The organism is Terriglobia bacterium, assembly GCA_035712365.1.
Taxonomy (GTDB): domain Bacteria; phylum Acidobacteriota; class Terriglobia; order UBA7540; family UBA7540; genus SCRD01.
Genome location: DASTAW010000025.1, coordinates 1 through 41,753, shown reverse-complemented (window position 1 = coordinate 41,753; position 41,753 = coordinate 1). Strand labels below are relative to the sequence as shown.

Genomic DNA, 41,753 nt, shown 5'->3' with positions numbered 1-41,753 from the left:
AACCACGGTGCGGCGCTCTGGCGGGCCGTGCGCTATGTCCGCCTCACCCAACCCGAAGTCATCATCACCTGGCTGCCGGATTATGCGGATGGCGAGAACCACGGCGATCATCAGGCCGCGTCCGTCATCGCCAACGAGGCTTTCGACCTGGCGGGCAACCCGCTCGTGTTTCCTGAGCAGGTTGCGGCGCCTGAGAATTACAAGCTGATCGGCAATCTGACGGAAGGCTTGCGCCCCTGGCAGCCCCAAAAGATCTATTTCTTCACCAATGCCCGGCACCACGACTGGATTGAAGGCCAGGGGCCGGTGTACCCGAGCACGACGGTTTCCCCCTCGAAGCACGTCCCGTATTACGAACTTGGGGCCACGGAACTGAGCTACCACCAGACGCAGGAAGATGCGGGCCCCGAAGGAAGGGAAGCCGTCTACAAGGCCGCGGTGGACCACTTCAAGCACCCGGTCCAGTTCATCCTGGGCAAGTCGCTGGTGGGTGGGTCCACGACTGGAGATATTTTCGATGGCATCACTCCCGGACCCCTTCCGTATCCTGGGATGCCCGCTTATCAGCCGGAAAGCCACGAGGGCGTGTCGATCGAGCTCGGCGGTCCCTATCTCTTTTATAGCCAGTTCTGGATGGCGCACGGCCTGGAGCACATTGGTTCTCTCTATCCGCCGGAAGCCGGCGTCGGCCCTGGAATGGAAGTCAGCGTTCCCATCATCATCCGAAACGACTCGGACTCCGCGCAGAAAATCAGCCTGACGGCAGAGCTGCCTTCGGGATGGAAAGAGGAGTCAGGGTCCGCAGTCTATCCGGTTGATGCGCACGACACCTATCCCATCACGGCCATCTTTACGGCTCCCGATGGCAACCGGCCGGAGTGGCAGGAGATCCACTTCAGTGCGGCGGCCGGGGGGAAGACGGTCGGTTCATTAACCTTGCGGGTGAGCAACGTCCCCAGCGGACCTCGCGCAACATTGCGCAAGTGATTAGGAACGTTCCCCGGCCCATTTACTCCCCTGGCCTGTCTACACGATGGGATCTGGCAACTATCGACACCTGTCGGCGCATTTTTGAGAAAACGGACCCAATCGCGGCAGAAGCGGCGGTCAGGAAGTGGAAGTTGGGACCGTGCTGCCGCCGCCTCGCTCGGTTGCGTCTCTCAGCATTTCCTCCATGTCGCCCATCTGTTCGCCCAGCAGGTTTAACTTGCGGGCAAGCCCCTGGATCTGCGCCTCGGACCGGCGGTTGACATCAAAATCCAGTTCGCCACGCAGCCGGTCCTTGGCGTCCTGGCGGTTCTGGCTCATCATGATGACGGGCGCCTGAATGGCCGCGAGCATGGATAGAAAAAGATTGAGCAGGATGAACGGATAAGGGTCCCATGATTTCGACCCCATCCAGATGCTGGTGGTGGAGTAAACGACCAGCGCCAGCAAAAATATAATGATGAATATCCACGATCCGCCAAACTGCGCCACCCGGTCGGCGATGCGTGCGCCGAAGGTGGCCCGTTGCTCGATCATTTCATTTGCGTTGCGCGTGGAGCGCTTGCGCACCAGTCGCTGCGAGGCATGGAACTGGCGTCCCAACACGGTCAACATATCCATGCCGGCCATCGGCTTCCGCTCGAGCAGCACCGCAATATCGTCGCGGCTCACCTCCAGGCATGTCACTTCTTCCACGGCCATGGCGCTGGTCTGGTGCGGAGTCTGCTCCAGCATGGACGCAAACCCGAAGAATTCTCCGTGCGTCGGCTCATCGACTACAACTTCCTGGTTGTCCTGGTCTACGGTCGTCAGCCGCACGCGCCCGGTTACAACCACGTAGGCCGGCCCGCTCGCATCGCCGATCTTGAAGATGCGCTGCCGGGGAGCGAACTTTTTCTCTTCCACCTGGCCGGCCAGCACCGCTGCCTCATCGTCGTCCAGCAACGCAAAAAGCGGAACGTGCTTTAACGTTTCCGGATTACATGCCATAAGTCACCTCACCCCGTTGAAATTGGAAATTGAGTTTTCAAGATTGCCACACCGGGTAAATCGCAGTTGAATTTTAACCGTGCGTTTCTCAAAGTGGAAGGGGTAGGGCTGGCGCCCCACGAACTTCAGGCCGCAACCTGACTCCCCACACTCCGATGTTTCATAAGTTGTGTTGGGAACGGCTCCAGTGTATTTTAGTGGACTGCCGGTCCCTTGCACCGGAGTTCTGCTATGGACCGCAAACGAGGTTTGGCTTTATGTCCGAGGCTATCCACGAACTGCACGAGCACGCCGAGAAGGCGCGCGAGGAATCGCGCCTGGTGGGCGCCACTTTCACCATGTCGGTGCTGGCCGTGCTGGTTGCCGCCATTTCCGTGCTTGGCCATCGCGCCCACACGAACACGCTGCTTGACGAGACCAAGGCGGCGGATTCCTGGGCAGAATACCAGGCCCGGAACATTCGCCGGCACAACGACCAGCTCTTTATCGACCTCTACTCCGTCATGCCCGTCAAGAACGCCGCCGAGGCTGCAAAGTTCGAGCAGAAGTATGGCGCCGACGTCCAGCGCTATGAGAAGAGCCTGAGCGACACGCGGAAGCGCGCGGAGGACTTTGAGGCCGATGCGCTGCACTCTGAGACCAAGGGCGCCCGCCTCGACCTGGGCGAGGTGCTGCTGGAGGCGGCGCTGGTGATTACCTCCATCACGCTGATCACCCGCAAGCAGTTGTTCTGGGGGATGGGCTCCGTGCTGGCGCTTGCCGGACTCCTGGTGGCCATCAGTTCCGCGTGGGTGCATTGACCGCCGCGATTTGACTGCGGGCTTCCATGCCCGGCCGGCGCTTTTCAGGCTGGCAACGGCGGCCTTCTTTCGAGCGTTTCGTCTGCCCTGACCAGCACCCACAGCAACCCGGACGCGAGGGTCATCAATCCGGCGAAGTCGAACGCCACATTCCAGCCGAAACGCGTAAAGATCGCCGCCGTCAGAATCGGTGAAAGCCACCCGCCAAGATTTCCCGACATGTTCATCAGCCCGGAGAGCGAGCCGGAAAAGTTCGGCGTGATGTCATTGCAAGCGGCCCACCATATGGTGGTGGCAAACAGGTTAAAGCCTGAGGCCCCCGCCAGCAGCAGAATGGCCAGCGTGTTGTTGGCCACATAGCCACCCGCAGGCAGCATGATGGCTGAGAGTGCCACGCCGATCCAGATGGCATCGCGGCGCCCGCGCCGGACGCCGATCCTCGCGACCAGCCGGTCAGAAAGCCATCCTCCCACGGGCGCGAGCAGAATTATGGCGATAAAGGGCGTAGAGCCCCACAGGCCGGTTTGAACCACGCTAAGGCCGCGGACCCTCATCAGGTAAATAAAAAACCAGGTGTAGTAGATATAGGCGGGATAGGCGATGAAGAAATAGCTGAGGATCAGGGCCCACGCGGAACGGCTCTTGAGCATCGCTTTCCAGGGAATGGCGGGTTTATGATTTGTTTTCCTCCGGACCGCGATTCCGCCTTTTCCTTCATCGTTATAAATAAGCTTTAGTTCTTCCGCATTCACTCGAGGGTGTTCTTCAGGATGATCTCTCGCATAAAGATGCCATGCGATCGCCACGATGCCACCCAGGGCCGCACAGAGGAAAAATGACGCGCGCCAGCCCCAATGCAACATGACCCAGGTAATTCCCAACGGCGAGAGCGCGCCCCCCACGCCCAATCCTGCAATAAACACGCTGGTGGCCGCGCCGCGGTTTCCCGCGGCGCTCCAGTAGGAGACGATCTTGGCAGAGTTTGGGTAAGCGGCCGATTCGCCCATTCCGATCAGGAACCGCACAATCGCAAATGACCATCCCACACTGAACCAACCCGCCAGCGGCAATTGCGGAGCCAGCGCCGTCAAGGCCGTGAACACAGACCACCAGACGATGGCAAATGTCAGCATGCGGCGGGGACCGATCTTGTCACCCGCCCAGCCGCCCGGCACCTGAAAAAGCGCATATCCGAGAACGAATGCGCTCAGGATCCAGCCCATCGTTTGATTGCTGAAAGCAAATTCTTCCTGGATGTATTTTCCGGCGATCCCCAGGTTGAGCCGGTCCATGTAGGTGGTGCCGGAGATGATGGCAAGCATCCCGATGATCGCCCATCGCACGCGTGTCGCCCGGATGGCGGGCGCTTGCCGGGTCGCGATTTGTGAAGCCCCGATATCCATAATGGTCCGCGCACGGTGACGAATTGCGGCTGTTCGGTCGACTCTCCTTGGGACCGAGGCTGGCGCAGGCGTTGTTTTTCAATGCCTGCGATCAGCGAAGCTGGCGGTTTAGAGCGGGGCGGTGCGCCGGCCAAGTTGCGGTAAGTTACTTTGCGAGTTGCCAACGGACTGGGAACACAGTTTCAAGAAGAACCTGTTGCCCCGCGAAGACGCAGACACTGTAGAGCAAGCGTCTGTCCCAGCCACGTTTCATCCTTCAAAATTCAGAATTCATAATTTTATCTACATCTTTCCGGCGGCCGGTCCGACCGCCGTATCTGCCTTTGTCCTGGGATCGATGCCGATCAGCGCCACGCCACCGACCCTGCCGCTGCCAAGCCTCACAACATGCCCGCGCGCTCTCAGGTCCGCCTCGACGGCGGCACCCACGCTTCTGGGTACCGTCAGGCTGCCCAGTCGCGGGCGGTCCTGGCTGAACGAGCCGACGAAGTGACTTGTGGAGAAGCGTGGCGCGTTGAATGCTTGCTCGGGCGTCATGCCGAAATCGACATAAGCGAGGATCACCTGGAGGGCTGCCTGGTCCTGCTGGTCACCGCCCGCCACCGAGATCGCCATCACCGGCCGGCCATTGTGGAACAGCAGCGTGGGGCTCAGCGTGATTCTCGGCCGCTTGCCGGGCTCGATCACGTTGGGAGTGCCGGGAAAGGTGTTCAGGCTGCTCAGCCGGCTGCCGTGGATGATGCCCGTATGGCCGGCCACTCCGGCCGTGCTCGACAGGCCGCTGGGAGTCGCCGCAATCACGTTGCCCCACTTGTCGGCCACGCACATCACCGTGGTCCCGCCGTGCCACGGGCCGGTAATCGTCGGCGGCCTGGTGGGTTTCATGTTGTAGGGATCGCCCGGTCGCAGCTCCAGAGACGCCTTCTTCGGATCGATCAGCGCCCGCCGCATCCTGGTGTACTTATCGGAGAGCAGTTGCTTCATCGGCACCTTAACAAAATTCGGATCGCCATAATATTCGTCGCGGTCCGCAAAGGCCAGTTTCTCCGCTTCGACCACCGTATGGATGTAATCCGCCGAAAGGAAGCCCATCCTCTTCAGGTCGAAGCCTTCGAGCAAACGCAGCGTTTGTAAAAGGACAGGACCCTGCGTCAACGGACCGGGCTTATAAACCGTATAACCCCGATAAGTGGTCACGAGCGGATCCACAACGGGCGTCCTGTGCGCCGCCAGGTCCACCTTACGCAGAAAACCGCCCTTTCCGATATACCAGGCCTCCAGAGCGTCCGCGATGTCTCCTCGGTAGAACCGGTCTGACACAGCTTGCAGTTTCTGCTCGCGCGTACCTTTGGCCGCCCTCTCGGAGTCCACCAGTTTGCGGAAGGTCACGGCCAGATCGGCCTGCCAGTGTACGCCCGTTTCAATCCTCTGCCGATCTCCGGTATCGATATACCAGGTGGGGCCGCCAGCATCCAGGATCGCCAGCGTGGGCTGGACGACCTGCTCGAAGCTCATGGTCCCGTACAGCTTCAAAAGGGTCACCACGGCGTCCAGCATGCCGGGAACGGCCGCCGCCTTCACGTCGCCGTTGCCCGGGATTCCGTGCTTCATGTACCAGGCGATGGCCTTTGGATCGCGCGGCGCCTCTCCTTGCCCTTCCAGCAGTTTCACGTTTTTCTTGTCGGCGCTGTAGACAAGAATGGGCACCTCGCCTCCCACGCAGAATGCGCCCACGTAGGTGACTGACAACGCCAGCAGTGTGGCGGCCCCGGCATCGGCAGCGTTCCCGCCCGCTTTCAGAATCTTGATTCCTGCAGCCGTCGCGGCCGGTTTGCCAGAGACAACCACGCCCTGGCTGCCCGATGCCACGCTCGGTCCGCGTGCGACGGCCGCTGCGGACTGACCGGATGCCGCAGGCAGAGTCGCCTGGGCGCGTGCCAGCGGCACGTTGACCAGCAGGTAAACTAATGTGATCGAAAAAAGTTTGCGCACGTCAAATGGCTCCATCGGGCGCGTGGATTTCCGCCGCGCCATGTCAACAAGGCCGTCTCCCGGAATTCACTTCCTGGGTTTCCGGGAATTGAAAATATACGCTCACTTGGGCGCCAACGGGCAAGGTTATTTTCCTGAAAATCCCTCGCGGGGTTTCCAGAACCGACCTTTCCAGACAACGTTCTATCACGTTTCGATAGGGTACGTTGCGCCTTGCGGGGTGCTGTGATATTCTCGCGGACAATACCACACAGGCACTCTTCCGAAAGGAGAAAACCCATGGCGCATGATCCCGTGAAAGTGGACTCCAAACACTACAAAGTGGAATTCGAGAACGACGACGTGCGCGTGATCCGCATCCGGTACGCGCCCGGCGAGAAGTCCAGGATGCACGGACACCCCAAGAGCGTGACCGTATTTCTCACTGATTGCGAGGGACGCTTCACGTATCCTGACGGCAAATCCGAAGACTTTGACGTCAAAGCCGGACAGACGATGTTTTTCGAGGCCACCGAGCACTTGCCCGAGAGCCGAAGCAAGAAACCTTTCGAGTTGCTCCAGATCGAATTGAAACACTGAGGCGCCGCGCAGTATAGCGGACCCTTCGGCCCGCGATGTCAGACTGGGTTTTGTGGCGGGAGACGTTTGCTCTAAACAAACCGATTCAACAGGAGGCACAATGGACCGACAACGCGCCCTCAAGGTTGTGCTGGTTGTAGTGGGACTGCTCTTTCTGGCGGCTGTCCTTCCTGTGGCTGGCGGCATATTGCATCCGGACCAGTCGGACACAGGCGACACCATGATGATGAGCCTGTATGCCACGCTCGGAGTCTTCCTGCTGCTCGCGGCGCGCGATCCATCCGCCCATCGTGCGCTTATTGCCTTTGCCGCCTGGTCGAGCTTCGCGCATGCCCTCGTGATGTCGCTGCTGGGGCTGAAAATTCCCAGTCAGCGCGACGGCTTTCTTATCGGCTCGGCCCTGCTCGTGGTCATCGGCGTGGTGCTCTTGGCGCTGGCTCCCGCGAAACCGGCGGCACGGCAGTCTGCGGCAACCGTATCGGCGGAGCCAGCCTGAGCCGACTGGGCCGCGACGTGAAGCAACGCCCCTTGAATATGCGGCCTCTCCCGGCATCCGCGCAGGCGAGGCAGGAGAGGGCGCCACTCCGGCGATGAGACGCGCAGTCATCAGCGCCGCATCCAGTGCCGGAGCGATGAAGTGTGAAATCAACCTGCTGGGTAAAAACGATGAAGCAGCGGGCCCGCCTATCTCAAAACTTCCAGGCCTGCCTCGCTCAGTTGCGATTGCCGGAAGGGGCGAGCCCAGATCACGCGGCACCGTTTGAAACACATTCCGGTCTCGCTGATCAGCACGCTGACCAGTTGGCCTTCCTGCAGGGCCTTTCCAGTCACCACCCTGAGGCCGTGGTCGGAAAGATCGAGGACAGCGCCGGATGATCTCCTGGCGCTTTCAGCAGAAACCTCCCGCACGGTCATAGGCAGCGTCTTGTGGACGCGCGGGGCGCGGTCCAATTGGGGAAACTTACCTCCCATTACGGCAGGCATGGGCTTCTCCTTTTTTGTGATAGATTCGGCAACTATACTCTGGTTCGCGGCCGCAGTCAACCTGAATTTTCAAGGGTGAAAGGCAGCAATAGCCCGCGGGTATTGTGACTGAATTCAAACGGTCCAGGGGCGATCATGTTGCCGGACTGGTTACTGAATAAAGGTCCTCGGTTCGCGGGTCCATTGATTTGCGAAGCCGCGCCTGTTCGTGCGCGCCGTTCTCAGCCGGTGGACAGCACAGGGCCACACGCAAATTCTCGCCGTGCCGACCGGCTCCAGATTGGCGCAATTGAGTTACAATAATCATTCCTCCATGCCAAACGCAGCTCAAAGCCGGGCGATTACTCCCGAACTGGCCACGGTTGTCCAAAAACTTCGGGATGCCAGAAATGTACTGGTCCTCACCGGCGCCGGGGTGTCAGCAGAAAGCAACGTTCCAACGTTTCGGGGTGAGGGCGGATGGTGGAGGTCCCTGAATCCGGCCGAGCTTGCAACTTTCTCAGCCTTCAGAAGAGACCCCAGGCTGGTGTGGGAGTGGTACGACTATCGCCGCGGCCTCATCGCCAGCGCTTCACCCAACCCTGCACACCACGTGCTGGCGGGGCTTGAAGGTCCGGTCCGCGACGTGTTCATCATCACCCAGAACGTGGACGACCTTCATGAACGGGCTGGCAGTCACCGCGTGGTCCACATTCATGGTTCCATTTGGCGTGTAACCTGCCTCGCAGATGGCAACACTTATGAAGACCGGCGGGTGCCCCTGCCAGGACTTCCGCCTACGTGCGCCTGTGGTGCGCTCCTGAGGCCAGGCGTGGTCTGGATCGGTGAATCTCTCCCCACCGCCCCCCGCGCCCAGATCGATGACTATTTCCACCAGAGCTGGATTGATGTGGCGCTGGTGATCGGCACCGAAGCAACCTTCTCCTACATCGGCGACTGGGCCCTGCGGGCCAAACGTTCAGGCGCCCTGCTGGTGGAGATCAATCCCAATCCAACCGTGCTGACGCAATACGTCGATGTGAAACTACAGGGAAAAGCAGGGGAGGTCCTGGAAGAAATCAGGAAACGCCTTTCGCTCAACGGTGTCTGCTGACGCCCAGTTCTCCGCCAAGGATACGGTTCCTTAGGAGGCCGGAGCCTCAGCTCCGGCGTTCGTCGCGCCTCCATCCAGCCGGCTTCAGCCGCTGAAGCAATCATCGGGAAAATCTACAGCACTGACCCGCCGCTGACTTCTTACTCCTGACTTCTGGCTCCTGACTTCCAGCCTCTCCCGCCGATTTTTCTTGACTTTTCTGGCCTAGCATGGTAGTCTTCCCATAATGCCTGCGAGCATCGAGTTTTCCGGGACTAAAAGAGACAAAATGGGACAAAAAAACACGTTTTTTGCAAAACAAAGCGGAGAAGATATTGAAAACAAAGGGAAAGGCTACATGGATAGCCAAAAACAAACCGGAAAACAAAGCGGAGAAGTTGTTGAAAACGCGTAGCTGTGGAAAAAACAAACCGGAACGAACCTAAAAACAAAGCTACCGATCTTATTGAAAACATTGGAGGGCCAAAAAACGGACCAAAAACAAACCGAAAACCCGGTCCTGGCTCCGGCCCGCCACTCCTTCTAGCCTTTCCCCATCCTCAGGGGTCTTCTAACCCGGTCCGTCGTTTTTATCTTCCCCTTTACCCCCCGGAGCGTCACATCGTCGCTGGTGTTCTCATGATTCAATCGTCTATTCTGAAAAGGGCAATCATGCCCCATGATCGTTCCGGTGGAAAGGAGCGTTATGAAAGTCATTGACCCGGTTTGCAAGATGACGATCGAGTCTGGGAAGGCGGCGGCCACCAGCCAGTACAAGGGCCAGACCATTTACTTCTGCGCGTCCGGCTGCAAGGCAAAGTTTGACAAAGAGCCTGAGAAATACCTGGGCAAATAGTCTGGAGATGAGGGAGCGCGCGGCGATTGCGGTCAGGCGACGGTGACGGTCAAAACCTGCTGGCCCGTGGCGCCGTCTGGGAAGGTGGAAGTCGGCTGCGGCCCCTGGACGCGGCCTTTGCCGTCGATGGCGCGAGCCCGAACGCGGTAATTGCCGGGCATGGGGTTCACCCACGTGTACTGCCAGAAGGTCCACACAATGGGCGAAGGGTTGCTGAAGATGGCTGCCGGTCGCCAGGTTTTGCCGTCGTCGAAGCTGATTTCAACCGACCGGATGCCGTTCAGGTTGCCCACGGCGTAGCCGGCAAACTCGAAGTTGCGCCCGGAGATTCTGGCGCCGTCTTTCAGATCAGTGAATCGCGCGTGCGCCCAGCGCTCGCAGTCGTCAGACCAGCCGCGGCTTTCCCAGTAACCCAGGTGGGGCTTCTTCAACAACTCGATGCGCGTTACCCACTTGGGTTGCTTCATGCCGTATTTGCCGGGGATAAAGAGCCTGACCGGATAGCCGTGAATGGGCGCGAGGTCTGCGCCATTCATCTGCCAGGCGATGAAGTTTTCTTCATTCCAGAGGCGTTCGAGGGTGTGGCCGGTGGAGAACCCGTCGGCGGCATGGAGGGCCGCATGGGTGGCGTCGCCCGCAGGGGCCGCCCGCTGGAGGAGGGGCTTCAGCGGCGTGCCGGTCCATTTGGCATTGCCGATGGCCGTGCCGCCCACGGTATCCGAGATGCACTCAAGCGTGTAAACCTTCTCGATTCTCGGCAGCTTCAGCAGGTCCTGGAAGTTGAGAGTGAAGGGACGCTCGACGAGTCCGTCAAACTTGAGCTGCCAGTTGTCGCGGTCCACGGCGGGCGCCGCGCCTTTGGAAGTCAGGTAAAACTCGTCATTGGGCGTAATGGCCATCAAAGCGGCCTGAGCGCCAAAGCGTTCGTAGGCCTTTACGGAGAGCGCGGCGGGATCACGCATGCCGTTCATCCAGCGCGAGGTGAAGGCATATTCCACCAGGCCGATGCCGCCCGCAACCGCTCCGATAATCAGAGTTCGCCGTTCCATGGTGCTATGTTATGAGATGTCGACCGCAGCCAGGAAGTTTTATGATACCGCGAAGGGCGGAGTCTGGTCGGAATGGTTCTGGCGCAAGATGCGGAGGAGGGGAGCGATTGAACGAAGCGCCACGCGTCAACCACCGGCGGCAGTTTTGTTCACGGTGCAACCAGATGATGTTTGAGTATTACGCATCGCCCGATGGCCATTTCGGGCTGGCCAGTCTATCAGGCAGCACGCCGGTTGCCGGGGCGATGTCTCGTCGCGAAATACAATGCCTGAAGTGCGGCGCGCGTTACCGCCTGCTCGACCGGCTGGACGCGACGGGGCAGGCCGCAAATCGGGTTTGAGGCGAAATCCCCGGGCCGACGGCGGAGCTCTCGTTGCCATGCCGGAATCTCAACTGACACCGGAAAGCCTTGCCGCCTATCTTGCGGAGCGCGGCATGGCCGCTAATCCGGCTGCGCTCTCGGTCCGGGAACTTGGCGGCGGTGTTTCAAACTTTGTTTCGCTCGTCGAGGGGCCAGGCGTCTGCTGGGTGGCCAAGCAATCGCTCGGCAGGCTCCGTGTGAAGGACGACTGGACTTCACAGCGCACCAGGATATTCCGCGAGGCGGCAGCCATCCGGTCGCTTGGCCCCATTCTGGACGGCGCAGTGCCCAAGGTGGTCCTGGTGGATCGCGCAAACTTTCTGTTCGTGATGACCGCCGCGCCGGAGGGTTCGGTGGTCTGGAAGCAATCTCTGCTGGATGGACGCGTTAGCATGGAAGTGGCCGAGCGAGCGGGCGGGATGCTGGCCGCCATGATCAAGGCCAGCCAGCAGAAGCCGGCATTCCAGCAACAATTCGCCGATCGGACGGTGTTTGACGAGCTTAGAATCGATCCTTATTACCGCACCACGGCAGCGCGGCGCCCGCAGGCTCGTGAGGCCCTGGAACAGCTCATCGAGGATTCGTGGAAGATCCAGAGTTCGCTTGTTCACGGCGACTACAGCCCGAAGAACATGCTGGTACGCGGCGGCAACATTTTCCTGATCGATTTTGAGGTGGTTCACTGGGGCGACCCGGCTTTCGATTCCGGGTTTCTGCTGAATCACCTGATGCTGAAGTCGTTTCATCAGCCGCAATACGCGGAGCGCTATTTCCGGGCGGCGCGCAAGTTCTGGCAGGCGCTGGCGGCTGGACTCCAGGGCGCACAGACGGTGGATTTTGAGGCCATGACCCTGCGGCACCTCGGCGGGCTCATGCTGGCCCGGATGGATGGCAAGTCGCCGGTGGAATACATCCGTGACGAGGGCGTCAAGTCCCGGGTCCGGCGCGCGGCCGTCCGCCTGCTCATCGAGCGGCCAGCGGCATTCGAGGCGGCGCTCGAGTTGCTGGCGCAATACGTAAAGCAAACATAATTGCTTTGGATGGACAGGAGTATCGATGGCGAAAATTCTCCGGACCTACGCCCGTGAAATCCTTGATTCACGAGGCCATCCGACGCTGGAAGTTGAAGTGGCGCTGGAAGACGGCTCAACCGGGGTTTCGATGGTCCCGGCCGGAGCGTCAACAGGCACGCATGAGGCGGTGGAGCTTCGTGACGGCGAACTGGACCGCTACGGCGGCAGAGGAGTGACGAAGGCGGTCAGGAGTGTTGAGTGGGAGATTCCCCAGGTGCTTGCCGGATTGGAAGCGTCTGACCAAAGGCATATCGATAACACTCTGATCGAATTCGACCAGACTCCAAACAAGCGGCGGCTTGGCGCCAACGCGGTGTTGGGGGTTTCAATGGCGGTGGCCCGCGCGGCTGCGGGTTCCGCCCGGCTGCCGCTCTACCGGTATCTGGGAGGCGCTGGGGCCAATGAATTGCCGGTCCCCATGGTGAACATCATGAGCGGCGGAATTCACGGCGGCGGAAACATTGACTTCCAGGACTTCATGATGGTTCCGTTGCGGGCCAAGACTTACTCCGCGGCGCTGGCCGACGTGAACGCGGTGTATCGCGCGGCCAGGGAGGTCCTGAAGGAGCGAGGCGTTTACCGCCCAGGCGTGGCCGATGAGGGCGGATATGCGCCGGCCCTGGAAAGCAATGAATCGGGTTTCAGCATCATGGTTGAAGCGATCGAACGCGCAGGGCTCCAGCCAGGCCGTGATGCCGCCATTGCAGTGGACGTGGCGGCAAGCCACTTTTACGAGCAGGGGAAGTACCACTTGCAGGTATCGGACGAAGATCTGAGCGCGGAGGATATGGTCGAACGGCTGGCCAACTGCGTGGACCACTATCCGATCCTTTCCATTGAGGACGGGCTGGATGAAGACGACTGGGACGGCTGGAAGAAATTGACCGACCGCCTGAGCGACCGCTGCCAGTTGATCGGCGACGACCTCTTCGTGACCCATGCGCACCGGCTTGCGCGAGGGACCGAAGAGGGGATCGCCAACGCGGTCCTGGTGAAGATCAATCAGATCGGGACCTTGACCGAGACTCTGGAGGTCATCAGCCTGGCGCGCCGCAACGGCTACCAGCCTGTGATCAGCGCGCGCTCCGGTGAAACCGAGGACAGTTTTATTGCTGATCTGGCGGTGGCGACGGGGGCATCGCTGATCAAGGTGGGGGCCATCACGCGTTCCGAACGGCTGGCCAAATACAACCGACTTATCCGAATCGAGGAGGATCTGGGCCCTCACGCCTCATACCGGGGGGCGGAAGTTTTTGACGGCTTCCTTGAGGCGAAAGCCGGTTAATGGCAGTATAAGCTCGGACGAGAGTTGCATCCGTGCTTGCGTGCGCCCATGCGCCTCGCTGCCGGGCCGCCATTCGGATTGCGAGCGTCGAATGAAACCTCTGAAATCGAAACTGCGACGTGGAGAAATTGCTGGACTGTTGACAGTGGCGCTGGTGGTGCTGTCGCCTGTGCTTTTGCTTGCCGTCGAAGGGCTGAACTTCCGGCCCGGATTCAACCTTTTTTCTCCCGCGCAGGACGTCGAGGTAGGCCAGCAGGCTTCGCAGGAGGCGGACAAGCAGCTTCCGCTGGTCCGGGATGCACAGGTGACCGGTTATGTGAACAACCTCGGAAGGAGGCTTGCAAAGATCGCTCCCAATCAGTCGGGTGAGACAAAATACGCGTGGACTTTCAACGTGGTGAACAGTCCGGAGATCAATGCTTTTGCCCTGCCAGGCGGATTTATTTATGTGAACAGGGGCGCCATTGCAGCCGCGCAGAATGAGGCCCAGATTGCGGGAGTTATTGCCCATGAGGAAGGCCACGTGGTAATGCGTCACGGCACGCACCAGGCGTCTGAAACGGTGCTGGCGCAGGCGCCGCTTTCGATACTGGCAGGGTTGCTTGGCCAGAGCTCGGGCCTCGCAAGCCAGTTGGCGCAATTGGGGTTGACCTTCGGCGTGAATTCAATCCTTCTGCGCAATTCCCGCTCAGCAGAGTCGCAAGCGGACGCGGTGGGAACTTACATACTCTACCGCGCGGGATATGATCCCTACGCCATGGCCCAGTTCTTCGGGACCATTCAACAGAAATACCCGCAGCAGACGATCCAGTTCTTTTCCGATCACCCCAGCCCGGGGAACCGCATCAAGAACGTTGAGGAGGAAATTCCCAGGCTGGGCCCGAAAAAGGATGGGAAGACAGACAGCCCGGAATTTGAAGCCGTGAAGCAGCGGCTCCAAAGCATGCCTCCTGCCCCGAAACCTGCCCCTCAGCAACCGGCGCGCTGAACAGGGGAAGGCCCCGGCGCGGCGAACAGCCATGGCCCCGCTTTCAGCGCGCGCGTGCAGTGGCGGCAGGGACAATCCGCGGGCCAAGAAGCCGTGGCTTGCAGGCCAACAATGTGGTAAGATTTCGAGGTTGAAAATGGAAAAATTCCATAGTCGGCTGCTGAGTCTGCTTATCGGACTCTGCGCCGGCGGCAGGTAGACAGAGGAAGAGAATCACATGTCGGGCCATTCAAAATGGGCAACCATCAAACATAAGAAAGGCGCAGCAGATGCCAAGAGAGGCAAGCTCTTTACCAAGCTGATCAAGGAAATCGCTGTGGCGGCCCGCATCGGAGGCGGCGACCCCGACACAAATCCGCGTCTGCGGTCCGCAGTCGCTGACGCCAAAGCGGTAAACATGCCCGCCGACAACATCAAACGCGCCATCCAGCGGGGTACGGGCGAACTTCCGGGCGTGCAATACGAAGAGATTGTGTACGAAGGTTATGGGCCGAGCGGCGTCGCCCTGATTATGGAGATTGCCACGGATAATCGTAACCGCACGCTTGCAGAGCTTCGACACATTCTCTCGAAGCACGGCGGGAACCTGGGCGAAACAGGGTGCGTAACGTGGATCTTCAGCAAGCGCGGATACATCGTGGTCGAAAAATCCAGGACGCAGGAAGATGCCTTGCTGGAACTGATTACCGAGGCCGGGGCTGACGACATGAGGGAAGATGGCGAAAACTGGGAGATTCTCAGTCCGGTCGAGAATTTTCAGCAGGTCATCGAGGCACTCAACAAGGCGGGCATTACGCCGGCGGCAGCGGAGCTTTCAATGGTCCCTCAGACCCAGGTGAAAATCTCAGGTAAACCAGCGGACCAGGTGCTGCGGCTGATGGATGAGCTTGACGAGCATGAAGACGTCCAGCACGTCTACGCCAACTTTGATATCGAGGACGCGGAACTGCAATCGCTGGCTCAGCGAAGTGGCTGAGAAGGCACACAAGAGCAACGCCGATTGCCTGTTGCACGGGCCTTCTTTCGATGGCCGGGATTAGGGGCAGATGTAGACGGGTTTCCGCCACGGAAGCGCGCCGTCCGGCGGATGGCTGCGCCGGCAATATCTCGAGCGGCCGTAGCTTTCGGCATGGAGCAGGGTCCAATTTCACCAAGTCTTTGTAGCGGACTCCGGCGGCACATCCTTCGCTTGAGCGTATGTTTTTTTGCGCTCGGACTTCTCCCCAGCCCTGCGCTTCCGGCACAGGGGACGGGCGGCCCTGCTGTATTGACCTACACCAAAGTGATGAAGGGCAGCCTGCCGGAGTACACCTCGGTGACGGTGGACGAGAATGGCGATGGTACCTACGACGGCCGGCAGTTGAACGAACCTCCCAAGCCCCGTGCCCTGAAGCTTTCTGCCGAGACCACAGCGACTCTGTTTCAGATGGCGGGCGCGCTCGGCGATTTCCGCTCACTCAATCTGGAGAGCAATAAGAACGTCGCCAATCTGGGAATGAAGACCTTCATCTACCGCCATAACGGCCAGGAAAACAAGGTCCAGTTCAACTACACGCGGAACAAGCGCGCGCAAGACCTTACGACGGTTTTTGAGGGCATTGCAGACGTCGAGCAACATATAGGGACCCTCGAGTATTCTTCCAGGTATGACGTGCTCGGCCTGCCTTCCGCCCTGACAAGGATCGAGATCGATCTCGACAACAAGGAATTGGTCGATCCCGAGCTGATGGTTCCGATCCTGAAAAAGATCGCCGGCAATTCGCAGTACCTTCACATCGCCCAGGTGCGGGCGGCGGACATCATCCGGCGCATCCAGGACGGCTACACCTCAAATAAGGCAGGGCATCGCTGACGCCGGCCATAGCCCTGAGGAACCTCTGATTTTGATATTAACCTTCCCCCGCCTGATGTATTATTAAGAGGGGTTTCCCTAAGCCAGCCGCGGAGGTGCGCCATGAAGGTCGATCGGTCGCCAAGGGGTTACTGGCTATTTCTCCTGCTTTGTGCAACACTCGTCGCATTAACACTGAAGGCTGCTCCCGCCACAGCCCAGTCCAGTTCTCAGGTTCGCATTGTCAGGCTCAGCTTTGTGGAAGGTACTGTCACCATGTACCGTCCCGATGCTGACCAATGGGCAAACGCTTTTGTCAACACGCCCATCCAGCAGGGATTCAAGCTGGCTACGGATGCCAACAGTTTTGCGGAAGTGGAGTTTGAGAACGGCTCCACAGCGCGCCTGGGCCAGTCGAGTGAGCTTGATTTCACCAGCCTCGCGCTCGCTCCTGACGGCGGCAAGATCAACCACCTGACCCTCGCCAAGGGTTACGCCACTTTTGCGGTTACGCCCGAGCGTGATGACGTCTACGAAGTCCTTGCTGGGGGTTCAACCTATGACGCCACGGCCAAAGCAATGTTTCGCATTGACTCTGACGAGGGCGGCCAGCAAATGAAGGTTTTCAAGGGCGATGTGGCGGTCCAGAGCTCCCAAGGCAGCGCAACCGTTGCGGCGAACCATGTTCTTGAAATTGCGCCCGGCGGCCCCAATGCTTTCCAGGTGACGGAAGGAGTTACCGAAGATGCCTGGGATCAATGGGTGGACAAGCGTCAGGAAACTACGGTGGTTGCCGCCAACAAGGCGGGGCCGGAAGAAGGCTCCCTTTCCGCAGGCAGGTCGCTCTACGGCTGGAATGACCTGTCTTATTTCGGCGCGTGGAACTATTTGCCCGGGGCAGGGAACTGCTGGTCGCCCGCCATGGGAGCCGGGTGGTCGCCCTACTCGATCGGGCGCTGGTCCTGGTACCCCGGCTTCGGCTACACCTGGATTTCGGGCGAACCTTGGGGCTGGCTGCCTTTCCATTACGGAAGTTGGATCTACCCGGCGGGCACGGGTTGGTGCTGGCTGCCCGGTAATTTCTCCACCTGGTCGCCTGCTCTGGTGACATGGTACGAGGGCCCAGGTTGGGTCAGTTGGACTCCCAGGTCCCGTACGGGCGCTGCCAACACGCCCATGAATTGCCCAAGAGGCCAGATCTGCTCAGTCGCGGTGAGCAGCAATACGTTTCAGGGTGGGCGGCCAATATTGCCTCGAGATGTGGTGCGGGTTGATCCCTTCAACGGACATCAGGTTGAATCACCCACTCTGCCACTCACACGCAGCGTGCGATTGCCAGGGTCTCCGGTCGATCATTCCGCTGCGATTTCGGCAACAGAAACGGGCGGGGTCTCAGGGCTTCGTGTCCGCCGTGCTGGCGCTGCGCCGATCAGGATCTTTTCGCAGAGTACGGTCCACGGAGCCTGGGACGTACAGCCCCACGCGCCTGCCGTCTTCGACCAGCAGACGCGCCGGTTTGTCAATCGGTCCGGGCCGGCGATAAACAACGATATGCTCATCCGGGGCCGGTCGGGCTCGATTCCGGCAAACCACGCCAGAGCATTAACTTCCATCCCGATTTCGGACCTTGGGGCTAACTCCGGCGCCGTGCGTAACTCGAACTCGCTTCTTCCATCGGCCCAGCCCGTCGGGAATGCGGCAGGCGTTCGCGCCTTCCAGCAACGCCAGATGCCGGATTTCCGTCAGGAAAGAATGTTGCAAAGGGAACAGAGGATGGAGAACGCCCGTGCGCGCCGGCAGACGCAGGAAATGAACAGGATTTCAAACCGATCGCAGCAGGGCGTGAACCGGTCCTCCTCGGCAGCCCGTCCTTCGGGCGGATTCGGCCGCAGTCAGAGCCAGGGTCAGAGTATGGGCCGGTCCTCCGGCCAGATGGGCGGAGAGATACGCAGCAGCAGTATGGGCGGTGGAGGACGAAGTGCCGGCATGGGCGGAGGCAACGCCGGCGGCATGGGTGGAGGCGGTGGGGGGCAGTCAGGCGGAGGTGGTCAGCACAGTCCGCACCACTGATTCGATTGGATTGATCGGACGGATGTAAAAACCACCGCCCCGGCTACTCGATGATAATTCCGGCGTAACCGACCACTGAATGCGCATCGCCGCCCGTGTCTGCGGAAGTTGCGTGCCTGATCAGGCGGGCTTCGTGAGCGCCCAGCGCCTTTGCAGCCGTCAACATGGCAATCGTCGGCGCGTAGCCGCACATTGAAATATCCTCCTCGCGGACCACCTCCAGCAGTCCCGCAGGATCGAGCTCAAGAATTCTCGCGATGGCCCTGTCATCCTTCTCGCGGGTGACCATGTCCGGCTCGTAGTGGTTCAAATCACTGGAGGCGACCATCAGGACGGGTTCCGTTGAATGCCGGATTGCGTCCGCAACCGCCCGGCCCAGTTGCTCAAGAAAATCGTACTCGACCGTCGCAATGGCGATGGGAACGAACCGGAGGGCGGCGGATAAACGCTGCAGAAAGGGAAGCTGGACTTCGATCGAATGTTCACTTTCATGAGCTTCGGAGTCTTCGGACAGCATGGGACACCCTTCGCGGATTTGCCTGGCGAGTTCCGTGTCAATTCCCACCTGTCCCAGAGGAGTGAGCCAGCAGCCCTGTGACATGACCGCCAACGGCGCTCCACGGGCCCAATGGTTCGGACCCAGGATTATGTAGCGCGAGCGGGCCGGCAGCAGGCGGTAGACGGCCCCGGCAACGTGCCCGGAGTACATATACCCGGCGTGAGGCACCACGCATCCGATGGCAGAATCGAACCTCGCCTGGTCGCCCGATTCGGCCTGCAGGTGCTGGCCTACATCATGGAGAAGGGCTTCGCGCTGTCGAGGATAGAAACGGCCGGCTACGGCGGGTGTACGCACCATTGCAGGCTCCATGTGCAAATCGTAGGCGCGCTCGGAAAGGGTTGTCAAGGGAGCGGAGACGGCGTTCTGCTTCGTTCGCTCTCCCCGCCGCGTCCGGACGTGGTGAACGGGCTTATTCGTTCTCTTTTTCGACTACGATTCTGAGTGATCGCAGAAACTGCGCGTCCTCACTGGTAAGAAGAAAATCCGGCTGGTTGGGATTGATTTCCGCTGGCAGGTCCTGGCGATGCGTCGTGCTCTTTTCGCCTTGCTTGTTAAACCCGATCGTGACTTCCAGAACCAGAAAAAGGTCATATCCGGCGGCCCGGATGCGGCCCATGACTTCAGAAATGTTGGCAGAGTCCGCCAGTGATTCGTTAATTGCCTGACCGAGTTCCTTGATCAGGTGTTTGAAGTTGTCGTCAAGCTCCAGAAAGCACCCTTTTTGCTCTGATTTTTGCCCCTCTTTGCATTCTATGTTTCACCGTGCGGCAGTGTCAAGGAAGCATGCAGTAGGCGGACATTGACGCGGGAAAGCGTTGGCTTTACCATCGAAATGTTGACCTGTTCCGTCGGAAGAGGCCTTCAGATCATGCCAGTCAGCTCTAACTCGTTTCTGGGGCAGATGTATTGCCGTGCCCGGCAATTGTTTCACCTGTTGATCGCAGTCTTGTTTCTGTTTCTGACCCTGGCCGGACTTTCGGTTTCGCTGAAGTTGTGGCAGGACTATCAGCGTGTTCCCAGTCAGGGAGTCTGGGGCTTTGGCATGGTTGCCAGTTTCACCGCCCTGCTGCTGATTTTCTGCCTTTACTCTTTTCTGAAAGCCAGAAGCGTGCGATGATCCGCAGGCGACTGGTCTCGGGTTTTCAAGGTTTAGTGTGGACCTGCACGACTTTTATTCATCCTGATGGGCGATTCTCCCGAGAGTAGAAACACACCGGACTTGAACTCAGAAGCCGGCGCGGCTTCTGATCGCCACTTCCACCGGCCGGAAGACCTGGAGGGGTTTGACCCCGGCCGTGGCCTCGGCCTTCCAGGCCTCTATCCTTACACTCGCGGCATTTATCCAGGCCAGTATCGCAAACGCCTCTGGACCATGCGTCAGTACGCCGGTTTTGGCTCGGCTCGGGAATCGAACCAGCGGTTCCGATACTTGCTGTCGAAAGGGACAACCGGGCTGTCGGTTGCCTTCGACCTGCCCACGCAAATCGGACTTGATTCAGACCATCCGCAGGCACGCGGCGAAGTGGGGCGGGCCGGTGTGGCGATTGATTCTCTCGAAGACATGGAAGCGCTGTTCGAGGGGATTCCGCTCGACCGGGTCTCCACCTCCATGACCATCAACGCCACGGCCGCGATTTTGCTTGCGTTCTATTTCGCCACGGCGGAAAAGCAGGGCGCAGATTTCAAGCGGCTTTCGGGGACCGTTCAGAACGATATTCTGAAGGAATATATCGCCCGTGGGACCTATATCTACCCGCCCAGTCCCGCGATGCGTCTGGTGACAGACATCGTCGCTTTCTGCCGCGAGCACGCGCCCGAGTGGAACACCATTTCGGTAAGCGGTTACCATATTCGAGAAGCCGGGGCCACCGCTGCCCAGGAGATCGCCTTTACACTTGGGAATGGCATCGCCTACCTTTCGGCGGCGATGGAACGCGGCCTTGCTGTGGACGAAGTGGCGCCGCGGATTTCGTTTTTCCTGAACGCGCACAACAATTTCCTGGAAGAGATTGGCAAGTTTCGTGCCGCCCGCCGGATGTGGGCGCGTATCACGCGCGAGCGCTTCAGGGCGCAGGAGCCGCGCTCGTGGGCATTCCGCTTCCACGCCCAGACGGGTGGATCGACCCTCACAGCGCAGCAACCGGACACGAACATCGTTCGCGTGAGCCTGCAGACACTCGCCGCGGTGCTGGGAGGAGCTCAATCGCTCCATTCCAATTCAAGGGATGAGGCTTTGGCGCTGCCCACGGAACGCTCTGCTTTGCTGGCTTTACGCACCCAACAGATCATCGCCTATGAAAGCGGCGTCACCAACACCGTGGACCCTGTCGGAGGCTCCTATACCATCGAGAAGCTTACCAACGACGTTGAGCGCGCCGCCGAAGAATATCTGGCGAGGATTGATGCGCTGGGGGGAATGCTGCCAGCCATCGAGCGAGGGTTCGTCCAGCGAGAGATCCAGCAGGCTGCCTATGAATACCAGGCGAAGTTCGAAAGAGGGTCTCAGGTGGTTGTGGGCGTGAATCGCTATCAGGAAGTTCCCAAACAGGGTATCCCGATTCTGCGGATTGACCCGGAAATCGAGCGGCAACAGGTGGAGCGGCTGCAAGGCCTTCGTGCACGCCGCGACCGTGCCCGGGTAGAGGCCGCGCTGCGGGATGTTGAAGCCACGGCCCGGAGCGATCGTAACCTGATGCCGGCAATTTTGCAGGCAGCGAAAGCCTGTTCAACAGTGGGTGAAATCTCAGGCATACTGGCCGGGGTCTTTGGACATTACCAGGAGACAGTGTTTATCTGATGCCCAGCTTGACCTTTCTTGGAGCGACGCAGACCGTAACCGGTTCGAAATACCTGCTGGAGGCCGCCGGCGAGCGGCTTATGGTCGATTGCGGGCTTTTCCAAGGAGGCAAGGAACTCCGGTTGCGCAACTGGAATCCGTTTCCGGTGGACCCGGCCAGCATTCATTGGGTGGTCCTCACCCACGCCCATCTCGACCATACAGGGTATCTCCCACGATTGGTCAGGGAGGGGTTCCGCGGCCCGGTTTGGGCCTCGCCGGCTACAGTTGATCTCTCCCGCCTGTCTCTGCCCGATTCCGCGCATCTGCAGGAAGAAGACGCTTCCTACGCCAACAGGAAGGGCTTCAGCAAGCACAAACCTGCCCTCCCGCTCTATACCCAGGATGACGCGGCCAAATCCCTTGAATTACTCCGGGCGGCGGATGAGTCAAAGCCCTTGGAACTTTCCTCGCATTTCAGTGTGAGATTTATCCGGGCCGGCCACATCCTGGGGGCGCGTATGCTGGAAGTGACTGTTACAGAGGCAGGGAGGACGGTCAAGATTCTTTTCTCCGGAGACATTGGCAGATTCCCTCAACTGATCATCCGGGAGCCTGCCGAGCCTGGGGCTGTCGATTACCTGGTCTGCGAATCCACTTATGGTGATCGCCTGCATCCGACAGACGACTTCCGCGCCCGTCTGGCACAAATCGTAGAAAATACGGCAGCTCGAGGTGGTTCCGTCATTATTCCTGCATTTGCAATCGGTCGCACTCAGGAGCTGCTCTATCTGTTCCGGCAGTTGATTCAGAAGAACTTGATGCACGAGCTGCCCATTCATGTGGACAGTCCCATGGCCATTGATGTGACGGACTTCTATCGTAAGCACCACGAAGACCATAACTTACAGATTGAGGAACTGGAAGTCGGTGGGCGAAGACTCTTTGCTCAGCCGAACGTCCACTTCGACCGCTCGGTTGAAGATTCAAAGGCCTTGAACGAGCACGGATTTCCCATGATCATCATCTCGGCGAGTGGAATGGCGACAGGAGGCCGCGTGCTCCATCACCTCGAAAGGCGCCTGCCAGACCATCGTAACACCATCCTTTTTGTGGGCTTTCAGTCCCCGGGAACCCGGGGCCAGGCTATCCAGTCAGGCGCCGAATTCGTCAATATCCATGGCCAGCCAGTTCCTGTTCGTGCCCACGTTGAAACCATTGAGAACATGAGCGCGCACGCTGATTATGGTGAGATTCTTAGCTGGATTGGAAAGTTTCCAGCGGCGCCGGAAAAAACCTTCGTAACTCATGGCGAACTTCATGCAGCTACTGCGCTTCAGCAGAAGTTGGCAGCAAGTTTGGGATGGCGCGCAGAGGTTCCGGCCTACCTTGAAAAAACCGTCCTGCGGACAGCGTAGGCAGGAGACTCTCGAATTCCGATTCCCCGGTTCCTGGGTCCCACTTTGGGAAGATGATCGAGGTTCCCAGTACTTGAAACCTTTTGGGCAGACCGGCAGAATGCAAAATAAACTCTTTTCAAATTGCCTTTCCTGTGTATAATTGGCTTGGGGGTTGATAGAAGGTGACGGTGACTCAAGAGTTAACCGCCCTGTCCGAAAACTGTCCTTTGGTACAGTTGTGTAAAGTCTGACAGGCGAATAGAGTCATAGTGCGACCAGAGCTATTGATTCAATACTAACTCATCGCCAGAGCGCCAGCCGGGGAGGGGGAAGGCATGGTTGCTAATGACAGACCTGTGTCCAATGCCGGAACCCGTTCGGCAGCCAAATTCGTCGGTCCACCCATGCCTGTTTCGCAGCGTTCCTGATCCATTCCACTTTGCACCCTGTGAGCTTAAGGTAGAAGCAGTACTGGAGGGAAGATGAATACGCCACTGTCTCTCGTGCAGGAGTTGCGCGGAATAAGGGGAGGGCAAAAGCACTCCCAATCGGACCTGGAAGGTCTGCTTTCCGAAATTCGCGAAGCCCGCCGCGAGTGGCAGGACCAACTGGATCAGGCGCAGAAGCTCCTTCATGACCTGCTGGGATCCGTTGCGGAACTGTCAGGGATTGAACTCCCGGGAATGGCGATTGGCTCGCAAAAGGACGGGGAAGGGTCACTGCGGCTGGGTTTCAAGACGCTTAAGGACAGGATTCGGAACGAGCTAGAGGGATTCGCTTCAAAGTCCGCGGCAGAGGTCGCCAAACAGGTTCATGACAAGAGTTCTGTGGTGCTGGAGCCCCTTGAGAAGGAAATGCAATCGCGGATGGACCGATTGGCGGAAGAGTTTCGGGGAAAATTGAAGACCCGTCTGGAGTCGGAACAGGATGAACTGGCGAAACAAGTCAAGGTTCAGGCTGAAGAGGTGCTGCAGGCCAAGATGAAAGACTTTGCGGAGTGGATCAGCCTGATGACTGAAGGATCGGTGTCGTCAATTCCGGCAGAACTTCAGAAGTCGCTTGAGCCTCACGTTGAGCAGGTGAAGGATAGCCTTAAGAACAGCTTCCAACAGCAGCTTGCGATGGTGATGAAGGAGTCCGAACGCGCCGTCCAAAGCAAGGTGGAGGCGATCAAGAATGAAATCCAGACGTTGACAGCCGGATTGTCAGACCAGGCGAGAGCGGCCTGTTCTCAGAGTTCCGAAAGCGCCATGAAGGATTTTAATGGCCGGCTTGGCGTTGCGGTGCAGGACGCCGCCAGGCAAATTGAAACGGCCAGCCGCGCAAGGACTGATGAGGGCCTCAGCGGCCTGAAATCTCACATGGAAGGGTTGTCGGCTGCTTCGAAAACGGAGTTCCAATCCTATGCCGACGCTCAGGTGAATGGATTTAAGGTAAAGCTGTCCGCCGCCGCCCAGGAGTTGCAGCAGAAGAGCGCGGCAGACATGATGAGCAATGTGCAGAAGGCCTCTCAGGATGCCTTGAGCGCCTCGCTTGCGCAGTTGCGGCAGCGGTTGGAAGAAGCCCTTGCTCAGTCGAAGGGCGAACTGAAATCCACTATGGGGACAATGGTCGAAGACGCCCGCAAGCAAGTGAGCGACTTTGCCTTATCGGCGCGGGATACGATGGCTGGAGACGCAACACGCCTGTCCGACAACTTGAAAAATCTGGGTGAGGATCTGAAGGCCTCTGACAAGCAGCGGGCGACAGCCATGGTTGAAAGCATTGCGAATTTAAGCCGCAAGACCCTCGACCAGCATGCTCAGAATGTTAAGCAGGTTGCAGACATTCAAGTTAGCGAAATCCAAAAGTCTCTTTCGGGCTTGCAGGCCGGCATGGCGGCTGACTACGAACTGCAACTGCGCCAGTTCATGGAAGAGCAGCGCCGGGCCATGCTCGAGGAAGTCCAGAAGCACGTTGCCGAGGCTTCCTCAAGTGCGGTCGATAAGATCAGGGCCGGCTCGAGTCAGGTTGTTCAGGACCTTTCCGGCAAGGTTAACAAGGAAGTGAACACGGCCACGACGCTGCTGAACCAATGGGCCCACCAGACGACGACCTGGGCCGAGGCCTCGATCAAAGAATCCCTCGAGTCTTACAAGCGGCAGGTGGCGGAATTCACAGGTACGCTCCTGGAAGACCAGCGGACCACGATTCAGAACCGAATCGGAGATCTGCAGGACCGTTTGTCACAGGCCGCCAGCCTCCTCCGTCTTACAGACCGTGCCGCTATGGATGCTGAGCGTCCAAAGGAACCGCAGAAAGCATAACCCCAACAATTCTAATTGTGCCCGGCGGCGCTACCGCATGCTGCCGGGTCATCTCTTGTCTTGTCGTTGAGTTGCCAGCCTAATATTTCCGCAATAAGAGGTTTTGAAAAACCTGGGCGGAGCGGTGTCCTTCATTTTCCTTATACGACTTTGTCAGGCAGGGTTGAGTCCAAGCTGACCGCTAATGCTTTGCATGGCCTTGATGCATAACTCGATGTGCTCATCAAGGTCGACGCCAAGTTCCCCCGCGCCTGCGATAATGTCCTCCCTCCGCACCGTCCGTGCGAAGGCTTTGTCCTTCATCCGCTTTCGCACGGACCGAGGCTCGAGGCTTTGGATCTTGTCGGGCCTTACCAGCGCGCAGGCGGTGATGAAGCCTGCGAGCTCATCGCATGCAAACAGCGATTTTGCCATCAGTGTGTCGCGGGGCACGCCGGCATAATCTGCGTGGCCGAGAATAGCGCGGCGGACCTCCTCAGGATATCCAAGCTTGGTCAGAATCTCGCTGCCCTTCAAGGGGTGGTCCGGGGCGTCCGGGTAGAGCTCATAATCAAAGTCATGAATGAGTCCGACTACGGCCCACTTCTCTTCATCTTCGCCAAACTTTCGGGCGTACGCCCGCATGCAGGCCTCAACGGCCAGGCCGTGCCGCCGCAAATTCTCGCTCCTGGTGTATTCACACAGAAGCTTCCATGCCTGTTCTCGATCCATGCTGCCTCACGTCGGATTTTCAACATTGTACAACAGGGGTTTGGACCAATGGCGCCTGACTGGAGCGCGAGAAGCCGCAATGCGTTGGAGGCAGAAAATGGAGGCAGTCGCTTTGAAGCGGCAACGCCCCCTGTGCAGGGTCAGTGGTCATGGCCCTCTGTTTTTGAAATTCCGGACCGCCGGGACTTCCAGTAAACACCTGGCCCGCGCAGGTAGGCATGAAGCTTCTCGCCGGGCGAGAGGAGTTCCTGCGGCTCCGAAGTGATCTTCTTCTGCTCCCAGACGCGGCGCGCACGCCTTTTGAAAGCCGAAAGCAACCACCTGACGGTTGCCAGGCGCAAGCCTTTTTCCTCGATAAGGAGTTTTAGAGCGAAAGCAACGCTGCCCGCATAGAGCTGGGCGCTGCGGGCTTTCTGGTTCTGGGCGTTATTATCGAAGTAGTGCGTCACCGCCGCGGCCGGATTATGCCGAATTCTGAAGCCGTGCTTTAGCACCTGGACATACATGTAAAACTCATCGCCTCCGCCGATCAGCGATCCCGCCCCAAGGTCTGGAGGGAAAAGCGAATAATTCTTGAGAAAGCTCTTGCGGAATGCCATGTTGCAACCAAAGCCCACCGGTTCACCAACGATGCGCTGATACCAGCCGGGGTTGGAGGCGTCGAGGGTCCACGGTGAAAGGGCACGCAGGCTGGAGTAGTATCTGCCCGAGCGTTCAGCGGTCAGTGACGGCGATCCTGCCGGAATAACGCGTCCGGTTACGCAGCAGACGTTGGGGGCGTCGAAGCCTTTGATGATCTCCGCCAGCCAGCCAGGGCTGACCCGGACGTCATCATCCACGAAAATAAGGATGTCACCCTTCGAGCGGTGGACAGCGTGGTTGCGGGCAACGGAGACTCCACGGCGCGACTCGTTAAGAAGCCGGACAGGGAACCGGGACAAGAGCTTGGCGAATGCTGCGTCTTCCGCTCGATTCAGGACGACGATGACCTCAGAATTGGGGCACTGCTGCGCCTGCGCGGTGAGTTCCTCCAGACACCGGATCAGCGTGGGCCGTCCGCCGCTGGTACACAGGATTATCGAAACAGAGGGGTGTTCCACGCACCTTGTGCTGTTCAGGTTCTTCTCTGTTGAGTGGGTTGATTGCACTCCAGTGCCTTCGCACGAGCGTTTCGAAGCTTTTCCCCTTGCTAGTTGAGCACCTTCAGAATTCTATCATTCTTGATGTTGAGGACCAGGAGAAAAGGGCCGAATGGGTCTGCGGACTGAACCATGCCGTCAGCAAGAAGCATGTTTCCTGCTATACTGCCCATGCGATTGAGCTTGCCGAGGGTCGTGGCCCCGAAGCGATTTTCGCCCCATGGTTCCGCGTTCGATGAAAGACAGAGTGGTTCTGTACAAGCAGACGGACGTGGCCGCAAGAGCAGGAAAATTGCACTTGCGCGAGCTGATCCAGCGAGGAAATAAGTCTGAGGATCTGGCTGCATCATCCACCGGAGGCAGGCCGCCGCGGCTCATCGGAAGCTGAGAAGTTGCGCCAGACTTCGCGAAACATGCTCCTGATCTCGAGTGACAGAAAGGGACATCCCATTGAGTTCCGGAAGACCAAGGATTATTAGGCGCGCGAATGGCCTGGCCGGTTCGGCCTCTTTGCCCGGCGACAAGTCCATTTCTCATCGTTATGCGATGCTGGCGGCGATTGCGGATGGCGCCAGCCATCTCCATTCATTCGCGGAAAGCGTTGACTGCCAGAGCACGCTCGATTGCCTGAAAATGCTGGGAGTGAAAATCGACCGGCAAGGAAACGAAGTCACGGTCGAGGGTGGTGGTCTCAACGGGCTGCGCGCTTCGGCGGTTTCGCTGGATGCTGGCAATTCGGGGTCCACGATCCGTATGCTTGCGGGGATTCTTTCCGGCCAGTCTTTTCGGTCGGTCATCGGCGGGGACGCTTCCCTGTCGCGGCGTCCGATGAGGCGCATCATCGAACCACTCACACGCATGGGGGCGCATATTCAACCCTCCGAAGGCGATCTTCCACCCTTAACGATCGATGGAGGAAACCTGGCCCCCATTCATTACGACCTGCCGGTGGCCAGTGCACAGGTTAAGACGGCGGTGCTATTCGCGGGTGTTTATGCGGAGGGAGTGACGGAAGTCGTTGAGCCCTGCCCGACGCGCGACCACAGCGAAATCGCGCTCAGGCAGTTTGGGGCCGAGATCGGCCGCCGTGAAGGCGCAATCTTCATCCGAGGCCGCAGTAACCTCCGGGCGCAGGACCTTACGGTGCCGGGTGACATTTCTTCCTCGGCGTTCTTTCTTGTGGCGGGCCTTCTGGTCCCGGAATCCGACCTTACTTTCGAGAATATCGGACTGAATCCGACCCGCACGGCAATCATCGATTTCCTCAAATCCATCGGTGGCGATATCAGCATTCTGGATTGTGATAGCCGCGCCGGAGAATTGGTCGGAAGTGTTCGTGTGAAGGCCAGTTCGCTCGAAGGCGGGGACATCCCGGCGGGGCTTATTCCGGGCCTGATTGACGAATTGCCCGTGCTGGCGGTTCTGGGCACCCAGACGGAGAAAGGGCTGGTTTTTCGAGGGGCGCAAGAACTGCGTGTGAAGGAAAGCGATCGAATCGCCGCCGTGGCGGATAACCTTCGCCGAATGGGCGCCAAGGTTGAGGAATTTCCTGACGGGTTGCGGGTCCCAGGGCGCCAACGATTGGCCGGGACGGAAATCGCAAGCTACGGCGATCACCGGATTGCCATGGCCTTCAGCATCGCCGGCCTTGTGGCCGATGGAATTACCACCATCGATGATGGTGATTGCGTCCAGATTTCCTTCCCGTCATTTTTTGAGACGATAGCTCGTCTCACACGATAGGCAGGTGATGGATTCGAAAGACGACGCTCTCGACCGCCCGCGAGCAGCAAGGCCGGCGGCTCAGACGACGACCGAGGCGACGGGGCGGCTTGGTATTCAGCTTTGCTGGCGGCAGTCGCAGACGTGGCTGGCGCTGACTTCGTCTGCACGCGGAGAAGATGGATGCCTCCGTAGGTTGAAGAAAGCCTGATCATGGGGCCGTTGTTTCCGTAGGATCCCTTGATGGTGGGCATGGGCGGTCCCTTTGAAACATTCAATCCCGGGAAGTCGCAGCTCACGCCGCCGTTGTGGGAAACGGCGTCCACCTGAAAATTTGAAGAGGCAGGTAGTGACAATGTGATTTCGCCCTTTTTTAGATCAACCTCGATGGGGCGAGTGGGCGGGGTCAGTGTCTGGAGACGGACATCTCCGTTGCTGTTAACGATCTTCACGTTCAGTTTGAAGTTTTCGAGAAGGATGTCCTTATCCCGAGTTGAAAGCTCGAAAGGTCCGCCGACCCCGTTGGCCGTCAGGTTGCCCATGTCCATTGTGAGATTGCCGGTAAGCTTTTGCGTTGCCAGGGTTGTGCGGGAAGAATCGAACCGCAGCGTTTGGGCTATATTCTCAAACCGCGTGACGCCGGAGAAATTTCCTTCCACAGTAACGGACCCCGTCACATCCCGGACCCCGATGTCTCCCCCCCTGCCTTCAATTTCCACGCTGCCATCGACCTTTGATACCGAGGTCGTCCCGCTCGACTTGTGAATTTGTAGCATTCCCTCGACCTCGTTCGCTCGCACATCTCCGCGTCGCGAAGTAAGTGTCTGGTTGCCTTTCAGGTCGCTGGCGGTGACATCACCGTCGTCAACTGTAACTTCCGCAGCGGTGGACTGAGGCACGTGGACCACCATATCCAGCCGTACGGCACGACCGCTGGAAGGAAGCGAGTCCAGGTTGGAGGTCAGTTCGTACTGCCCGCCGTTTTGAGCCAGGTGATACTGCAGACGCTCGGCAATTTTTCTGGCCGCCGATTCATTCTCTGCCCAGACCGTTTCCTGGATGACCGCCGCGATGTTCTTCTGGTCTGACCCGCGAATTTCGACGTTGCCTCTGCGGTTTACCACCAGCAGGCGCGGCTGGCCCTCGATATCCTGGGAGACCCGCTGCGTGAAGGTATAGGAGTTGAAAAACATTTCGGCAAATTGCTGATCGCTGATGCCCATCATGGATGGCCACTCTCCCCAGGGTCTCAGGAGGGTCTTTGACACGATAGTTCCGATGATGAGAATGATGATCAGCAGAACGACTTCGCCTGCCGAAAACAAGCTGCGCGGGTGCGCTTCCGGGTGGCTTTTGGCCTGAAAGTAATCAATTAGCTTGGACACTCCCCAGAAGATGATCAAGACCGGCCAGTACTTTGCAATCAGGTACCAGGGGCGAACGGCAGGATTGAAATTCTGGTATAGAAAGAGAGCGCCGATTGCCACAAGGATGAGCGCCCAGAATATGGAACCGCGATGGTGCCGGTAAGTGCTCATGTTCGATCCTCCGCAACTTCAGGAAGGGCTGCAAGCCGCTAGCGGGATGGTGGTGATCCTCCTGCCCACGCGGACTCAATCAACCTGGCAAGCCCAAACACAATCAGTAGCACCGGCCACGTTTTCCCGACGCCCCAATATGGGACAAACTCGCCCATCAGAAACAGGACTCCCAGGGTGACCAGTAAAATCGGGCCCGCCAGTCCTATCCCATGGATGCGGCGCGCGCGCCTGAGTTCGTGACGATCTTGTGCCGAATTAATGTTGGTTGCCATTGAGAGTTACCTCTGCCCGCCTGAGATATGTACCACCCGGCTGATTCCTCTCAGCCGCTCTGTTGAGAACGCCCGTGCGTTCGCTCCAGACGGCGGACGTTCAGGCCGGCTTCCCCGGATCCCGCGCTCTCGCCTTCTCGATCTCAAGTTCCAGTTCCTTCAACCGTAGGAGGTGTTCAAATTCCCGCAGTCGGAGACTTTCCTGCAACTCCAGCTCGCGCTGCCTTGCCTTATACCAGAACACGATCCACACAACCGCGATTGCCATCAGGATGGCCAGCACTGGCAGCAGGGCTGTGACCATGCCAGGCAGATTTTCCATTCTCGTGTCCTTCTTCGCTTTTGCCGTCTACCTGCCTGGGCGTAGTGGGGCCGCCCTGGCTCGCGTGGGGACTCCCTCGCGGAAGCAGCGGCCTCACTGCCCCGCAGGGTCCTTGCCCCTCTGGTCGTCGGTCTGCCTGGGGACCGCCTCATGGTGGGCCAGGCGTTTCTGGAGCAGAGCGAGGCCAAGCACAATCAAGAGTACCGGCCAGAACTTTCCAATCTCAGAAAAAATTGGAATGCCCAGATTGTCCAGCAGAAAGAGCAGACCCAGCACGATCAGCAAGCCTGCCCCCAAGGGCGCATCCATTTTCAAATCGCTCAGGCCGAACCATTCTGGTGCGGGCTGGCCAAGCTGCCTGGCCTTAGCGGTTTGGTACGAATCAATCACCATATAGAAATAAAAGACGAAAGCTCCCAGCCCGAAAATTGGGCCCAGAGGGCCACCAACCCTGTGGGCGAGAGCGATGATCGATCCGAAGAGCAAGACCTGCACAATGGCCTTTGCGATCTGCCCGTTGTAGATTGCTCCGACGCCCGGAATAAGACCAAGAGCAAGGGCCACCCCGGGGCTCGAAGCAGCCCCGGCCTGGCCGCCGGAGCCCCACAACGGCGACTGGAGCCGTGCAGCCAGACAGGTCTCGCAGTAAGATGTCCCTTTTACTTCGCGGCGGCACGTTTCGCAAAGCGGTCTGCCGCAGTGTGCGCAATAAGCCACGGAATCGCTGAGGGGGTGATTAGCGCATTTCATCGGTTTGTTACTCCTGGGTCGAGTTGAGCATACCGGCCAACGGCGCTGACTCGGGTGGAGGCCATTTGCTCGTCTCCGCGGCCGGCCGTGCTCGATGGCCGCACCTGCGAGGGAGCGGGTTTGCCGGTCTGCTTATCCTGATGGTCGGTTTCGGATTGAGCGCCCCGGAAGCGGGATTCGATTTCATAAACAATCCGCAGGTCGTCGTAGAATTTTTCGGCCCGTGCGTAGAGAAGGTGTCCGGCCCGGTTGGCGCGATAGACCCATGTGGCCGGATTCAGGTCCGCCATCCTGATGTTTCGAAGATTGAGGCCTGCCACGTTGACAATCAGAGAAACGGAAAACAGGGTCATGGCCACTGCATACGCAACACGGGGTTGCCGGATGGCCTGGAGCAGGGCGTTGACCTGTTCCACGACGCCCGTACGCTCTTCACCCATGGTTGCAAGGCGGATCCTTGACACAAGCCAGGGTGGCGGCATCATTTCTTCCGCCGACCGGCAAGTCTGAATGGCAAGACGGACATCGGACACGATCTCCCGGCAAGGAGTGCATTTGGCCAGGTGTTCTTCCACCTCCGCGCGACGGGCCTGGTCCATTTGTCCTTCCAGGTAATCGCTCGCCAGGTTTTCGACCTCGAGATGCGTCATCATCCCGCCTCTTCAGCCTTCACTTATCCATACGTTTTAAAGCCCGCGCCAGTTCCAATCGTCCGCGGTTGATCCGGGACTTTACCGTCCCCTCAGGTATTTGGAGGACTTGGGCGATTTCGGCATAGTCCAGGTCCTGCAGGTCTCGCAGGATGACCGCCTCACGCAAATCGGGCGACAGCTTGCTGAGTCCTGTCCGGAGTTTTTCGCTGCGTTCGCGTGATTCCACACTGCTTTCGGGATTCCCGCCTGAGGAAGCGTCCGCGATGGGCATCTGGTCGTCCAGCACAGAGGTCACACGGTCCCCTCGTGTTCGGCGGTAATGGTCCACCAGGTGGTTCCGGGCGATTCGACTGACCCACGTGGCAAATTTCGCCTGGAGTGGGTCATAGCTCTTGAGGGTCCGAAAAACCTTAATAAAGACTTCCTGCGTCAAGTCCTCAGCGTCCTCAGAACGGCCGGTGAAACGGTAACACAGATTGTAAACCCTGTAGGTATGCGTCTGGAGCAATGCCTCCCAAGCCGCATCTTCTCTCCTGAGACAGCGTTTGACCAGCTCCAAGTCCGAGTCCAACGGAATTCTCCTGGGAGCAATAACGGCCGGTCCCTAGCCGAAGTTGCGGCCGATTATAACCACAAAGTAATTGTGGGCATTGTACCAGAACCAGCAGATCGAGTCAGTGAAGCTCCCATCGCTCACTTCGGAGGCCCACGGTCCCTTCCGAGCCATGCCGGCTGATGAGATCTCTGGGTTCGTGTGGCCTCACTTTGCCGGCCTTTCAAACTCAGGGGACCCTATGTTTAGCGTAAACGGAAATTGGGACCTGTTGGCCGCAGTGCTCTACATCCCCAATGAAGTGAACGAGTTCTGCGCCTGACCATCTCGCCGACGTCGGCTTTGCGCCTGAAGGCTGCCATCAGGTAATTGTGCGGAGTGGTTTTCTACAGGGGCGTGCCGATGGGACGACGGAGAGGCGAATCGAGGCGGAGTGTATTAAATGCCGCCATTGAACAAGTGTTATTTTTAGAACTGCTCACTTATAAGTTATCAATGGCATTGACACTTGACAGTAAGACTCCAGGGTGTATATTAGGCGTGTCTACCTTCAATTGTACGTTTTGCGTTCGCCTGCTTTCCTGCGGGCGGTACGCAACTCGCCAACGTTCGACGACGGGCGAAACGCGGAATTACGGGCGCGAATAGCGCTTCCGGAATGGCTGACACGGGAGACCTCCGCGTGGGCGCACTCGACCTGAATCTGATCATGCTCCATGCCGGGAACCGAAGTGCGCTCATAAGGCCTCCGGTGTGTCGCTGAGCATGCCACATTGCGAGGGGAGACAACTACTCGCATGACGATTTAGTTCGTGAAGTCGCGGAAATTCAGAGGCCTCGAGCGGAAGACGTGCGGACGTTACACTATCGTTTCCATCACGATCGCTAATCCTCACGCCCCATCGTTTTCCGCCAGGTTTGGCAGTATCGACACGCAGTTGGGTTGCACATTTGGGACTTGTTTGTAACAAGGGTAATTCTGTAACCAATTCTGCCCTTCGTGCTTCCCGAGCGCCTGTAATGGGAGGGAAGATGGTCGCATATCCTCGAATCTCGGTCCTGCCTGGCGCCATATCCTTCAGGAGATGGAGAGAAGAATCAGGCGCCGAACTCGTCGAAGCCGCTTTGGTCATTCCTATCCTGATGATGCTGCTTTTGGGAACGGTCTGGCTGGGACGGGCTTATAACGTTTATGAAACCATTACGCGCGCTGCCCGGGAAGGGGCACGTTACGCTGTTCTGCCCAGTTGCGCAACCTGCAATCCCGGCGCAAATCAAACGATGGAAACATACACCTCTGCAGGAACCACCAGTTCTCCGGCTTGTATATCAAACCCAACTTACGAATTCACAAACTACGTCGCTCCCTCGCTTCTTGCATCGCATCTTGACCCAAACAACACAGTGGTACAGCAGACGCTTTGCCAGCAGGCCGTGGTGATGAATCCAACAAGCGACTCCAGCTCTCAGCAATGCGGAATAGAAGTCAGCTTTAAGTACCCACTCCGCCTTGCCATTCCGTTTACGTCCTTAAACGCTTCGACAATTAATATTGCGACGAGCGTGACGATGCGCATGGAAAATCAGCCTGTCGATGGTGCGACTGGCCAACCGACTTGCCCCTGATTTTGCAAGTTGAAAGGTTACTTGAGGAGCTTTTCAAATGAAAGGGTCATTCAGGAACGAGAAAATCGATAAGAATAGCCGGACTGGTGCCTCAGAGCCTGGTGAAAGGCGTACGGTCTGGGCATACGCGCGGCGGGGCCCTCTGCGGACAGGGTTCCGGGGCATCGAGGGCGCGGAACTCCTTGAGTTCGCCATGGCGTTACCTCTGTTGCTGGTACTGGTCGTGGGCATTATTGATTTTGCCCGAGCTTACAACACCAAGCATATAACGTCCAACACAGCTCGAGAAGCAGCTCGTCTCATTTCTTCCACGCCCTTAAACGATTCAGATTGCCCGACGGCATGGACCATCAATTCTCCCGGCAGCGGAACGCCGTGCGCAGTCCAGGCGACGGCGAAGACCGTGGCGAATTACCTGACGGCAGCCGGATTGAATCAGGGGGCCTGCCTAAGTACAGCAACAGCTACATTCGCGCCGGTGCTGACCTGGACGTACGCGTGCAACAACGTGACCCTGGTTATTTACAAAGCTTATGACACGCCGAACCCGTATGACACAACCTCCCCAATCAAAAGCACGAAAGTAACGATTTCTTATCCGTACACTTTTATGTTTGGCAGGATTATCGGCCTTCTTGTGCCGGGTGCGACCGGCCCTACAGGCCAGTACATATTTAGGTCCGACGCCGTAATGGAGAACATTACGAACGGAAGCTAGCGCTGATATGCCGGGAGGAGACGATGCGACTCAGAACGAGTAGGCTGGATTTAAATGACAAGGGAGTGACGCTGCTTATCGTCGCCGCTTCCCTGGTGATGATGCTAGGGATGTGCGCACTTTCGATTGACCTGGTGGCAGGTTACCTGGCCCGAGCGCAATGCCAACGTGCCGCAGACGCCGCAGCGCTGGCGGGCGCGAAGGCATTTCGTGATAACTGTACTTCAACCGGCTGTACGGCAGGCAGTTCGGACGAGACTCTGGCCTCGCAGAATGCCATTGCCGTGGCCGCCCAGAACCCCGTGATGGGGCTTGCACCAACCTCCTCCACGGTTGGCACTGCATTTGATTATAGTCACGATGTCCTTCCAAGCGGAGGAAGCGGGGAACCACAGATAACGGTCACGGTTTACAGGGATTCAACCCACAGTGACGCCATGCCCACATTTTTTGCCAAGATTTTCGGCATCAACTCGATGAACGTTTCAGCCTCAGCCACAGCCGAGGCTTTTAATCCCGGCGGAACCAACACCAATGTCGGCGTGGGCTGCGTTAAGCCTTTTATCGTCCCGAACTGCGACCCCAACTTCCCGGTTCGCGCGGATATTAGCCCCTCTATGGCGAACACAAACTGTCATTGCGGCGGCACCGGTGTTACACAGGGCGATTGTCCTTCCGGCTATACGTACTCAACATCTACCCCATGGGTCATGTCCTACTACGTCTATCCCAATACGAGCCCTAATGCGGGCATCGCCCTCCATCCAAACGATTGCGTATGGGATTCATCCCTGAATGAATGCGCCCCGACTAGCGGTGATATCGGCGCGCCGTGGGTGCTGCACAGCGATCTCAATAACCCCGTCCCAAGCCAGTGGTACACAATTGCCTTTACCTCGCAGAGCGGCATGGCATACAGTCAGTACATCAGAGAATGTGCTTCCCGGTCTGTTGCCTGCACGGGTACCCTCAGTACTCTAAACGGCAAGAAAGTTGGCCCCACAGACGCCGGGGTTGATTGCCTGATCCACTCTTGCGGCGGTGGCGGTTGCAGCGGCCAGTGTCCCGCCACCGGCGTGGTCAACAACCTGCCCGATGGCCTGAACAATGGGCAGGATTATATGTGTGCTCCGTACGCGCTGCCGGGTGCCAACGCCCAGGCATCTTGTCCAACCGGCAGCCCAGCATCACCTTTCACAGTTATCGCGGGAGCGAACAATCCATATGGATACAACGCCGGTGATCAATTTAGACTACCTCAAGGAGCAAGCGATTCATATGCCAACGTAGTGTTGTACGACGGATCCACGCTTTCGCCGGGAGGAAGCACGGTCACGGTCCAGGGGTACATGAGTCTGTTTTTCCAAGATGCGCTGCACTTTTCCACTACCGATACAATCAATGCCGTCGTTGTACAGGTTGGAGGGTGCGGAACAGGCGGCTCAGGAGGGACACCGAACGTCAACAGTCCGGGCGGAGGGACATTCATCCCTATTCGACTGATTCACAATTAAGTTGACGCTGGGGTTACGTAGGTGATATGGGGACGGTAGGGAATCTGAGGCGGGAAAAACTGAGAGTGCCACAAACGAGAGGCCGCGAGCACGCTTGTGGTGAAGCGTAGAACGACCTCCGAAATAAGCTGGCGATGCAATGCTGGCAGCCAGGGAAGATGGCCTGGGGAACCACCTTCCCCGCAGTAGGAGGCACTTACCTCTCTGTCAGCATCCCTTCCAGGGTGGATGCTACCTGCTCCTGCTCTCTGGCGGAGACATACCAGTCGATCGTCCGGTGGAGGCCGTCCATGAACATCATCTTCGGCTCCCATCCCAACAGCTTCCTGGCCAGTGAGTTGTCGGCCACGCGATTGTAAGGGCCTGTTGGCATTTCCGGATGGGGTTCAATCCGCGCCTCGTGCCCCATATACCGCAGGATTTCCTTGGCGGCATCAATCACTCGGATGCGCTCCATTGTGCCGAGGTTCACAGCCGTGCCATCGTCAATCTTCTCCGCCGCCAGAATGGTGCCGCTGACGATGTCGTCGATGTAAGTCCAGTTTCGAATCTGTTCCCCGGTACCCCAGACAACAAACGGGTCCTGCTTCACGAAGGCGCGGGCGATCATGGCGATGACAGCATGATTCTCGACGCCACGAGGCCCGTAAACAGTGAAGTAGCGGCAGGAAGCAGACTTTAAGCCATACTCCTTGGAATAGGCGCGGAGCGTCATCTCGGCCATGAGCTTAGCCCACCCGTACATATTGTCCGCATCATAGGGCGGGCCGGCCGAATCCTCGGTGAGATAGAGTATCTGGTCCGGGTCGGTCTGAATATAGTTGGGGTAGACGCAGCCGGATGAGGCATACACCACTTTGCCAACTTGCGCCTTGTGGCAGGCACGAAAGACCACCCCATCCAACATAAGGTTTGACGCGCAGGCCGCTTGATGCAGGTCCACATAGCCGCGCCCGCCATGGTCGGCGGCCAGGTGAAACACCACATCCATTCCTTTGACAGCGTTTTCGGCAACGCCCGGTTCGCGGAGATCATTCTCCATGAACTCCACCTTCTGGTCCATAACGTGAGTGGCGATGTTTTCAAGCTTTCCGCTGCTCAAGTCATCCACCACACGCACTTTTGCGCCCTTCCTCAGCAGGGCATCAACCAGGGTCGAGCCAATGAATGAAGCTCCACCTGTAACCAAGACGTTGCACTTTTTCCAGTCCATATTGTGCCTCCTTGTCGGCTAATTGAATTTTCTGAGTTTGAGGATTTCCAGATTGACGTTCCAGATAAACTGCGATCCGTAAACCAGATAGCGGCGCCACAATCTGCGCGGCTCTGAAACCAGGCGGAAGAGCCATTCCAGCCCGTTTTCACGCATCCAAACGGGCGCCTGCCTGGCCCTCCCCGTGTGGAAATCGAATGCGGCCCCAACCCCCACCATCGCGGGCACGCCAACTCTTTCACGGAAGGACCACATCCACTCTTCCTGTTTCGGCGTGCTCAGGCCCACCCAGAGCACATCTGGCGCGGCCGATTGAATCATCCCCGCGACCTCCGACTCTTCTTCCGAGGTCAGCCGTCGGAAAGGCGGGCAAAACGTGCCGGCGATTCTGATGCCATATTCAAGCTGCATTTTGCGGGCTAGCAGATCAGCCACACCTTCGGCTCCGCCATAGAAGAAATGGCTGTAGCGGCTTCCCGTTTGCTTGAAGAATGTTTCCATCAGCTCAGGGCCGTACACCCGGCGGGGCATCCTAAATCCGTGCCTTCGCCCCATCCAGACGAGCGGCATTCCGTCCGGAACAACCATGTCCGCCGAGTTCAAGATGTTTTTGAACGCGTCATGGTGATGCGCCTCTACAACGCCGTGCATCCCCGTGACCGTTACAAAATGAGTTCCGGCCCGCTTGCGGATCCAACCCTCCATGGTTGCAATGGCCCCGGGAATCTGGATTGCGTTGACAGGCACTCCAAGAACACGAAAGACTGGCATCTGATTTTTGTACGCAGTAGTCATGGGTATCGGCAATTTTGGATTAGCAGAGGCCAGGATTGGACGTCTCCAATGCTTCAGTCTGAGGATGGGACTGCACATCCGGCGCGCACGGCCTTTGTGTAGCCTGCTGGTAAATATCCATCAGCAGCGAATGGTTCCTTTCAGCAGTGTATTTGAGTTCGAATTCCCGCCGCGCGGCCATCCCCATGGCTCGCATGCGCGGGGCGTGATCCCATCCCCAGGCGACGCTGTCCGCGAGTTGCTCACTGCTGCTCGGATCGACATGAAGACCGGTGCGCTGGTGCGTCACAATTTCACGCATAGCCCCCAGGCGGGAACAAATCACCGGAGTTCCGCCGGCGAAGGCTTCCACAATGGTCATGGGAAAATTCTCGTAGCACACGCTGGGCAGGATGAGGAAACGTGCCTCCTTGATGGCCTCCTGGGTTTCCGCGTGATCCAACCGGCCCATGAAGCGGACCGACGACAGCCCCCTTTGCTCGACATACTTGTTCAACTCCGGCCGCAAAGGACCGTCACCCACAATGTGAAGCGGAAGCTTGTTCCTGAGGCGATGCCATGCGTGCAGCAAGGTTGACAGCCCTTTTTCTGGCGACAAGCGCCCCACATAGATGGCATAGCCGCCGCTTTGCGTTCCCTGATTCGGGTCGGGAGCCGCAAAGTTGGGTTTCACGTGGATTTTCCCACTCGGAAGTCCTCCCCTGATGAATTGCTGCCGGGCAAACTCTGTCAGTGCAATGTAGGACGTAATCTTACGGTTCCAGGTCCCGAGTCTTCGGTGCGCCGCCAGCATCGCGGTGACGGCTGCTGTCGAGCAGCGGGAATTTCGATAGCATCCGTGCAAAATGCTTCGTCCAAGACCGTGGGTAACACACTCATCGCAGACGCGGCCGTCGCGATAAAATGTTGCGGCGGGACAAAGCAGTCGAAAGTTGTGAAGGGTTTGCACCACCGGCACCCCGGCGGCAACACACTCTGTGTAGATGGAGGGGGAAATTTGCGTGAAAGTATTATGGACATGGACAACGTCAGGTTTCTCTTGCCTGAGGATACTGGCTACGTCGCGCTTCGAATCCTCGGCCCACGCCATTTGCCTGAGCATCAGCAGACGCCGAATAGTCGAATAGCCATTAATCTCAAGATTGGTGCGCCTGTAAGTCACCACGCGGTGTCCGAAGCTCGAAAGGAGCTGGTGCTCAAGCCGGAAGACGGTGTCTTCGCCGCCTGGCTGCTGGTATTCGTTATGTACGAGAAGAATTTTCATCCTTCCAGCGCGCAGTGGTTTTTGAGAGGCAGGAAGCGTCTGACCGTTCGGTACGCCAAGGCTTCGCTATTCGGCAAATACAGGACGTTTTTTCGATTGCAAATGTAGTCCAGGATCTCTTCGAGGTCATCCCAGAGCCCCAACTCATCAATCTCCCAGGAATGGCCGTAAAGGTGAAAAACACCGCACTCCTGCATCGTGGAATCAAACAGGACTTTGGACAGCTCCACCCAGCTTTTCACGTGCCACAATTGCCGGAGGTATTTCCATGCCTTCCCCACATCCACGGCCCTTGCCATGTTGCGCAGGTACTCTGATTTTGAGTGTGGAAAGACGTGGATGGTGGTTGGCATCCGGTAAGGGTCGAAATGGAGGTCCAGAGAAAACATCTCCGTCGTCCGGGCGCCGGCGTACCCTGCGCGCTTGACAGACCGGACTGCCACAGTGCTGTGGCGTCCGCGAGGGTAAGCAAACATGCGCACCTCTTTGCCCAGGATGTCTTCAAGACTATGCTTGCAGACTTCAACTTCCTGCCTGACAACTTTTCTGGAGCATTGAGGGAGAATGAGGTGTGAAAATCCGTGTCCGCCGATCTCAAAACCCTCCTTGCTGAGTGTCCGCAATTCACTTCGGCCAAGCGCACGGGCGCCGTGGTGTCCCGTGATGGGAACGTAAAACGTCGCAGGTAGTTTGCGCGCATGAAGCATTTCAGCGATCCGGAAGTCAAGGGGGTCGCCGTCGTCCCAGCTCGTCGTAACGATGCGGGGCGGCGGGCCTCCGGCCTGAGGCCTAGCGACGTTCGGGGAAACCGGGACGCTTCTGGCTGTCGTGATCATGGTCAACCTCTCAACAGGTTCAATAGAGCGACTCTCTGCGATCGAAATGGACAAACAGAAAAGCCGCCAATGGCGTTGACTGCTTGTTCAGGTGGCTACTGGTCCCAGCCGCGCCTTTCCCAAGCCGTAAGTGTTTCCGCGGCATTCAACCATTCAAAATATTTTCCTGATGACGCCCCCAAGTGATAGGTATTCTTGTCGAAGCGGTTGTTCCAGGAGGTAAACACAGAGTTATCGAGTTTTGAAGACTTGACAATTCCGGCCGCGGAGCCCGTGTTCTGGGTGATGGTGTTGTCGTGGACGTAGAGGTTCTTAAGATTATAGGTGGCGCCCGTCCTGGCGTTGGTTCCGCGGTCTGCCTGAGTCCCTCCGATTCCGTTCATGCAATCCTTCACCGTATTGCCGTAGACCTCCACGTTCTCGGAGTTTGACACCAGAATCCCGCCTCCGTACCAGAACGTGGTTCCGTCCGGTGAAAAGCCGTCGTCTTCAATCAGATTGTTCCGGATCACCGCATGGTAGCTGATTTCCCAATGGATGCCGCTGCCCACATTCCGCGCCGTGTGGTTGTTCTCAAAAACGAAATAATCGCAGCCGATATCCCCGTGCAACCCCGGCCCCTTGTTGTCATGCACGTAGTTGCTGTCAAAGGTCACGTGCGTCGAATAGGAGCCGATCTTGGCCCCGCCGGCTTCCCAGTCATAAGAATAGCCGGCATAATTGTTCTGATAGATCTCATTGCCTTTTACCAGGATGTTA

Annotated in this window: 41 protein-coding genes and 1 pseudogene; 22 read left to right on the top strand and 20 right to left on the bottom strand. The window is 58.2% G+C overall.

Features of this window, described 5'->3' with window-relative positions:
- Nucleotides 1–987: hypothetical protein (locus VFQ24_07175; GenBank protein ID HET9178124.1), on the top strand; the 987-nt coding region annotated here is incomplete at its 5' end.
- Between the two features lie 120 nt (nt 988–1,107).
- Here VFQ24_07175 and VFQ24_07170 read toward each other — a convergent pair.
- Nucleotides 1,108–1,977: a DUF1003 domain-containing protein gene (locus VFQ24_07170; protein ID HET9178123.1), complete on the bottom strand. Its 870-nt coding sequence runs from the start codon at nt 1,975–1,977 to the stop codon at nt 1,108–1,110.
- A gap of 257 nt (nt 1,978–2,234) precedes the next feature.
- On the opposite strand from VFQ24_07170, the gene VFQ24_07165 reads away from it, so the two are divergent.
- Complete coding sequence (locus VFQ24_07165; GenBank protein ID HET9178122.1) at nt 2,235–2,777, top strand: DUF4337 domain-containing protein; 543 nt, start codon at nt 2,235–2,237, stop codon at nt 2,775–2,777.
- A gap of 44 nt (nt 2,778–2,821) precedes the next feature.
- Here the strand turns inward: VFQ24_07165 and VFQ24_07160 are convergent, their stop codons facing one another.
- Both VFQ24_07160 and VFQ24_07155 read right to left on the bottom strand, forming a co-directional pair.
- On the bottom strand, nt 2,822–4,180 hold the full coding sequence (locus VFQ24_07160; protein ID HET9178121.1) for an MFS transporter: 1,359 nt from the start codon (nt 4,178–4,180) through the stop codon (nt 2,822–2,824).
- Between the two features lie 282 nt (nt 4,181–4,462).
- Entirely contained in the window at nt 4,463–6,214 is a 1,752-nt protein-coding gene (locus tag VFQ24_07155; GenBank protein ID HET9178120.1) for a gamma-glutamyltransferase, read from the bottom strand.
- Between the two features lie 237 nt (nt 6,215–6,451).
- Between VFQ24_07155 and VFQ24_07150 the strand changes: the two genes are divergently transcribed.
- Complete coding sequence (locus VFQ24_07150; protein ID HET9178119.1) at nt 6,452–6,751, top strand: cupin domain-containing protein; 300 nt, start codon at nt 6,452–6,454, stop codon at nt 6,749–6,751.
- 100 nt (nt 6,752–6,851) lie between these two features.
- On the top strand, nt 6,852–7,247 hold the full coding sequence (locus tag VFQ24_07145) for a DUF6632 domain-containing protein (protein ID HET9178118.1): 396 nt from the start codon (nt 6,852–6,854) through the stop codon (nt 7,245–7,247).
- Nucleotides 7,248–7,435: 188 nt separating this feature from the next.
- Here VFQ24_07145 and VFQ24_07140 read toward each other — a convergent pair whose 3' ends face one another.
- Complete coding sequence (locus VFQ24_07140; protein ID HET9178117.1) at nt 7,436–7,735, bottom strand: PilZ domain-containing protein; 300 nt, start codon at nt 7,733–7,735, stop codon at nt 7,436–7,438.
- Between the two features lie 313 nt (nt 7,736–8,048).
- On the opposite strand from VFQ24_07140, the gene VFQ24_07135 reads away from it, so the two are divergent.
- The 3 genes from VFQ24_07135 (at nt 8,049) to VFQ24_07125 (ending at nt 9,663) form a co-directional block, all read left to right on the top strand.
- Nucleotides 8,049–8,828: an NAD-dependent protein deacylase gene (locus VFQ24_07135; GenBank protein HET9178116.1), complete on the top strand. Its 780-nt coding sequence runs from the start codon at nt 8,049–8,051 to the stop codon at nt 8,826–8,828.
- A 268-nt stretch (nt 8,829–9,096) separates the two neighbouring features.
- Entirely contained in the window at nt 9,097–9,222 is a 126-nt protein-coding gene (locus tag VFQ24_07130; GenBank protein HET9178115.1) for a hypothetical protein, read from the top strand.
- Nucleotides 9,223–9,513: 291 nt separating this feature from the next.
- On the top strand, nt 9,514–9,663 hold the full coding sequence (locus VFQ24_07125; protein HET9178114.1) for a YHS domain-containing protein: 150 nt from the start codon (nt 9,514–9,516) through the stop codon (nt 9,661–9,663).
- A 32-nt stretch (nt 9,664–9,695) separates the two neighbouring features.
- On the opposite strand, the gene VFQ24_07120 is transcribed toward VFQ24_07125, so the two are convergent.
- On the bottom strand, nt 9,696–10,712 hold the full coding sequence (locus tag VFQ24_07120) for a molybdopterin-dependent oxidoreductase (GenBank protein HET9178113.1): 1,017 nt from the start codon (nt 10,710–10,712) through the stop codon (nt 9,696–9,698).
- 107 nt (nt 10,713–10,819) lie between these two features.
- Here VFQ24_07120 and VFQ24_07115 point away from each other — a divergent pair, with 107 nt between their 5' ends.
- From VFQ24_07115 to VFQ24_07085, 7 genes are all read left to right on the top strand, one after another.
- Entirely contained in the window at nt 10,820–11,053 is a 234-nt protein-coding gene (locus VFQ24_07115; GenBank protein HET9178112.1) for a hypothetical protein, read from the top strand.
- A 38-nt stretch (nt 11,054–11,091) separates the two neighbouring features.
- Nucleotides 11,092–12,105 (top strand): aminoglycoside phosphotransferase family protein, encoded by a 1,014-nt coding sequence (locus VFQ24_07110; GenBank protein ID HET9178111.1) that lies wholly within the window; start codon nt 11,092–11,094, stop codon nt 12,103–12,105.
- A gap of 25 nt (nt 12,106–12,130) precedes the next feature.
- Nucleotides 12,131–13,432: a phosphopyruvate hydratase gene (gene eno / locus VFQ24_07105; GenBank protein HET9178110.1), complete on the top strand. Its 1,302-nt coding sequence runs from the start codon at nt 12,131–12,133 to the stop codon at nt 13,430–13,432.
- A gap of 91 nt (nt 13,433–13,523) precedes the next feature.
- The gene (locus VFQ24_07100) at nt 13,524–14,420 is read left to right on the top strand and encodes a M48 family metallopeptidase (protein ID HET9178109.1); all 897 of its coding nucleotides are present in this window, start codon (nt 13,524–13,526) and stop codon (nt 14,418–14,420) included.
- A gap of 217 nt (nt 14,421–14,637) precedes the next feature.
- Nucleotides 14,638–15,396 (top strand): YebC/PmpR family DNA-binding transcriptional regulator, encoded by a 759-nt coding sequence (locus VFQ24_07095; protein ID HET9178108.1) that lies wholly within the window; start codon nt 14,638–14,640, stop codon nt 15,394–15,396.
- A 291-nt stretch (nt 15,397–15,687) separates the two neighbouring features.
- Nucleotides 15,688–16,272 carry a hypothetical protein gene (locus tag VFQ24_07090; GenBank protein ID HET9178107.1) on the top strand — a complete coding sequence of 195 codons (585 nt, stop codon included), beginning with the start codon at nt 15,688–15,690 and terminating at the stop codon, nt 16,270–16,272.
- A 102-nt stretch (nt 16,273–16,374) separates the two neighbouring features.
- A complete protein-coding gene (locus VFQ24_07085) occupies nt 16,375–18,321 on the top strand; it encodes a FecR family protein (GenBank protein HET9178106.1) in 1,947 nt (648 codons plus the stop codon).
- A gap of 43 nt (nt 18,322–18,364) precedes the next feature.
- On the opposite strand, the gene amrB is transcribed toward VFQ24_07085, so the two are convergent.
- Both amrB and VFQ24_07075 read right to left on the bottom strand, forming a co-directional pair.
- Entirely contained in the window at nt 18,365–19,180 is an 816-nt protein-coding gene (gene amrB / locus VFQ24_07080; protein ID HET9178105.1) for an AmmeMemoRadiSam system protein B, read from the bottom strand.
- Nucleotides 19,181–19,292: 112 nt separating this feature from the next.
- Nucleotides 19,293–19,499 carry a hypothetical protein gene (locus VFQ24_07075; protein HET9178104.1) on the bottom strand — a complete coding sequence of 69 codons (207 nt, stop codon included), beginning with the start codon at nt 19,497–19,499 and terminating at the stop codon, nt 19,293–19,295.
- A 252-nt stretch (nt 19,500–19,751) separates the two neighbouring features.
- Here VFQ24_07075 and VFQ24_07070 point away from each other — a divergent pair, with 252 nt between their 5' ends.
- The 4 genes from VFQ24_07070 to VFQ24_07055 all read left to right on the top strand — a co-directional run bounded on the left by VFQ24_07070 (nt 19,752) and on the right by VFQ24_07055 (nt 25,365).
- Nucleotides 19,752–20,000: a hypothetical protein gene (locus tag VFQ24_07070; protein ID HET9178103.1), complete on the top strand. Its 249-nt coding sequence runs from the start codon at nt 19,752–19,754 to the stop codon at nt 19,998–20,000.
- Nucleotides 20,001–20,102: 102 nt separating this feature from the next.
- The gene (locus tag VFQ24_07065; protein HET9178102.1) at nt 20,103–21,680 is read left to right on the top strand and encodes a methylmalonyl-CoA mutase family protein; all 1,578 of its coding nucleotides are present in this window, start codon (nt 20,103–20,105) and stop codon (nt 21,678–21,680) included.
- Nucleotides 21,680–23,077 carry an MBL fold metallo-hydrolase gene (locus VFQ24_07060; GenBank protein HET9178101.1) on the top strand — a complete coding sequence of 466 codons (1,398 nt, stop codon included), beginning with the start codon at nt 21,680–21,682 and terminating at the stop codon, nt 23,075–23,077. The genes VFQ24_07065 and VFQ24_07060 overlap by 1 nt, the downstream gene beginning before the upstream one ends.
- A 464-nt stretch (nt 23,078–23,541) precedes the next feature.
- Entirely contained in the window at nt 23,542–25,365 is a 1,824-nt protein-coding gene (locus VFQ24_07055) for a hypothetical protein (protein ID HET9178100.1), read from the top strand.
- Nucleotides 25,366–25,518: 153 nt separating this feature from the next.
- On the opposite strand, the gene VFQ24_07050 is transcribed toward VFQ24_07055, so the two are convergent.
- Together VFQ24_07050 and VFQ24_07045 are read right to left on the bottom strand one after the other, a co-directional pair.
- A complete protein-coding gene (locus VFQ24_07050; protein HET9178099.1) occupies nt 25,519–26,076 on the bottom strand; it encodes an HDIG domain-containing protein in 558 nt (185 codons plus the stop codon).
- A gap of 140 nt (nt 26,077–26,216) precedes the next feature.
- Nucleotides 26,217–27,224, bottom strand: coding sequence for a glycosyltransferase family 2 protein (locus VFQ24_07045; protein HET9178098.1), 1,008 nt, complete (start codon nt 27,222–27,224; stop codon nt 26,217–26,219).
- Between the two features lie 501 nt (nt 27,225–27,725).
- Between VFQ24_07045 and aroA the strand changes: the two genes are divergently transcribed.
- A complete protein-coding gene (gene aroA, locus VFQ24_07040; protein HET9178097.1) occupies nt 27,726–28,958 on the top strand; it encodes a 3-phosphoshikimate 1-carboxyvinyltransferase in 1,233 nt (410 codons plus the stop codon).
- A 173-nt stretch (nt 28,959–29,131) separates the two neighbouring features.
- On the opposite strand, the pseudogene VFQ24_07035 reads toward aroA, so the two are convergent.
- The 6 genes and pseudogenes from VFQ24_07035 to VFQ24_07010 form a co-directional block, all read right to left on the bottom strand.
- Nucleotides 29,132–30,475, bottom strand: a pseudogene (locus VFQ24_07035) (DUF4097 family beta strand repeat-containing protein).
- A 38-nt stretch (nt 30,476–30,513) separates the two neighbouring features.
- Nucleotides 30,514–30,750: a DUF5668 domain-containing protein gene (locus VFQ24_07030; GenBank protein ID HET9178096.1), complete on the bottom strand. Its 237-nt coding sequence runs from the start codon at nt 30,748–30,750 to the stop codon at nt 30,514–30,516.
- A gap of 100 nt (nt 30,751–30,850) precedes the next feature.
- On the bottom strand, nt 30,851–31,072 hold the full coding sequence (locus tag VFQ24_07025; protein ID HET9178095.1) for a hypothetical protein: 222 nt from the start codon (nt 31,070–31,072) through the stop codon (nt 30,851–30,853).
- A gap of 93 nt (nt 31,073–31,165) precedes the next feature.
- On the bottom strand, nt 31,166–31,822 hold the full coding sequence (locus VFQ24_07020) for a DUF5668 domain-containing protein (protein HET9178094.1): 657 nt from the start codon (nt 31,820–31,822) through the stop codon (nt 31,166–31,168).
- The gene (locus VFQ24_07015) at nt 31,819–32,475 is read right to left on the bottom strand and encodes a zf-HC2 domain-containing protein (protein HET9178093.1); all 657 of its coding nucleotides are present in this window, start codon (nt 32,473–32,475) and stop codon (nt 31,819–31,821) included. The genes VFQ24_07020 and VFQ24_07015 overlap by 4 nt, the downstream gene beginning before the upstream one ends.
- A 16-nt stretch (nt 32,476–32,491) precedes the next feature.
- On the bottom strand, nt 32,492–33,046 hold the full coding sequence (locus tag VFQ24_07010) for an RNA polymerase sigma factor (GenBank protein ID HET9178092.1): 555 nt from the start codon (nt 33,044–33,046) through the stop codon (nt 32,492–32,494).
- 1,014 nt (nt 33,047–34,060) lie between these two features.
- Between VFQ24_07010 and VFQ24_07005 the strand changes: the two genes are divergently transcribed.
- From VFQ24_07005 to VFQ24_06995, 3 genes are read left to right on the top strand one after another with little or no spacing between them, the layout of a single operon-like run.
- Nucleotides 34,061–34,654 (top strand): TadE family protein, encoded by a 594-nt coding sequence (locus VFQ24_07005; protein ID HET9178091.1) that lies wholly within the window; start codon nt 34,061–34,063, stop codon nt 34,652–34,654.
- Nucleotides 34,655–34,691: 37 nt separating this feature from the next.
- Complete coding sequence (locus VFQ24_07000; GenBank protein ID HET9178090.1) at nt 34,692–35,372, top strand: TadE family protein; 681 nt, start codon at nt 34,692–34,694, stop codon at nt 35,370–35,372.
- Nucleotides 35,373–35,395: 23 nt separating this feature from the next.
- Nucleotides 35,396–36,886, top strand: coding sequence for a pilus assembly protein TadG-related protein (locus VFQ24_06995; protein HET9178089.1), 1,491 nt, complete (start codon nt 35,396–35,398; stop codon nt 36,884–36,886).
- Nucleotides 36,887–37,082: 196 nt separating this feature from the next.
- On the opposite strand, the gene VFQ24_06990 is transcribed toward VFQ24_06995, so the two are convergent.
- From VFQ24_06990 to VFQ24_06970, 5 genes are all read right to left on the bottom strand, one after another.
- The gene (locus tag VFQ24_06990; GenBank protein HET9178088.1) at nt 37,083–38,099 is read right to left on the bottom strand and encodes an SDR family NAD(P)-dependent oxidoreductase; all 1,017 of its coding nucleotides are present in this window, start codon (nt 38,097–38,099) and stop codon (nt 37,083–37,085) included.
- Nucleotides 38,100–38,117: 18 nt separating this feature from the next.
- A complete protein-coding gene (locus VFQ24_06985; GenBank protein ID HET9178087.1) occupies nt 38,118–38,870 on the bottom strand; it encodes a WecB/TagA/CpsF family glycosyltransferase in 753 nt (250 codons plus the stop codon).
- 43 nt (nt 38,871–38,913) lie between these two features.
- Nucleotides 38,914–40,158 carry a glycosyltransferase family 4 protein gene (locus VFQ24_06980; GenBank protein HET9178086.1) on the bottom strand — a complete coding sequence of 415 codons (1,245 nt, stop codon included), beginning with the start codon at nt 40,156–40,158 and terminating at the stop codon, nt 38,914–38,916.
- Complete coding sequence (locus VFQ24_06975) at nt 40,155–40,994, bottom strand: polysaccharide deacetylase family protein (GenBank protein ID HET9178085.1); 840 nt, start codon at nt 40,992–40,994, stop codon at nt 40,155–40,157. The genes VFQ24_06980 and VFQ24_06975 overlap by 4 nt, the downstream gene beginning before the upstream one ends.
- A 95-nt stretch (nt 40,995–41,089) precedes the next feature.
- Nucleotides 41,090–41,753: right-handed parallel beta-helix repeat-containing protein (locus VFQ24_06970; GenBank protein HET9178084.1), on the bottom strand; the 664-nt coding region annotated here is incomplete at its 5' end.

Coding starts and splice junctions, on each gene's coding strand:
- VFQ24_07170 (HET9178123.1), bottom strand. CDS start 1,977: ATGGCATGTAATCCGGAAACGTTAAAGCACGTTCCGCTTTTTGCGTTG.
- VFQ24_07165 (HET9178122.1), top strand. CDS start 2,235: ATGTCCGAGGCTATCCACGAACTGCACGAGCACGCCGAGAAGGCGCGC.
- VFQ24_07160 (HET9178121.1), bottom strand. CDS start 4,180: ATGGATATCGGGGCTTCACAAATCGCGACCCGGCAAGCGCCCGCCATC.
- VFQ24_07155 (HET9178120.1), bottom strand. CDS start 6,214: ATGGCGCGGCGGAAATCCACGCGCCCGATGGAGCCATTTGACGTGCGC.
- VFQ24_07150 (HET9178119.1), top strand. CDS start 6,452: ATGGCGCATGATCCCGTGAAAGTGGACTCCAAACACTACAAAGTGGAA.
- VFQ24_07145 (HET9178118.1), top strand. CDS start 6,852: ATGGACCGACAACGCGCCCTCAAGGTTGTGCTGGTTGTAGTGGGACTG.
- VFQ24_07140 (HET9178117.1), bottom strand. CDS start 7,735: ATGCCTGCCGTAATGGGAGGTAAGTTTCCCCAATTGGACCGCGCCCCG.
- VFQ24_07135 (HET9178116.1), top strand. CDS start 8,049: ATGCCAAACGCAGCTCAAAGCCGGGCGATTACTCCCGAACTGGCCACG.
- VFQ24_07130 (HET9178115.1), top strand. CDS start 9,097: ATGGGACAAAAAAACACGTTTTTTGCAAAACAAAGCGGAGAAGATATT.
- VFQ24_07125 (HET9178114.1), top strand. CDS start 9,514: ATGAAAGTCATTGACCCGGTTTGCAAGATGACGATCGAGTCTGGGAAG.
- VFQ24_07120 (HET9178113.1), bottom strand. CDS start 10,712: ATGGAACGGCGAACTCTGATTATCGGAGCGGTTGCGGGCGGCATCGGC.
- VFQ24_07110 (HET9178111.1), top strand. CDS start 11,092: ATGCCGGAATCTCAACTGACACCGGAAAGCCTTGCCGCCTATCTTGCG.
- eno (HET9178110.1), top strand. CDS start 12,131: ATGGCGAAAATTCTCCGGACCTACGCCCGTGAAATCCTTGATTCACGA.
- VFQ24_07100 (HET9178109.1), top strand. CDS start 13,524: ATGAAACCTCTGAAATCGAAACTGCGACGTGGAGAAATTGCTGGACTG.
- VFQ24_07095 (HET9178108.1), top strand. CDS start 14,638: ATGTCGGGCCATTCAAAATGGGCAACCATCAAACATAAGAAAGGCGCA.
- VFQ24_07085 (HET9178106.1), top strand. CDS start 16,375: ATGAAGGTCGATCGGTCGCCAAGGGGTTACTGGCTATTTCTCCTGCTT.
- amrB (HET9178105.1), bottom strand. CDS start 19,180: ATGGTGCGTACACCCGCCGTAGCCGGCCGTTTCTATCCTCGACAGCGC.
- VFQ24_07075 (HET9178104.1), bottom strand. CDS start 19,499: ATGGGCCGCATCCGGGCCGCCGGATATGACCTTTTTCTGGTTCTGGAA.
- VFQ24_07070 (HET9178103.1), top strand. CDS start 19,752: ATGCCAGTCAGCTCTAACTCGTTTCTGGGGCAGATGTATTGCCGTGCC.
- VFQ24_07060 (HET9178101.1), top strand. CDS start 21,680: ATGCCCAGCTTGACCTTTCTTGGAGCGACGCAGACCGTAACCGGTTCG.
- VFQ24_07055 (HET9178100.1), top strand. CDS start 23,542: ATGAATACGCCACTGTCTCTCGTGCAGGAGTTGCGCGGAATAAGGGGA.
- VFQ24_07050 (HET9178099.1), bottom strand. CDS start 26,076: ATGGATCGAGAACAGGCATGGAAGCTTCTGTGTGAATACACCAGGAGC.
- VFQ24_07030 (HET9178096.1), bottom strand. CDS start 30,750: ATGGCAACCAACATTAATTCGGCACAAGATCGTCACGAACTCAGGCGC.
- VFQ24_07025 (HET9178095.1), bottom strand. CDS start 31,072: ATGGAAAATCTGCCTGGCATGGTCACAGCCCTGCTGCCAGTGCTGGCC.
- VFQ24_07020 (HET9178094.1), bottom strand. CDS start 31,822: ATGAAATGCGCTAATCACCCCCTCAGCGATTCCGTGGCTTATTGCGCA.
- VFQ24_07015 (HET9178093.1), bottom strand. CDS start 32,475: ATGATGACGCATCTCGAGGTCGAAAACCTGGCGAGCGATTACCTGGAA.
- VFQ24_07005 (HET9178091.1), top strand. CDS start 34,061: ATGGTCGCATATCCTCGAATCTCGGTCCTGCCTGGCGCCATATCCTTC.
- VFQ24_07000 (HET9178090.1), top strand. CDS start 34,692: ATGAAAGGGTCATTCAGGAACGAGAAAATCGATAAGAATAGCCGGACT.
- VFQ24_06995 (HET9178089.1), top strand. CDS start 35,396: ATGCGACTCAGAACGAGTAGGCTGGATTTAAATGACAAGGGAGTGACG.
- VFQ24_06990 (HET9178088.1), bottom strand. CDS start 38,099: ATGGACTGGAAAAAGTGCAACGTCTTGGTTACAGGTGGAGCTTCATTC.
- VFQ24_06985 (HET9178087.1), bottom strand. CDS start 38,870: ATGCCAGTCTTTCGTGTTCTTGGAGTGCCTGTCAACGCAATCCAGATT.
- VFQ24_06980 (HET9178086.1), bottom strand. CDS start 40,158: ATGAAAATTCTTCTCGTACATAACGAATACCAGCAGCCAGGCGGCGAA.
- VFQ24_06975 (HET9178085.1), bottom strand. CDS start 40,994: ATGATCACGACAGCCAGAAGCGTCCCGGTTTCCCCGAACGTCGCTAGG.